The 56,316-nt window shown below is 44.0% G+C and carries 61 protein-coding genes and 1 tRNA gene (1 of these 62 only partly in view); 38 read left to right on the top strand and 24 right to left on the bottom strand.

Going from position 1 to position 56,316, the window contains the following annotated elements; translation table 11 throughout:
- The 5 genes in view from B2248_RS10900 to B2248_RS10880 are tightly spaced (at most 28 nt apart) and all read left to right on the top strand, a layout consistent with a single transcriptional unit that may run on beyond the window.
- Positions 1-234: the 3' portion of a rhodanese-like domain-containing protein gene (locus B2248_RS10900; RefSeq protein ID WP_007144273.1), read on the top strand. The gene continues 186 nt to the left of window position 1, outside the view; only the last 234 of its 420 coding nucleotides appear in the window; the start codon falls outside the window, past its left edge; it ends in the stop codon at positions 232-234.
- Positions 235-260: 26 nt separating this feature from the next.
- Positions 261-518 (top strand): glutaredoxin 3, encoded by a 258-nt coding sequence (gene grxC, locus B2248_RS10895; RefSeq protein WP_337955112.1) that lies wholly within the window; start codon positions 261-263, stop codon positions 516-518.
- Between the two features lie 17 nt (positions 519-535).
- Positions 536-1,027 carry a protein-export chaperone SecB gene (gene secB, locus B2248_RS10890; protein ID WP_007144275.1) on the top strand — a complete coding sequence of 164 codons (492 nt, stop codon included), beginning with the start codon at positions 536-538 and terminating at the stop codon, positions 1,025-1,027.
- The gene (locus B2248_RS10885; RefSeq protein WP_273179164.1) at positions 984-2,072 is read left to right on the top strand and encodes an NAD(P)H-dependent glycerol-3-phosphate dehydrogenase; all 1,089 of its coding nucleotides are present in this window, start codon (positions 984-986) and stop codon (positions 2,070-2,072) included. Before secB ends, B2248_RS10885 begins: the two co-directional genes overlap by 44 nt.
- A 28-nt stretch (positions 2,073-2,100) precedes the next feature.
- Positions 2,101-2,970 (top strand): hypothetical protein, encoded by an 870-nt coding sequence (locus B2248_RS10880; RefSeq protein WP_007144277.1) that lies wholly within the window; start codon positions 2,101-2,103, stop codon positions 2,968-2,970.
- A gap of 58 nt (positions 2,971-3,028) precedes the next feature.
- Here the strand turns inward: B2248_RS10880 and B2248_RS10875 are convergent, their stop codons facing one another.
- Complete coding sequence (locus B2248_RS10875; RefSeq protein ID WP_273179162.1) at positions 3,029-4,201, bottom strand: class I SAM-dependent methyltransferase; 1,173 nt, start codon at positions 4,199-4,201, stop codon at positions 3,029-3,031.
- A gap of 16 nt (positions 4,202-4,217) precedes the next feature.
- On the opposite strand from B2248_RS10875, the gene B2248_RS10870 reads away from it, so the two are divergent.
- Positions 4,218-4,937 carry an SDR family NAD(P)-dependent oxidoreductase gene (locus tag B2248_RS10870; protein WP_273179160.1) on the top strand — a complete coding sequence of 240 codons (720 nt, stop codon included), beginning with the start codon at positions 4,218-4,220 and terminating at the stop codon, positions 4,935-4,937.
- Here B2248_RS10870 and folK read toward each other — a convergent pair.
- Both folK and folB read right to left on the bottom strand, forming a co-directional pair.
- Positions 4,896-5,402 (bottom strand): 2-amino-4-hydroxy-6-hydroxymethyldihydropteridine diphosphokinase, encoded by a 507-nt coding sequence (folK, locus tag B2248_RS10865; RefSeq protein ID WP_273179159.1) that lies wholly within the window; start codon positions 5,400-5,402, stop codon positions 4,896-4,898. The two genes, B2248_RS10870 and folK, sit on opposite strands and share 42 nt — an antisense overlap.
- Positions 5,402-5,752, bottom strand: coding sequence for a dihydroneopterin aldolase (gene folB / locus B2248_RS10860; RefSeq protein ID WP_273179158.1), 351 nt, complete (start codon positions 5,750-5,752; stop codon positions 5,402-5,404). Before folB ends, folK begins: the two co-directional genes overlap by 1 nt.
- A 79-nt stretch (positions 5,753-5,831) precedes the next feature.
- Between folB and plsY the strand changes: the two genes are divergently transcribed.
- Positions 5,832-6,428: a glycerol-3-phosphate 1-O-acyltransferase PlsY gene (gene plsY, locus B2248_RS10855; RefSeq protein WP_273179156.1), complete on the top strand. Its 597-nt coding sequence runs from the start codon at positions 5,832-5,834 to the stop codon at positions 6,426-6,428.
- A gap of 2 nt (positions 6,429-6,430) precedes the next feature.
- On the opposite strand, the gene tsaD is transcribed toward plsY, so the two are convergent.
- Entirely contained in the window at positions 6,431-7,438 is a 1,008-nt protein-coding gene (gene tsaD / locus B2248_RS10850; RefSeq protein WP_273179466.1) for a tRNA (adenosine(37)-N6)-threonylcarbamoyltransferase complex transferase subunit TsaD, read from the bottom strand.
- 138 nt (positions 7,439-7,576) lie between these two features.
- On the opposite strand from tsaD, the gene rpsU reads away from it, so the two are divergent.
- The 6 genes from rpsU (at position 7,577) to pdxH (ending at position 12,917) form a co-directional block, all read left to right on the top strand.
- Positions 7,577-7,792 (top strand): 30S ribosomal protein S21, encoded by a 216-nt coding sequence (gene rpsU / locus B2248_RS10845; protein ID WP_007144284.1) that lies wholly within the window; start codon positions 7,577-7,579, stop codon positions 7,790-7,792.
- A 32-nt stretch (positions 7,793-7,824) separates the two neighbouring features.
- The gene (locus B2248_RS10840; protein WP_007144285.1) at positions 7,825-8,286 is read left to right on the top strand and encodes a GatB/YqeY domain-containing protein; all 462 of its coding nucleotides are present in this window, start codon (positions 7,825-7,827) and stop codon (positions 8,284-8,286) included.
- Between the two features lie 71 nt (positions 8,287-8,357).
- Complete coding sequence (dnaG, locus tag B2248_RS10835) at positions 8,358-10,079, top strand: DNA primase (RefSeq protein ID WP_007144286.1); 1,722 nt, start codon at positions 8,358-8,360, stop codon at positions 10,077-10,079.
- A 90-nt stretch (positions 10,080-10,169) separates the two neighbouring features.
- The gene (gene rpoD, locus B2248_RS10830) at positions 10,170-12,014 is read left to right on the top strand and encodes an RNA polymerase sigma factor RpoD (RefSeq protein WP_273179151.1); all 1,845 of its coding nucleotides are present in this window, start codon (positions 10,170-10,172) and stop codon (positions 12,012-12,014) included.
- 11 nt (positions 12,015-12,025) lie between these two features.
- Positions 12,026-12,102, top strand: a tRNA-Ile gene (locus B2248_RS10825).
- Positions 12,103-12,269: 167 nt separating this feature from the next.
- The gene (gene pdxH, locus B2248_RS10820; RefSeq protein ID WP_273179148.1) at positions 12,270-12,917 is read left to right on the top strand and encodes a pyridoxamine 5'-phosphate oxidase; all 648 of its coding nucleotides are present in this window, start codon (positions 12,270-12,272) and stop codon (positions 12,915-12,917) included.
- A gap of 229 nt (positions 12,918-13,146) precedes the next feature.
- Here pdxH and B2248_RS10815 read toward each other — a convergent pair whose 3' ends face one another.
- The 3 genes from B2248_RS10815 to B2248_RS10805 form a co-directional block, all read right to left on the bottom strand.
- Entirely contained in the window at positions 13,147-13,287 is a 141-nt protein-coding gene (locus B2248_RS10815) for an entericidin A/B family lipoprotein (protein WP_007144289.1), read from the bottom strand.
- Positions 13,288-13,296: 9 nt separating this feature from the next.
- Complete coding sequence (locus B2248_RS10810) at positions 13,297-14,055, bottom strand: Crp/Fnr family transcriptional regulator (RefSeq protein WP_273179145.1); 759 nt, start codon at positions 14,053-14,055, stop codon at positions 13,297-13,299.
- A gap of 91 nt (positions 14,056-14,146) precedes the next feature.
- The gene (locus B2248_RS10805; protein ID WP_007144291.1) at positions 14,147-14,311 is read right to left on the bottom strand and encodes a DUF1328 domain-containing protein; all 165 of its coding nucleotides are present in this window, start codon (positions 14,309-14,311) and stop codon (positions 14,147-14,149) included.
- 264 nt (positions 14,312-14,575) lie between these two features.
- On the opposite strand from B2248_RS10805, the gene B2248_RS10800 reads away from it, so the two are divergent.
- From B2248_RS10800 to B2248_RS10790, 3 genes are read left to right on the top strand one after another with little or no spacing between them, the layout of a single operon-like run.
- On the top strand, positions 14,576-14,818 hold the full coding sequence (locus tag B2248_RS10800; protein WP_273179143.1) for a hypothetical protein: 243 nt from the start codon (positions 14,576-14,578) through the stop codon (positions 14,816-14,818).
- Between the two features lie 56 nt (positions 14,819-14,874).
- Complete coding sequence (locus B2248_RS10795) at positions 14,875-15,147, top strand: hypothetical protein (RefSeq protein ID WP_273179141.1); 273 nt, start codon at positions 14,875-14,877, stop codon at positions 15,145-15,147.
- Positions 15,148-15,179: 32 nt separating this feature from the next.
- On the top strand, positions 15,180-15,623 hold the full coding sequence (locus B2248_RS10790; RefSeq protein ID WP_273179139.1) for a hypothetical protein: 444 nt from the start codon (positions 15,180-15,182) through the stop codon (positions 15,621-15,623).
- Between the two features lie 53 nt (positions 15,624-15,676).
- On the opposite strand, the gene B2248_RS10785 is transcribed toward B2248_RS10790, so the two are convergent.
- Complete coding sequence (locus B2248_RS10785) at positions 15,677-15,817, bottom strand: entericidin A/B family lipoprotein (RefSeq protein ID WP_273179136.1); 141 nt, start codon at positions 15,815-15,817, stop codon at positions 15,677-15,679.
- 214 nt (positions 15,818-16,031) lie between these two features.
- On the opposite strand from B2248_RS10785, the gene B2248_RS10780 reads away from it, so the two are divergent.
- From B2248_RS10780 to B2248_RS10765, 4 genes are read left to right on the top strand one after another with little or no spacing between them, the layout of a single operon-like run.
- Positions 16,032-16,490, top strand: a complete 459-nt coding sequence (locus tag B2248_RS10780) for a (2Fe-2S)-binding protein (protein ID WP_273179134.1) — start codon at positions 16,032-16,034, stop codon at positions 16,488-16,490.
- Positions 16,490-18,790: a xanthine dehydrogenase family protein molybdopterin-binding subunit gene (locus B2248_RS10775; protein ID WP_273179133.1), complete on the top strand. Its 2,301-nt coding sequence runs from the start codon at positions 16,490-16,492 to the stop codon at positions 18,788-18,790. Before B2248_RS10780 ends, B2248_RS10775 begins: the two co-directional genes overlap by 1 nt.
- The gene (locus tag B2248_RS10770; protein ID WP_273179131.1) at positions 18,756-19,784 is read left to right on the top strand and encodes an XdhC family protein; all 1,029 of its coding nucleotides are present in this window, start codon (positions 18,756-18,758) and stop codon (positions 19,782-19,784) included. The genes B2248_RS10775 and B2248_RS10770 overlap by 35 nt, the downstream gene beginning before the upstream one ends.
- A 2-nt stretch (positions 19,785-19,786) precedes the next feature.
- Positions 19,787-20,383, top strand: coding sequence for a nucleotidyltransferase family protein (locus B2248_RS10765; protein ID WP_273179128.1), 597 nt, complete (start codon positions 19,787-19,789; stop codon positions 20,381-20,383).
- A gap of 22 nt (positions 20,384-20,405) precedes the next feature.
- On the opposite strand, the gene B2248_RS10760 is transcribed toward B2248_RS10765, so the two are convergent.
- A complete protein-coding gene (locus B2248_RS10760; RefSeq protein ID WP_273179125.1) occupies positions 20,406-20,765 on the bottom strand; it encodes a hypothetical protein in 360 nt (119 codons plus the stop codon).
- Between the two features lie 172 nt (positions 20,766-20,937).
- On the opposite strand from B2248_RS10760, the gene B2248_RS10755 reads away from it, so the two are divergent.
- The 4 genes from B2248_RS10755 to B2248_RS10740 all read left to right on the top strand — a co-directional run bounded on the left by B2248_RS10755 (position 20,938) and on the right by B2248_RS10740 (position 24,894).
- Complete coding sequence (locus B2248_RS10755) at positions 20,938-21,480, top strand: glutathione peroxidase (protein ID WP_273179123.1); 543 nt, start codon at positions 20,938-20,940, stop codon at positions 21,478-21,480.
- A 135-nt stretch (positions 21,481-21,615) separates the two neighbouring features.
- Positions 21,616-22,158 (top strand): OmpA family protein, encoded by a 543-nt coding sequence (locus B2248_RS10750; RefSeq protein WP_273179120.1) that lies wholly within the window; start codon positions 21,616-21,618, stop codon positions 22,156-22,158.
- A 20-nt stretch (positions 22,159-22,178) separates the two neighbouring features.
- Positions 22,179-23,522, top strand: coding sequence for a TolC family outer membrane protein (locus B2248_RS10745; protein ID WP_273179117.1), 1,344 nt, complete (start codon positions 22,179-22,181; stop codon positions 23,520-23,522).
- 106 nt (positions 23,523-23,628) lie between these two features.
- Positions 23,629-24,894, top strand: coding sequence for an O-antigen ligase family protein (locus B2248_RS10740; protein WP_273179114.1), 1,266 nt, complete (start codon positions 23,629-23,631; stop codon positions 24,892-24,894).
- Here B2248_RS10740 and B2248_RS10735 read toward each other — a convergent pair.
- From B2248_RS10735 to B2248_RS10720, 4 genes are read right to left on the bottom strand one after another with little or no spacing between them, the layout of a single operon-like run.
- Positions 24,836-25,738, bottom strand: coding sequence for a glycosyltransferase family 9 protein (locus tag B2248_RS10735; RefSeq protein ID WP_273179112.1), 903 nt, complete (start codon positions 25,736-25,738; stop codon positions 24,836-24,838). The genes B2248_RS10740 and B2248_RS10735 overlap by 59 nt on opposite strands.
- Positions 25,739-25,741: 3 nt before the next feature.
- Positions 25,742-26,752 (bottom strand): glycosyltransferase, encoded by a 1,011-nt coding sequence (locus tag B2248_RS10730; protein ID WP_273179110.1) that lies wholly within the window; start codon positions 26,750-26,752, stop codon positions 25,742-25,744.
- On the bottom strand, positions 26,749-27,870 hold the full coding sequence (locus B2248_RS10725; protein WP_273179107.1) for a glycosyltransferase family 4 protein: 1,122 nt from the start codon (positions 27,868-27,870) through the stop codon (positions 26,749-26,751). The genes B2248_RS10730 and B2248_RS10725 overlap by 4 nt, the downstream gene beginning before the upstream one ends.
- A 6-nt stretch (positions 27,871-27,876) precedes the next feature.
- Complete coding sequence (locus B2248_RS10720; RefSeq protein WP_273179105.1) at positions 27,877-28,842, bottom strand: mitochondrial fission ELM1 family protein; 966 nt, start codon at positions 28,840-28,842, stop codon at positions 27,877-27,879.
- Positions 28,843-29,039: 197 nt separating this feature from the next.
- On the opposite strand from B2248_RS10720, the gene B2248_RS10715 reads away from it, so the two are divergent.
- From B2248_RS10715 to B2248_RS10690, 6 genes are all read left to right on the top strand, one after another.
- Positions 29,040-29,489 carry a hypothetical protein gene (locus B2248_RS10715; RefSeq protein WP_273179102.1) on the top strand — a complete coding sequence of 150 codons (450 nt, stop codon included), beginning with the start codon at positions 29,040-29,042 and terminating at the stop codon, positions 29,487-29,489.
- Between the two features lie 59 nt (positions 29,490-29,548).
- Entirely contained in the window at positions 29,549-30,043 is a 495-nt protein-coding gene (gene tpx / locus B2248_RS10710; RefSeq protein WP_273179100.1) for a thiol peroxidase, read from the top strand.
- A gap of 100 nt (positions 30,044-30,143) precedes the next feature.
- Positions 30,144-30,788, top strand: coding sequence for a hypothetical protein (locus B2248_RS10705; RefSeq protein ID WP_273179097.1), 645 nt, complete (start codon positions 30,144-30,146; stop codon positions 30,786-30,788).
- A 94-nt stretch (positions 30,789-30,882) separates the two neighbouring features.
- Positions 30,883-32,346: a circularly permuted type 2 ATP-grasp protein gene (locus B2248_RS10700; RefSeq protein ID WP_273179095.1), complete on the top strand. Its 1,464-nt coding sequence runs from the start codon at positions 30,883-30,885 to the stop codon at positions 32,344-32,346.
- Positions 32,346-33,287 carry an alpha-E domain-containing protein gene (locus B2248_RS10695; protein WP_273179092.1) on the top strand — a complete coding sequence of 314 codons (942 nt, stop codon included), beginning with the start codon at positions 32,346-32,348 and terminating at the stop codon, positions 33,285-33,287. The genes B2248_RS10700 and B2248_RS10695 overlap by 1 nt, the downstream gene beginning before the upstream one ends.
- Positions 33,284-34,333 carry a zinc-binding metallopeptidase family protein gene (locus B2248_RS10690; protein WP_273179089.1) on the top strand — a complete coding sequence of 350 codons (1,050 nt, stop codon included), beginning with the start codon at positions 33,284-33,286 and terminating at the stop codon, positions 34,331-34,333. Before B2248_RS10695 ends, B2248_RS10690 begins: the two co-directional genes overlap by 4 nt.
- Here the strand turns inward: B2248_RS10690 and B2248_RS10685 are convergent.
- Positions 34,275-35,027 carry a proteasome-type protease gene (locus tag B2248_RS10685; RefSeq protein ID WP_040576138.1) on the bottom strand — a complete coding sequence of 251 codons (753 nt, stop codon included), beginning with the start codon at positions 35,025-35,027 and terminating at the stop codon, positions 34,275-34,277. The two genes, B2248_RS10690 and B2248_RS10685, sit on opposite strands and share 59 nt — an antisense overlap.
- Positions 35,028-35,242: 215 nt before the next feature.
- Between B2248_RS10685 and B2248_RS10680 the strand changes: the two genes are divergently transcribed.
- Entirely contained in the window at positions 35,243-36,163 is a 921-nt protein-coding gene (locus tag B2248_RS10680; protein ID WP_273179084.1) for a mechanosensitive ion channel family protein, read from the top strand.
- Here B2248_RS10680 and B2248_RS10675 read toward each other — a convergent pair.
- A complete protein-coding gene (locus B2248_RS10675) occupies positions 36,145-37,251 on the bottom strand; it encodes a WG repeat-containing protein (protein WP_273270584.1) in 1,107 nt (368 codons plus the stop codon). The two genes, B2248_RS10680 and B2248_RS10675, sit on opposite strands and share 19 nt — an antisense overlap.
- A gap of 129 nt (positions 37,252-37,380) precedes the next feature.
- Here B2248_RS10675 and B2248_RS10670 point away from each other — a divergent pair, with 129 nt between their 5' ends.
- Positions 37,381-38,256: an alpha/beta hydrolase gene (locus B2248_RS10670; protein WP_007144318.1), complete on the top strand. Its 876-nt coding sequence runs from the start codon at positions 37,381-37,383 to the stop codon at positions 38,254-38,256.
- On the opposite strand, the gene B2248_RS10665 is transcribed toward B2248_RS10670, so the two are convergent.
- The 4 genes from B2248_RS10665 to B2248_RS10650 all read right to left on the bottom strand — a co-directional run bounded on the left by B2248_RS10665 (position 38,243) and on the right by B2248_RS10650 (position 42,668).
- Positions 38,243-38,647, bottom strand: coding sequence for a hypothetical protein (locus B2248_RS10665; protein ID WP_273179079.1), 405 nt, complete (start codon positions 38,645-38,647; stop codon positions 38,243-38,245). The two genes, B2248_RS10670 and B2248_RS10665, sit on opposite strands and share 14 nt — an antisense overlap.
- A gap of 65 nt (positions 38,648-38,712) precedes the next feature.
- The gene (locus B2248_RS10660) at positions 38,713-40,164 is read right to left on the bottom strand and encodes an aldehyde dehydrogenase family protein (RefSeq protein WP_273179078.1); all 1,452 of its coding nucleotides are present in this window, start codon (positions 40,162-40,164) and stop codon (positions 38,713-38,715) included.
- 12 nt (positions 40,165-40,176) lie between these two features.
- The gene (locus B2248_RS10655) at positions 40,177-41,817 is read right to left on the bottom strand and encodes an acetolactate synthase large subunit (RefSeq protein WP_007144321.1); all 1,641 of its coding nucleotides are present in this window, start codon (positions 41,815-41,817) and stop codon (positions 40,177-40,179) included.
- A gap of 80 nt (positions 41,818-41,897) precedes the next feature.
- Entirely contained in the window at positions 41,898-42,668 is a 771-nt protein-coding gene (locus tag B2248_RS10650; protein ID WP_007144322.1) for a flagellar motor protein MotB, read from the bottom strand.
- Between the two features lie 288 nt (positions 42,669-42,956).
- On the opposite strand from B2248_RS10650, the gene B2248_RS10645 reads away from it, so the two are divergent.
- Positions 42,957-46,298, top strand: a complete 3,342-nt coding sequence (locus B2248_RS10645; protein WP_273179076.1) for an EAL domain-containing protein — start codon at positions 42,957-42,959, stop codon at positions 46,296-46,298.
- A 51-nt stretch (positions 46,299-46,349) separates the two neighbouring features.
- On the top strand, positions 46,350-46,898 hold the full coding sequence (locus B2248_RS10640) for a Slp family lipoprotein (RefSeq protein WP_273179074.1): 549 nt from the start codon (positions 46,350-46,352) through the stop codon (positions 46,896-46,898).
- A 2-nt stretch (positions 46,899-46,900) separates the two neighbouring features.
- Here B2248_RS10640 and oadA read toward each other — a convergent pair whose 3' ends face one another.
- Positions 46,901-48,703: a sodium-extruding oxaloacetate decarboxylase subunit alpha gene (oadA, locus tag B2248_RS10635; RefSeq protein ID WP_273179072.1), complete on the bottom strand. Its 1,803-nt coding sequence runs from the start codon at positions 48,701-48,703 to the stop codon at positions 46,901-46,903.
- Positions 48,704-48,727: 24 nt separating this feature from the next.
- Positions 48,728-50,143 carry an acetyl-CoA carboxylase biotin carboxylase subunit gene (locus B2248_RS10630; RefSeq protein ID WP_273179049.1) on the bottom strand — a complete coding sequence of 472 codons (1,416 nt, stop codon included), beginning with the start codon at positions 50,141-50,143 and terminating at the stop codon, positions 48,728-48,730.
- A 116-nt stretch (positions 50,144-50,259) separates the two neighbouring features.
- Here B2248_RS10630 and B2248_RS10625 point away from each other — a divergent pair, with 116 nt between their 5' ends.
- On the top strand, positions 50,260-51,210 hold the full coding sequence (locus B2248_RS10625) for a LysR family transcriptional regulator (RefSeq protein ID WP_273179046.1): 951 nt from the start codon (positions 50,260-50,262) through the stop codon (positions 51,208-51,210).
- Here B2248_RS10625 and B2248_RS10620 read toward each other — a convergent pair.
- A complete protein-coding gene (locus B2248_RS10620; protein ID WP_273179044.1) occupies positions 51,207-51,905 on the bottom strand; it encodes a GTP cyclohydrolase II in 699 nt (232 codons plus the stop codon). The genes B2248_RS10625 and B2248_RS10620 overlap by 4 nt on opposite strands.
- Before the next feature lie 180 nt (positions 51,906-52,085).
- Between B2248_RS10620 and mgtE the strand changes: the two genes are divergently transcribed.
- The 3 genes from mgtE (at position 52,086) to B2248_RS10605 (ending at position 54,736) form a co-directional block, all read left to right on the top strand.
- Positions 52,086-53,516 (top strand): magnesium transporter, encoded by a 1,431-nt coding sequence (mgtE, locus tag B2248_RS10615; protein ID WP_273179043.1) that lies wholly within the window; start codon positions 52,086-52,088, stop codon positions 53,514-53,516.
- 131 nt (positions 53,517-53,647) lie between these two features.
- On the top strand, positions 53,648-53,719 hold the full coding sequence (gene pqqA / locus B2248_RS10610; protein ID WP_081443609.1) for a pyrroloquinoline quinone precursor peptide PqqA: 72 nt from the start codon (positions 53,648-53,650) through the stop codon (positions 53,717-53,719).
- A gap of 153 nt (positions 53,720-53,872) precedes the next feature.
- Entirely contained in the window at positions 53,873-54,736 is an 864-nt protein-coding gene (locus B2248_RS10605) for an MOSC domain-containing protein (protein ID WP_273179041.1), read from the top strand.
- A gap of 16 nt (positions 54,737-54,752) precedes the next feature.
- Here the strand turns inward: B2248_RS10605 and B2248_RS10600 are convergent, their stop codons facing one another.
- The gene (locus B2248_RS10600) at positions 54,753-55,529 is read right to left on the bottom strand and encodes a ferredoxin--NADP reductase (RefSeq protein ID WP_007144331.1); all 777 of its coding nucleotides are present in this window, start codon (positions 55,527-55,529) and stop codon (positions 54,753-54,755) included.
- A 12-nt stretch (positions 55,530-55,541) separates the two neighbouring features.
- The coding region (locus B2248_RS10595; protein ID WP_286722978.1) for an electron transfer flavoprotein subunit alpha/FixB family protein at positions 55,542-56,316 on the bottom strand (775 nt) is incomplete at its 5' end.

The following is a 56,316-nucleotide window of genomic DNA, read 5'->3' as shown; positions in this document are numbered from 1 at the left end:
GATGAATTCGAGAAAGAGCATATTGCTGACTCGGTCAATCTTCCGTTATCCAAATTAGACGAAGAAATTAAAAAGTTAAAAAATAAATCGCAACCTCTGGTAATTGTCTGCGCTAGTGGTCAGCGTGCTCGGAATGCCGCCAAAAAGTTAAAATCAAATGACTTTGAAGAAGTTTATGTAATGACTGGTGGCATTAATGGATGGAAAGAGGCTAAATTGCCTCTGTTTAGTTAATCAAAACAAAATGGCAGGGTTATATTGTGGCTAAAGTAATTGTTTATTCTTCTGCTCACTGTCCTTACTGTGTAATGGCAAAACAGTTGCTGGAGCGTAAAGGCGTGAAATACGACGAAATTCGTGTGGATCTGGATCCTTCAAAAAGAGATGAGATGATGAAAAAGAGCCAGCAAAGAACCGTGCCGCAGATATTTATCAATAATAAAGCCATAGGTGGCTACACTGATTTAGTTGCGATTGATCGCACTAAAGAACTAGATAGTCTCCTGGCGCAATCTTAAAACAAGAAGGAATAGAGATGGCTGAAGAAAACACAGCAACAGGTGAAGAACAACAAAAACCACGTTTTGTGATTCAAAAAATTTACACAAAAGATGTGTCTTTTGAATCACCTAACTCACCTGAAATTTTTCGTGATGAGTGGCGTCCACAACTGGATTTACAGTTAGGCAATGAATATAACCGTATCGACGATGACACACATGAAATCGTGTTATCTGTTACCGTCACCGCAAAAGTAGGCGATAAAACCGCCTTTCTAGTCGAAGTAAAACAGGCTGGTATTTTTACGCTAACGGGCTATACCACCGAAGAAATGGGACCGTTAGTCGGTAGTTACTGCCCCAATACGCTTTTCCCATTTGTCAGAGAAGTGGTGTCTGATCTAGTGACTAAAGGTGGCTTCCCGCAACTTGTATTGGCCCCCGTCAATTTTGATGCGATGTATCTCCATCAAAAAGAGCAAGTTGAGAGACAAGCTCAAGAAGCAAGAGCAAAAACGACGCATTAATATCCAGGAAACGGCGGTGTCTGAACAAGCCAATTTATTACCAACACTGGTATTGGGCGCTGGGGCGTGGGGAACTGCGCTTGCCATGGCGATGGCCAGAAATGGTCATGAGACATGGTTATGGGGAAGAGACAAACTACATTGCGCAGAGATGCAAACATCGCGTGAAAATGCGAAATACTTGCCTGGTATAGCGTTCCCTGATGCTTTATCGGTAGTGGATGATGTGTATAAAGCCCAACAAAATTGTGGTCATGTGTTGATTTCAGTTCCCAGTAAAGCCTTTGTAGAAAGCTTGCAAATGATAAAGCCGGTACTTGCAGCTACAACGCCCGTGAGTTGGGCAACAAAAGGTTTGGCACCTGATACCGGCGAGCTGCTTTATGATGTGGCTCGTTCCGTCTTGGGTGAAAGTCATCCATTAGCGGTGATTTCCGGCCCTTCATTTGCCGCAGAAGTCGCGGCTAATTTACCGACGGCATTTACAGTAGCATCGGAAGATGGTGATTTTGCCAAACAACTGGCGGGTTTGTTTCATAGCCCAACACTGCGTGTCTACACAACTTATGATGTGTTAGGTGTGCAGATTGGCGGCACAGTCAAAAATGTGTTGGCGATTAGTGCGGGTATTTCTGATGGTTTAGGCTATGGAGCGAATGCCCGGGCTGCATTGATTACGCGGGGTATGGCCGAAATAAGACGCTTAGCGGCAGCACTGGGTGCGGAAACTGAAACCTTGTTCGGCTTGTCTGGTATTGGTGATTTGATTTTAACCTGCACCGATGATCAAAGTCGCAATCGTCAATTAGGTTTGGCGATTGGACGCGGACTCAGCGTTGATGATGCTGTTAAGTTTGTCGGTAAAACAGTAGAAGGAATGCATGCTGCACGTGAAGTCATGTTGAGAGCCCGTCAGGCTGACATTGAAATGCCCATTGTGGAGCAAGTATGCAAAATTTTGTTTGAAGGGTACGATCCACGAGAATCCGTTCAGGCATTATTATGCAGGGAACAAAAAGCAGAACTCACACCTCCCGTTAATTAAACGGGTTAACTAAAACGAGGAAGAATCTATGCGAGGCATTGTGAAGTACAGCACGGCAGTGACCGTTGCTTTAGCCCTGAGCCTGGGGCTGAGTGGTTGTGGTAACCCACTGAAAAAGTCTGATGATGTAGAAATTTCTACAGAAGGTAAAACCTTATTTGAAACAGGTTTGCAGTACGTCAAAATTGTTGATCGCGATGTTCCGGGTGTGGCAAATGATCACCCCTACTCAATTTCACCAGACACAATGCGTTCAGTTTTAGAATCGCTTTATGTGAATGAAAAGGTGTTGTTTAATCAGCGTCAAAATCCGCTGTTTTCACCTGCAGAGTTACAGATTCTAAGTAATGGTTTAGCGAATGGTTTAGGCCGTGCTCAGCCAAATGAAGATGTTACCTTTGTTACATTGGGTGTGCATCAGGGCATGATTGCAAAAGAGCGTCAAAGTGATAGCGGTCGTGTTTTCATGAGTGGTGGTCGCTTGAACATTATCTTCGGTTTGTTACACGAAGATTATCGTGACAAAGACCAATACACCGGTCAGGAAATTGACCGCCGCGTTAACCCACTGTTACCGGGTACCAGAAAGTTCGATTCTGAGCCTGCTGTAAGAGTGGCGCTTGATAATGGTATGTCATATCACATTGACCCTGAAACAGGTAAAGAGAGAACAGACTGGATTGAGATTGATATTCCGACGGTTTTACAAACCATTGCTGAACGTCAAGCTGATTCAAAAGATGCGCTTATCAGTCCTGAGCTGAAAGAAGATATTGCACGTAATAAGCAAGAAACCAGCAATCTTCGTGATGACATGGCAAATATCAAAGAAGTCTTATTTGATATGAGCGAAAAAATGGATAAATTACAAAAAGAACTGGAAGCGTTGAAGAAATAATTCCAGGCATTTATTCAAACATTAAAGGGGCTTTGAGCCCCTTTTTTGTTGCTGTCATTCAGAGTTGATAGCGGCGGTCGTTTATTGAAAGCCGTGCTAACAATTCAAGGTTTTTAGTTAGACTCAGCACTTTAAACTGCTGGCCCATCTGGCTTGGCATTAATAACTGCTTTAATCCCGCACTTTGTTGTAACCAGTCAGCAGTAGGCATGTTGTTGTGAAACTCTGCAGCAATATCGGTAATGCCGCCTGCCATCAGAAAGTCGCTTTGCTCATGAAACCCTGCTACGTCCAGCCCTTGTTCAAAGGCGATATCTGCCAGTGTGGTAAATTCCGTGTGGGCGGTAATGTCCTGTAAACCAGGCAAATAAAATGGATCATTATTCAACTGATGGCGGTAATAGCAGCATAAGGTCCCCCGCTTTCTTTCTTCGTTATAAAACGTGTTAAAGCTATAGCCATAATCAATTATGAAAAAAGCGCCTTTTTTTAGTGACTGGGCAACTGTACGTAACCATTGCTGCGAGGCTAAATGGATTTCGGTTTCGTAAATATCTGTTGAAATAAGCGTTTGAATGCGAGTCCCCTGCTGCATGAGTTCATCATCAGTCACAGGCATATCTCGCCAGGCAAAATAGTTATTGTTTAGACATACATGACGTTCGTATAGCTGATGATCTTTTATTTTGATGAGGTTAACGGGCATGGCATCACATACTTCATTGGCTAGAATGACACCTTCAAACTGTTCAGGTAATTCATCTAACCAAACAAACCGATCTATGTGTTCGGGTAAAAGTTGTCGAATATACTGTTGCTGGCGTTGGCGTAAATCAGCACTGATTTCCAGAATGTAATAAAACTCAGGCAGCTCATGGCTTTTTTCCAGATAGGTCATGATGTCTATGGCGAGTTGCCCACTGCCAGCACCAAATTCAAGAATATGTTTTTGGGTTTTCTGGGCAAAGACATCGATGATATGGTTGGCGATGCTATAACCAAAAAAAGAGCTGATTTCAGGGGCGGTGGTGAAATCGCCCTGCTCGCCAATTTTATGGCTGCCAGCACTGTAATAACCATAACCTGGCGCGTACAAACAGGCATGCATATACTTGGCAAAACTGATTGTGCCACCTTCAGACTGTATTTGCTTTTTGATCAATTCTTTTAAAGCATCACTGTGTTGTTGCGCTTCAGGCGAAACAGTCGATAATGTGTGTTTATTATTCATCGTTGAGGAGTAGCAATTGCATCAGGTTGTATTGGTGACAGGCACCAGTCGTCGAGTCGGTTTGCATATGGCTAAGCGATTCCATGAACAAGGATGTAATGTGCTTGCACATTACCGTACCGAGACTGATGGTGTCCAAGAAATGCGTGAAATGGGTATTGATACCATTCAGGCAGACTTTAACTCCAAACAAGCTATCATGGCGTTTATTGAGGATTGCCAACAACGCTGTGAATCATTAAAAGCGATTATTCATAATGCCTCATCATTTTCGCCGACAGATGATGATCTAGAAAAAGCCGCTCAGCAGTATGAGCAATTTTTTTACGTACATATGATGGCACCCTTTTTGATTAATGAAGGACTCAAAAACAAGCTAAAAGGTGACGCTGACAAACCGGCAGATATTGTACATATCACCGATATCAATGTTGAGAATCCAACACCGCGATTTGATATTTATGGCACCACCAAGGCTGGGCTGCATAATATGATGCTGGTGTTGGCAAAAAAATATGCACCAGCAATCAAGGTCAATGCCGTTGCTCCCGGCCCTGTCTTGTTCACGGAGTCACATTCTGATGAGGTTCGTCAGCAGATGATGTCTGAAACACCACTAGCACGTGAAGGTGGTGCAGAGTCTGTTTTCCTGGCCGTCAAAAGTTTGTTAGACAATCCTTTCCTGACCGGTGTCTCAATTGCGGTGGATGGTGGTCGCCGATTCTCCAAACGATAAAGATCCCACCTGGATTTTGGTGCCATTTTGTATTTGGCTGTTAAGTGGTTGATCACTTAAAAATTTAAACAATTCATCAATTAAGGGATACAGAAAATATTCATCTGTGACTTCCCGAGCCGGGGTATTCAGACCGTCAGGCACCGTAAGAGAGCACAGAATATCCAGATCCGCTGGCCGATCTTTGTGTTTACGGTCAGGATCTTCACGATCACGGCCTAGTCTCATCTCTATCGCGTTACAGATGTCTTTCAGATTGTCTTGTGGCATATCCGTCTCAATAAAAGCGACGGCGTTCAGGAAAAAGTGCTGGCTATTCATGCCTACCGGCGGAATATGCAAAATCCGGCTGATATCAAAACGCTCAAAATGCGCTAGCAACAGAGCGACCATGCTTGAAAAGTTTTCAAACGGATCGATATTGCAGCCCAGTCCAAGTAGGTAGCCGTGTCTTTCCTTATGCATTATTTGCTACGTTCAATCACAATTCGAGCCGTATTTTGACCGTGTAAGGCGACGGGCTTACTCAGCGTCAGTTTGAGTTTGGGAATGGAGAACTCATTGAGTAACATTTGGGCGAGATCTTCAGCCAGTGTTTCAATAAGCTGATAGTCACTGGCCTTAACAAAATTAACTATTTTTTGGGCAATAGCACCATAGTCCAGTGTGTTGCTGATATGGTCTGTTTCCGCAGCTTGACGAATATCCCAGTCCATTTCTAGATCAAAAGTCAGGGTTTGTTGTGTGTGTCTTTCCCAGTCGTAAATACCAATAATGGTGTCGATTTTAAGGTCGTTAAGAAAAATTTTATCCATGTCTCGATCTGTCAAAGGGTGGCAATCATTGATTCGCGACCTATAATGTCGCAACGTTTTTAAAAGGTACCATCATATCATGCTTGAGACTTATGCCTTACCCGTCATTTTATTGGTGGTCGCTTATCTTTTTGGCTCATTATCGAGTGCGATCATTTTATGTAAGCTGGCAGGCTTGCCGGACCCACGAACTCAGGGCTCAGGTAATCCAGGTGCAACTAACGTTCTGCGATTTGGCGGTAAAAAACTGGCAGCAACTGTCTTGCTGTTTGATGTTTTGAAAGGCGTCATCCCGGTAGCAATTGCACATGCCATCGGCCTTGATATGGTGTGGGTCGCCGCAACAGCATTTGCCGCCTTTTTAGGTCACCTGTTTCCGATCTTTTTTGAATTTAAAGGTGGCAAAGGGGTCGCTACCGCATTGGGTGGCTTTATCGCCCTCTCACCGCTACTGGCCGCAGCAGGATTAGTCACTTGGTTAGTGGTGTTTGCTGTAACACGTATATCGTCTCTATCTGCCTTAGTGGCTGCTACCCTTACCCCGGTTTATAGTTTGTGGCTTATCGATAGTGTCAATGCGCGTTGGATTATTCTACTGACTGCCTTGTTATTAATTGCCCGTCATCACGGTAATATCCGTCGCCTACTGGCTAAGGAAGAGTCAAAGTCTGGCTAAAGCTAGGGTGGGCTGAGTTCGTTAAGTGGCCAGCGCGGTCTGACAGTGAAGCTCGGTATTTCCTGATGTTTCATTGCTTGATGGCGCATGGCACCAGCAAAAGCAATCATGGCGCCATTGTCACTGCAAAATTGTTGCCGAGGATAAAAAACGTCAACGCCTTTAATTGAATCTAATTTTTGGCGTAATGCTTTATTTGCACTTACCCCACCGGCGACAACTAATCGCTTGTGTCCGGTCTGTTTCAATGCTCTTTTACATTTGATTGCCAGTGTTTCAACCACCGCAGTTTGAAAAGCCAGTGCAATATCGGCTTTATCTTGATCGGATTGCTCTGTTTCCATCCAGGTATTCATCGCAAATGTTTTTAAGCCACTAAAGCTGAAGTCCAAACCGGGACGATTAGTCATAGGCCGAGGAAACACAAAACGATCGGCGACACCTTGTTCTGCCTTGGCCGCAAGGTATGGGCCGCCTGGATAATCCATGCCTAAAAGTTTGGCTGTTTTATCAAAAGCCTCACCTACCGCATCATCAATCGATTCACCTAATAATTCGTACTGGCCAATAGCTTTTACATCCACCAATTGGGTGTGGCCGCCGGACACCAGTAGTGAGACAAAGGGGAAAGCCGGTGCAGGTTCTTCCAGTAAAGGTGACAGCAAATGTCCTTCCATGTGATTGACGGCTAAAGCGGGAATATTTAACGCCCAGGCTAAACTGCGGCCGATTGCTGCGCCAACTAACAGAGCGCCAGCTAGGCCAGGTCCTGCTGTATAAGCGACAGCATCAATGTCTGCAGTGGTTAAGGACGCAGCATTTAATACTTCTTCAACAAGTGGTAATGTTTTACGGATATGATCTCTGGAAGCCAGTTCTGGCACGACACCACCATACTCAGCATGCATAGCGATCTGACTAAATAAGCGGTGAGCGAGCAACCCTTTTTCCGTGTCGTAAATAGCGACACCGGTTTCGTCACATGAAGATTCAATACCTAAAACACGCATTTTTTTCCTAAGCTTCTGCATTAATACCTGACTATTATGCCCTTTTTTATAAATAAAGTGATTTAACTGTTTGCTTTCTGGTGAATATTTCGTACAATTAGGGGTTTCCATACAAGAATTGTTTAGGGAGTTTTTTGAATGCCTGCAGTAAGAGTAAAAGAGAACGAACCATTTGACGTCGCTCTACGTCGTTTTAAACGTGCATGTGAGAAAGCTGGCACAGTTGCTGAAGCCCGTGCTCGTGAAGCTTATGAAAAACCAACTACTGTACGTAAACGTGCCGCAGCCGCAGCCGTAAAACGTCACCAGAAGAAACTGTCTCGCGAAAACGCAAGCCGTATCCGTCTTTACTAAAATCGCTATATTCAGAGACTAAACTAAATATCATGCCTGCAGAAGCCAGCCCGTTAAAAGTTACTATTCAAGACAGCATCAAAGATGCGATGCGCGCCAAAGACAAAGAACGTCTTGCAGTGTTACGTCAAATTTCAGCTGCCATCAAGCAAGTTGAAGTAGATAACCGGGTTGACCTTTCTGACGATGATATTGTCGTTATCCTGACCAAAATGATCAAACAACGTCGTGAAGCATTAGAACAATACGAAAATGCTTCTCGTGCGGATTTGGCGGATATCGAAAAGGCTGAACTCGTGGTCATTGAAGAGTTTATGCCTGAGCAACTCTCTGAAGAAGAAATTGCGCAAGCTATTCAATCAGCCATTGATGAAGCGGGTGCAAGTAGCATTAAAGACATGGGCGCAGTCATGAATGTGTTGCGACCAAAAATTCAAGGCCGTGCTGACATGGCCGCAGTAAGTGGACAAGTTAAATCAGCGTTGAGCAATTAAAACAGCCACGCTGCCGTATCTCATCAAGATATGGTTAATATTTACAGCAAATTTCAGCCATAATAACTAATATGGCTGGTCAAATACCCCCACAATTCATTGATGAGTTGCTAGCCCGGGTCGATATCGTCGATATCATTGATACCCGGGTTGCACTGAAGAAAGCAGGCAAGAATTTGCATGCCTGCTGTCCTTTTCATAATGAAAAAACCCCCTCGTTTACAGTCAGTCCGGATAAGCAGTTCTATCACTGCTTTGGTTGTGGAGCCCATGGCACGGCGATAGGGTTTCTGATGGAATATGATCAGTTAAGCTTTCCTGAAGCTATTCAGGAATTGGCTGATCAGGTTGGCATGACCGTTCCTACCACGCAAAATGTTTCACAATCACCCCAGCAGAAAAACCTTTATGACCTGATGGACAAGGTCAGTCAGTTTTATGTCCATCAATTACAAACACATCCAGACAGACAGGTTTTTGTCGATTATTTAAAGTCCAGAGGCTTATCCAAAAACACCATAGAGACCTTTGGAATCGGTATGGCTCCCGATGGTTGGGATAATGTTTTAAAGACATTTGGTTCATCTCAGACACTGGTGAAACAGCTTCTCGATACGGGCCTGCTAATCAAAAATGATGCTGGGCGGACCTATGACCGTTTTCGTCATCGATTGATGTTTCCTATTCGCGACAGACGGGGTCGTGTTATCGGTTTTGGTGGTCGGGTGTTGGATGACTCAACGCCAAAATACCTTAACTCGCCGGAAACACCGATCTTCCATAAGGGCACTGAGTTATACGGTCTCTATCAAGCGAGAAAGCAAAATCGTAAACTCGAACGCATACTGATTGTAGAAGGCTATATGGATGTGATTGCATTAGCCGAACACGGCATAACTAATGCTGTTGCAACATTAGGTACCGCTACCACCCCAGATCACTTGCGACAGTTACTTCGAACAGCGCCCGAAGTCGTTTTTTGCTTTGATGGGGATCGTGCAGGCAGAGAAGCGGCCTGGCGAGCGGCCGAAAATGCCCTTCCTATGTTAGGAGGTAATCAGCAACTTAAGTTTATGTTCCTGCCAGATGGTGAAGATCCCGATAGTATGGTACGAAAACACGGTGCTGAAGCATTTGAGTCAGAAGTCTTACACGCACAAAATTATTCTGATTTTTTCTTTGCATGGCTAACTGAGAAAGTCGAGCTGGGATCAATGGATGGGCGTGCAAGACTTGTCGAGATAGCAAAGCCTTATCTTAAACATGTTCCGGCGGGGGTTTACAGAGATATGCTGGAGCAACGCCTAGCGGAATTGAGCCAGACGAATATGGCAACGCTAAATCGTCATATTGAAAAACCAGCACAGAAACAGCAACGCCCAGCCAAAAAACAAACTATGGCGACAATGACGCCACTCAGGCTGGCTATTAGCATTCTTTTGCAATATCCGATTCTGGCGCGTGAAATTGATGACACATCGTCAATTAGTTCACTTGATTTACCTGGCGTTAATATTCTTAAAGAATTGCTTGAAACTCTTCATGAGCATCCCCATCTAACTACTGCGGCACTTCTAGAACGTTGGCGTAACAGGGAAAATAGTGCGCATCTTCAGAAACTAGCGCTGCAAAGTTTGAGTCTATCGGCAGATGAACTGAAGTACGAGTTGCTCGGTATTTTTTCGCAACTGCAAAAACAGGCAAAACAACAACGACGAATTTATCTCGAGTCAAAGCCGCTCAGTGAATTAACTGAGGCTGAAAAAGCAGAATTACGGTTATCTCAGAGCTAAATGTTTATGTTAATTTGATGCAATAAATTTGTCATTTCAGTATAATGAAGTGTTCACGTCTATATAGCGTCACAGGGTTAAAGGGGCTGCATGAAAGATCAACAATCACGCGTTAAGGAACTGATCGCCTTAGGTAAAGAACGTGGTTATCTCACTTATGGTGAGATTAATGATCATCTTCCGGAAGATTTGGTAGATGCTGATCAGGTCGAAGATATTGTCAGCATGTTCAGTGACCTCGGTATTATGGTCCATGAAGATGGCATGGATACCGATGAAATGGAGCGTCTTGCTGAAGCGGTTTCGTCAAACGACGAAGTTTCAGATGAAGAAGCTGCTGCTGTTCTAGCAAGCTCTGATGGCGAATTTGGTCGAACCACCGATCCAGTACGTATGTACATGCGCGAAATGGGCTCGGTAGAACTACTGACCCGTGAAGGCGAAATTGTCATTGCGAAACGCATTGAAGCAGGCTTACGTGAAAGCTTGATGATGCTTTCGACATATCCAGCCTGTATTTCATCCTTTTTAGAGTTGTATGACGCCGTCGAAGCCGGTGAAATGCGTCTGAACGAGCTGATAAAAGGCTTTGTTTCTGCTGAAGAACTCGTGGAAGAACATGATGATCTGAGTGATACAGATGATGATGACGCAGATGATGATTCTGATAGCGATTCAGATGATGACGATGATGACTCTGTGAATAACGTCAGTGATGACGATGATTCTGGCGAAATTGATCCTGAAGAAGCACGTGTTCGTTTTGAAGCATTAAAAGAAAGCTTTAATGCCTACCTGAAAGCAGAAGGTGAAGAGGCTGAGGTATCACGTGAGCAAGCTAGTGCACAGTTTATGGAGTTTAAACTTACTCCAAAAACATTGGCTTACCTGAATGACCTGATGAGCGAAACAGTCAACGAAATCCGTAATCAAGAAAGAATTATTATGGATATCGTGGTAGAACAAGCCCGCATGAATCGCCGCGACTTTATTGATTCATTCCAGGGCAACGAAAGTAATGTTAACTGGGCTGATAAACATATCAGAGCGAAAAAACATTACTCTTCTACCATCAAGAAACATCATGATGAAATTATCGCTGCACAGTCAGTTTTAGCTGAGATTGCAGAAAGTCGTGGTATGTCAATTTCTGAAATAAAAGAAATTTCACGTCAAATGTCGATCGCAGAGGCAAAAGCTCGTCGTGCGAAGAAAGAAATGGTGGAGGCGAATCTGCGTCTGGTTATTTCTATTGCGAAAAAATATACTAACCGCGGTTTACAATTCCTGGACTTAATTCAGGAAGGTAACATCGGTTTGATGAAAGCGGTTGATAAGTTTGAATATCAACGTGGTTATAAGTTTTCAACCTATGCAACTTGGTGGATTCGTCAGGCGATAACCCGATCTATTGCAGATCAGGCTCGTACGATTCGTATCCCTGTGCACATGATTGAAACAATTAACAAATTGAACCGTGTTGCACGCCAAATGCTACAGGAAATGGGCCGTGAACCTACTCCTGATGAATTGGCAGAACGCGTTGATATGCCAGAAGATAAAGTACGTAAAGTGCTGAAAATTTCTAAAGAACCCATTTCGATGGAAACACCGATTGGTGATGACGAAGATTCGCACTTAGGTGACTTTGTTGAAGATGTGAATGTGATTTCACCTTCAGATTCTGCGATAATAGAAGGCTTGCGTGAAGCGACTCAAGGCGTGTTAAACGGCTTAACAGAAAGAGAAGCAAAAGTATTACGTATGCGTTTTGGTATTGATATGAACACCGACCACACGCTGGAAGAAGTTGGCAAACAGTTTGATGTAACACGTGAACGTATTCGTCAGATTGAAGCGAAAGCATTACGTAAACTACGCCACCCTTCACGTTCTGATCAATTACGAAGCTTCCTGGATTCAGAAGGTTCGTAAGCTAGTCAAAAGGGCCTATAGCTCAGTTGGTTAGAGCAGTGGACTCATAATCCATTGGTCCTAGGTTCAAGTCCTAGTGGGCCCACCAATACAATCAAAGCCTTGTTACCAGTCAGGTATCAAGGCTTTTTTATTGCTCCATGTTTGATAAATAATTCACACAATATTGATTATCATCATTTATAAGTCAGATGTAGTTGTGAAGCCAACAAACTGTTGGCACAGTATGAATATATTTCTTGTATGAGAGTGCTTATGGATGATGAATTGGGCTTGTCAGATATTAGAACGAGCTATCAAAAAGGCTCTCTTGAGGAGCAGAAGAGTGCAGATGAGCCATTAAGTCAGTTTAAGGCGTGGTTAGCTGAGGCTTTAGATAAAGACGTTAATGAAGCCAATGCAATGACGCTAGCGACTGTCGGTGAGCACGGACGGCCATCAAGTCGACCAGTATTGATTAAAGGCTTTGATGAAAAAGGTCTAGTGTGGTTTACCAATTATCTGAGCCGGAAAGGACATCATTTAGCCATTAATCCATTTGCTTCATTACAGTTCTTCTGGCCAGAGTTAGAACGCGTTATTCGAATTGAGGGCAAGGTTGAGAAGCTCGAACCTGTTGAGTCGGATCGATATTTTGCATCAAGACCCCTGACTCATCGGATTGGTGCTTGGGCCTCTCCACAAAGCCAGGTGATTGATAATCGAAAAGTGATTGTAGAACAAGCAGCCAAATATGCATTGAAGTATGGCTTAACGCCCCCTCGGCCAGAACATTGGGGTGGTTACAGGTTGGTGCCGGATTATTGGGAGTTCTGGCAGGGCAGGCAAAGCCGCTTGCATGATCGCATTTCATATAAATTAAGCGCTGATAATCAGTGGATAAAACAACGCTTGGCACCATAAAATCATCAGAAAATGTGAGCTAGCGCATACTTTGCCGTGTTTGAATTTAACTTTTTTGATAGGTTGACGTTAGCATGATTGTGAGGTGATTGGTTTCAGTTCTCACGTTTATTGCTCCTTCTAATTAGTTAAGCTAGGTTTTTACCTAGCTTTTTTTTGTCATAAGTTTTTTGGGCAAAAAAAGCCCCAATTAAGGGGCTGAGAGTAAAAAACAAATAGGATAGGGCGATTAATAATTTTTATTTTCTGATGCCGAGTCTTCGATAGCATCGCCAGCAGACTCAACATCTTTACCAACACCTTCCATCGTATTACAGGCTGATAAAAATAGCGTTAAGGTTAATGGAATTAATAAAGCTGTAAGTTTCATAATTATCTCCTAGTATCCTCGTTTAGAGGGTTTAGTTAGTCTGGTCCAGTCTGGATAGGTTTCAAGGTAGGTTCTATCAAAACCAGATAGGTCAATTAAACCTTCCAGATTGTTAATTTCGATTTGTCCGTTTTTATTATCAATTAAACCTAAATCACGTAGGTGTTTAAATGTTCGACTGACGTGTACTGACGAAATACCAAGTGTATCTCCAATAACACTCTGGTTCATGGGTAGATGAAATTCACATGCACGCTGATTTAGTCTCACCTTCATTTCGACAATAAAATGAGCTAGACGCTCAGCAGCATTTCGTCTACCGATATTGACAATTCTTTCAATCAGCATCGCTTGTTCTCTTGCCATGATCAGAAAGAATAAATCTGTCAGCCGTGGAGACTTTTCAAAAATCTCTGTCAATCTTTGTTTTGGGAACGGGCAGGCTTCAATGGGTGTTAAAGCCCTGAACTCAGTGAGTGAATGACTGAGACCAATTTCCCGAAGACCTAAAATCTGGCCTGGCAAGAAAATATCAAGAATTTGCCGTTGACCATCGGCCATGGTTTTTATGGCACAAGCCCAGCCAGACCTCAGAGTATAAAAACGATCACTGTACTCACCAGCAAAGGCTAATCTCTCACCAGAGTCAAACTTGCGAGCATCTCTTTCGAGAGCTGCAAGAAGACTTATTTCTGACTCTGATAATTCAACCATTTTTTCAAACTGGTGAACAATACAACTATCTGCATCGCTGATAACAGATTCCATGAAGACTCGCTTAAATAATGTAGTTCAAAAGAGACTTTCTTGAATAAGTGATCACCGATTAAGAATGTCTGTATTTCGTGAGAATATACGCCTACATTGGGGGGCGTCTACCAGTGATGAAGAAAATAAGAGCAAGCACTAAACCGATAACGAATAAAATCCAAGCGATATTCGTTGCAGTACCTGCAACACCACTTAAACCTAGTGCACCAGCAATAATACCGATGATTAAAAACGTCAATGCCCAACTTAACATATCTATCTTCCTTTATAGTGAATGGGAATGAATACGATATGTGTATTTCATTGTGTCGTCTTTAACATATGTTAAGGCGATAATTATAAATCAACGATAGCTTAGATTAAGACATAGAAAAACAATGAGTATTTCCGATAAATACTTTTTTGCTTATGAACTGCTTTTAATGTCACTATGGTTGAACAAATGCAGCATAACTTTTGTCAGCATAATGGTGTAAACAATATTTTTTCCACCTAACTTTAAAATGGAGATGTAAGTATGAAATCAATGATTGAATCAAAATCTTTTCCGATGATCTGCCGTGCATTACTTATTATGTTTGCTTTTGCTGGGGTTGGCTTATTGGCAGCATGTGACAATGATGGTCCAGCAGAAGAAATGGGTGAAAAAATTGATAACACGGTTGAAGATGCCGGTGATGCAATTGATGATGCCGCAGACGATGCTGGTGATGCCATTGAAGATTCAGCTGATGAAGTTGAAGATGCAACGGATAAATAGTTGCCACGGAAAATAGTCTCGACGATACGTTTTAAACAAATCAACAGGAGATAAACATGGCTACACAAACGACAAATCAAGAATTACAAGAACAGCTGGATGCTTTACGTAAAGATTTTGCAGAAGTTACCAGCACGCTAAAAAATCTGACATCAGAATATGCACAGCAAGGCCAAGACAAAGTTAAGGCAGCTGCTCAGCAAGCTCAACAACAAGCTAAGGAATCATTAGCTAGAGCCCAAGGCGAAGTTGAAGCGCATCCTTATACTAGTATGGCAGTGGCTTTTGGTATTGGCCTTGTCATCGGTAAAGTACTGGATAGAAAATAACACTATCCTGCCTAGCAGATAAGAAGGTAACAATGAGTCTGTTTTCAAGAATACAAATCACCACATTAGCTTATGCTCTGGCAATAGTTCTGGGGTTATTTGCTTTTGGTTTTGCCGGTGTCGCAGCCTACATTGCTCTTAACGACTACTTTGAGCCACAGTTGGCTGCGCTGTTAACAGCCATTGCTTACCTTTTGCTGGCGTTACTGATTTTAGCTGTAGCAAAGATATTAAATCGCCCGACAGAAAAAGCCTCTCTGCGCTATAGAGAGGGGCAAACGAGTAGTTCTCAACAAGCCGATGAGTTACAAATGATCCTGGAAAAACTATCTGATCCAGTGCTTGCGGATTTAATTAAAAAACATCCAGGAAAGTCTCTGGCGACGACATTGGCTGCAGGTGTGATATTTGGTTACAGTCAGGAAGCGAGAACGATCGTCAAGTCAGCTTTTAAGCAGTATTTTGATGAAACGTAATATTTAATTTCGATAGATAGAAAAAAAAGCCTCAATGATTTGAGGCTTTTTTATTAATACCCTTTGTTATCACTGGCACTCTTTTCCAGGGCGTCACCTGCTGCACCAACGTCTTTGCCAATACCTTCCATGGTGTTGCAACCACTCAGAAGTAAGACAAAACAAACAGATACTAAGACGGCGAAAGGTTTCATAAAGTCTCCTACATTTTTATCAGGGCATAAAATTACCATAACTATAAAAAAATAGAGAACCCTTTTCTTGACGAGGCTATCACGCTTATCTCAGTAGTTTATCAATAGGAACTAATACTGCTAATAACAGTCATGTATAATAAATAATAATTAGCCAGCTAATTATATCTAGCTGTAAACTAACCACACTCGGATCAGAATTAGGATTATTTAAATGAAACTCACAATTAATGGCGAAAGCCGTCGGGTTGATGTCCCCACAGATACTCCCATTCTGTGGACACTTAGAGATGTCCTGGGTATGACGGGGACAAAGTTTGGCTGTGGTAAGGCGCTATGTGGTGCTTGTACTGTGATGCTGGATGGTCAGCCAATTCGTTCTTGTGTTACGCCCATCAGTGCTGCTGAAAACAAGAAAATCACAACCATAGAAGCGGTCTCTGAGGACAAAGTCGGCCAGGCTGTTCAAGAAGCTTGGCAGTCAATCAATGTACCGCAGTGCGGTTACTGTCAGTCAGGACAGATCGTTGCGGCTACAGCACTGCTTCGTGATAATCCCAACCCAACAGATGAAGATATTGATACCGCGATGAGTGGAAATATTTGTCGTTGTGGTACCTACACACGCATTCGCGCAGCCATCAAACAAGCAGCGCAGCAGGGGGGTAAATAATGACTGATAATAATGCTCCACAAATAGCCAACATTAGCCGTCGCAGTATTCTTAAAGGTTTCGCATTAAGTGGTCTGGTTCTGGCAGTAGGTATGCCGGCTCAATTGCTAGCTGCTGATGAAAAGCAAAAATATGGCCGTGATGGTATGCCCAATGGCTGGGTGGATGATCCTTTAGTTTTTGTTTCAATCGCTGAAGATGGCACTGTGACGATTGTGGCTCACCGTTCCGAAATGGGACAGGGTGTCAGAACAAGCTTGCCAATGGTCGTGGCTGATGAAATGGAAGCTGACTGGCATCGAGTCAAAATCGTTCAAGCGGATGGTAATGAAAAACGCTACGGCAACCAAAACACAGATGGTTCACGCAGTATGCGTCATTTCTTTATGCCAATGCGTAATGTCGGGGCTGCAGCCAGAATGATGCTGGAAGCCGCTGCCGCTGCAATGTGGGCTGTGCCGGTTGCAGAAGTCAAAGCAAAAAATCATCAGGTCATTCATGCTAAAAGTGGTAAGAAGCTTGGCTTTGGTGAGCTGGCACAAAAAGCAGCTGAAATGGCCGTGCCTGAAAATCAGAACCTGATTTATAAGTCTGCAGACGAATTTAATTACATCGGCAAGAAAGATAATAAGCTGGTTGATGGTTTTGATATCGCCACCGGACAAACCACATATGGCATGGATGTTCGTCTCGATGACATGGTCTATGCAGTCATTGCTCATCCACCTGCTTATGGCGATACACTCAAATCATATGACGACACTGAAACATTGAAAGTGCCGGGTGTGATCAAAGTTTTAACCTTACCTAGCAGTCCGCCTCCAGCAGTATTTAATCCGCTCGGTGGGGTTGTAGTTGTTGCCTCAAATACCTGGGCAGCCATTCAAGGCAGAAAAAAATTATCTGTTGAGTGGAATGCCGGTCCTAACCGTCAGTACGATTCAGCCAAGTTTCGCGAAACACTACAGGCTTCTTCCAAACAGAAAGGTGGCAAAGTCATTCGTAGTAAAGGTGAGACCTATAATGAATTAGCCAATGCGAGTTCTACCATCTCTGCAGATTATTATATTCCTCACTTGGCTCAGGCCCCGATGGAGCCGCCTGCTGCAACGGCACGAATTGTGGATAATGTGTGTGAGATTTCGACTGCTACACAAAACCCACAAGCGGGTATCGATACAGTCGCAAAATGGTTAGAAGTAAAACCTGAGCAAGTTAAGGTGAATGTGACCCTGCTTGGTGGTGGTTTTGGCCGTAAATCTAAACCTGATTACCTTGTCGAAGCTGCTTTAATCTCTAAGGCTTTAGGTGGGCAAGCAGTTAAAACGGTATGGACGCGTGAGGACGATATTCAACACTCTTATTTCCACACCGTTTCTGCCGAACATTTAGAAGCTGGTTTTGATGAAAGTGGTAATGCAACGGCCTGGTTACATCGGACAGTTGCACCAACAATCGCTTCTACTTTTGCGAAAGATGCTAAAAATGAAATGCCGATGGAATTAAGCATGGGCGTTGTGAATATTCCATTTGATGTGAAGAATATTCAAATTGAAAATCCTGAAGCAGCTGCACATACTCGTATTGGTTGGTACCGTTCCGTCTCTAATATTCCTCATGCTTTTGCGATTCAATCATTTATCGCTGAAATGGCGCATCAGCAGAAAAAAGATCATAAAGACTTTTTACTGTCATTGATCGGTCCTGATCGTGAAATCGATCCGGCGTCATTAAAAGATGATTGGAATTATGGTGAGTCGCCAGAGGCATACCCTCTCAATACAGCACGTATGAAAGGCGTCATTAATATGGTCACCGAAAAAGCAGATTGGGGTAAAACTTTGCCGAAAGGTTCGGGACAGGGTTTAGCTGTTCATTATAGTTTCGTGACGTATGTCGCGACGGTAGTGGAAGTTGTTGTTAATGACGATGGTGAGGTCAGCATACCGAGAATCGATGTGGCTGTTGATTGTGGCCCACAGGTGAATCCTGAACGTATCCGCTCTCAGATTGAAGGGGCATGCGTTATGGGCGCAAGTTTAGCCATGACAAGTGAAATCACCTTCAAAGATGGTGTCACCGTTCAGGACAATTTTGATGGCTATCAGGTGACCCGCATGGACGCTGCACCGAAAGAAATCCATGTTCACCTAGTACCGGCAAAAGATTTTAATCAGCCATTAGGTGGGGTTGGTGAGCCGGGCATGCCTCCGGTCGCACCGGCAATATGTAATGCGATTTTTAATGCCACCGGTAAACGTATCCGTGAGTTACCGATACGTTATCAGCTCGAGTCATAGCCGTATGACCGGGCATGATCTGAATGTGCTCAGACAGCTATTGAGCTGGCAGCAAGAGGGGCATAAGGTTTGGCTAATTACGGTGGTGGGAACCTATGGTTCCAGCCCCCGCCAACCGGGGTCGATGTGTGCTCTACGCAGCGATGGTTTGTTACTTGGATCAGTGTCTGGTGGTTGCATAGAGGATGATCTGGTGTCTTTAGTTAAACAGCATCAGCTCTCAACTTCATCTGCCGAGATTAAGATCTATGGTGCTAATCAGGAAGAGCAGCTGCGGTATAAACTTCCTTGCGGTGGTCAGCTCAGATTATTGATTGAGCCTGTACTTGATAGGACTTGGCTGGAAGCGGTGGTGACGGCGATTGAGTCTCAGAAGTTAATAAAGAGACAGGTCACGTTAGACTCGTTACAGGTCACATGCGCTCACGCCATCAGTCATGAACCTGTTGTCAGCGAGCAGGAAGGCTCACTCTCTTTTGTATACGGGCCACGGTTACGTCTATTAATTATTGGTGCAGCGGAAACGTCATTCTATCTGGCAAATATGGCTACGGCATTGGATTACCAGGTGTTTGTCTGCGATCCAAGACCAGAAATGCAGGAAACCTGGCAACATGAACAGAGCACTTTACTCACCATGATGCCTGATGATGCGGTAGTGTCCCTTCAGCCTGATCTGAATACCGCGGTGGTGGCATTAACACATGATCCTAAGTTAGACGATATGGCATTGTTGGAAGCCCTAAAATCAGCAGCGTTTTATGTTGGTGCTTTAGGAGCCAAAACCAATAATGATAAACGCAGGGAAAGACTGCAATTATTTGATCTCACCCAACAAGAAATAGACCGCTTACATGGTCCGGTTGGTTTACAGATAGGCAGTAAAACCCCTGCCGAGATCGCAGTAGCGATTTCTGCTGAGTTGATTGCCGTTCGTCGCGACAGAATACATACACCACAACTTACGTCATCCGTTGATAAGGTGACAGTTTAACGGTGGAAACGGCAGAGATTGCTGCGGTTATTCTCGCTGCCGGTAAAGCATCGCGCTTTGGTGCAGATAAGCTGCTGACGGAAGTTGGATATAAAGGTGTGAGACAGCCGCTGATATTGCATGCTTTAGCGCCATGGTTAGAGGTGTTTGAGCAAATTCACCTCGTCACGCCAATAAATAACCAAGAGCTATTAGGAGTATGTCGATCCGTGGCAGGCCGGGTTAACTTTATCAAAGCTGATAAGTCCGGTTTAGGAATGGGGCATTCACTCGCCGCCGGGATTCAAGCCACTCAGCAAGCAAAGGGATGGTTAATTGGTTTGGCAGATATGCCGATGATAACATCCGACATACTGGAATTATTAGTTAGTGAGTTAAAACAGGGAGCGGCTATATCAGCTCCCTTTTATCATGGCAAACGAGGGCACCCAGTCGCATTCTCCAACCAATATCGAGATGATTTGATACAACTTACTGGCGATGTAGGTGCTAAAACAATAGTCCAAGCTCATGAAACACTGGTACAGGCAGTGAATATTGATACGCCGTCGATATTCATTGATATTGATACTCAAGCCGATATTTCACTACTGCAGTGAGCTGCATGATAGTCTCAGAGACTTAATGATTGATAGATAATAACTTTTGAAAGAAGGCGTTCAAGTAAAAGAGATTAAATCGCTCAATTTTCACAGGCTTTAACTTACAGTTATTTTTTTCCATGAATTCCTGAAGTTGTAACTGCTTGTTGGGACTGTAGGAAACGGGTTTGCCGGTTAAGGCGTAGAGAATACCTGATTCGGTGAGGGCTGATCCTTGCCGTGTTTTCACATCATAATGATAGTCGATAATTTTTTGAGTGATCACATAGAAATTATAGTGGCTGGAGAAACCAAAAATATGCCTGTCTTTGGTTTCCTCGACTTCAACTATGCCCCAGTCTGAGATGACTCCACACTCTGATAATGATCTGGCTTCCAAAACACGTCCCTTGTGTAAAATTGTGAAATACCTAACATAAATTTAACAGCTTCATTAATTGATAACAACGTCTTAAATTTCCAAATTTATCAAAAGACTAGTTATATTATGGTCATCACATTTTTTTGATAACGAATATAGAAAATAGGCTGGAATGAACAGGAGAGAGATTATGAAAAAATATGTGTGGCTAGGATTATTAATGGCATTTTCATCTATGGTTCATGCTAAAGATTGTCCGACTTATTTTGATTACGATTTACCGAAACTGCACTCAAATGACACCGTAAATCTATGTGAGATCGCTAAAGACAAGGTCTTATTGGTGGTAAATACCGCCAGTCATTGTGGGTTTACTCGCCAATTTGGTGGTTTGGAAAAGTTACATGAGCAATATAAGGATAAAGGACTGTTTGTTATTGGTTTTGCCAGTAACGATTTTGATCAAGAAGCTAAGACAGAAGAAGAGGCAGCCAGAATCTGTAAAGAAAACTTTGGTGTAAGTTTCACCATGGTGGCACCTAGCTATGTCACTGGTCCGCGTGCCAACCCGATTTTCATGGAGATAAACAAACAAAGTCAGGCACCGGACTGGAATTTTAACAAATACATTATCGATGCCGATGGCCATGTGTTAGAACACTTTCCGAGTGCTGTAGAGCCGGACGATGCCAGTCTAGTAGAAGCTATCGAGTCACTTGTTAAAATAGATTAAACAGTTCATACATTTGCTGGATAGTCTGTATTTATTAAATAAATCAGTAACGGCATCATTACATTAGTGATAATCATACTTTGTTGTTATGATTAGCAAATATTGTTACGACGTTAGGGATGGCTGGAGTTAAGGATGTCTATTGGTTATCGGCTGGTTATCACCAGTTTATTGGGTTTAGCACTGTCTGCATGTAGCACGATTCATGATGCTATTGGTCCTGATACACCTCGCTCAGATTTACGTGAGTCATTACAAGCACCTCTAACCATTTCAGATAGTGGTTCTCCCTTTTGTCATGAAGAGATGGTGGTTACTACAACACCTAAAGTTATTCGTACCCCTGAACCATATCACGCAACACTCTATTTTGAGCTCAACAAAACGACTTTCACACCCGACTCATTACGAGAATCCGTTAAGATCTATGAAGCGGTTTTAGAAAGAAGAAATCGTCATATTGAAGTCGTTGGCTATACTGATACACTCGCTTCTTCACAATATAACGATAAATTATCCAAACGCCGTGCTGAAAAAGTCGCACAGGATTTGATCAACGCTGGCGTGGACGAATCTCGTATTTCTACAGTAGGTAAAGGCGAAACAGTTTTGAAAGTGCCTACACCTGATGAGACTGAAGAAGTGAGTAATCGCCGGGTCGAAATTGATGTTCGTTAATTTCTGGAGTAATTAGAAAAATGGTCTTATCACGATTTTCTACTATTTTTGCTGCCTGTATTACAGCGATAGCGAGCACAAATATTGCGGCGGAAACCATACAGGAAGCGGTGGATGCAACACTGAAACAAAATCCTGAAGTTTTAGCAGAAGCCAATCGTCGTTACAGTGTTGATAAGACTGTTGATCAAGCTAAAGCAGGTTATTATCCTCGGGTGGATTTAACGCTGGGCATCGGTTACGAGCGTACGAAAAACCCGGCAACGCGCCCCGATCACGAATCGCTGAATCGTGGTGAAGCTGAAATTAAGGCAACGCAGATGCTTTATGATGGCTTTGCCACTAAAAGTGCTGTAGAGCAAAGTCAGGCTCAAGCGGATGCTGCTGGTTATGATGTCACAGATAAGGCAGAAACGATCGGTCTTAATACCGTGCAGAGTTATCTCGATGTACTTAAACGCCAACAGTTATTGGAAGAAACACAAGAAAGTCTGGAGCAGCACGAAGAAATCTTCGACAAAATTAAACTCAGAACAGAAGCTGGAGTGGGTAATCGTTCTGATCTTGACCAGACTACTGGTCGAGTGGCCCTGGCTCAAGCGAATTTACGTTCCACAGAAGGCAATTTGCAGGACGCAAAAACACGCTATCAGCGTTTGGTGGGTCATGCACCTGAATCCTTAACTGATCCCGGTAAGTCATGTTGTGATACTGCGCCCGCTGCTGTCGAGGATGCATTACAAATTGCTTACAGACAACATCCTTCATTGTGGGCGGCAATGGCGCAACATGAGGCCTCACTAGCTCAGGAAGAAGGGGCTAAAGCGCCGTTTCATCCTCAAGTGAATGCGGAGCTGAGTACGCGAGCAGACAATAATCTGGATGGCACACGTGGTCATGAGAAAGAAGCTCAGGCCATGATTCGAATGGATTACAACCTGCTCAATGGTGGTGCCGACAAAGCGCGTATCGAAGAGACGAAGTATCTAAGTGAACAAGCAAAACAAAATGCGGAGATTATCAAACGCAATGTTGACCGTGATGTACGTCTGGCCTGGATTAATGTAGAAACACTTTCAAGACGTTTACCTATCCTCGAACAACGTAAGATTGCTGCAGAAAAAACGCGGGATGCGTATTTCGAACAGTTTAATGTAGGCAGAAGAACATTATTAGATTTACTGGATACAGAAAACGAATTATTGACGGCCAGAAACGATTACACCAATGCTTATTATGATCATATTTATGCCTGTTACTGGTTATCAGAGACGATGGGTAGGCTGATGGAAAGTTTGTCTGTGGAAGCACCAGAGGCGGCCATTGTTGTAGCTCAACCTGAAACGACTGAGTCACCACAATAAGTTAGATACCAGCTGGCTTAGCCAAGCAAGACATTAGCAGCTTGGCTTACCGCCATTAAATTGTCATATAAGTTGAATATGATGAGCGTTTTTCGCGAATATAGGCATGCTCATCAACCGACCCTTGGGGTTTCCTCCTGCTGCACACCTGTTTCTTTATCTGTTACCTGCGTTATTGCTGTTTTCGCGGGCAATAGCTGATGTAACTGTGGTACTCGTAGCGATTGCCTTTCTTATCTTCAGTTTTAAAAAATGTGATTGGGATTGGGTAAAACAGCCCTGGTTTTTAGCAATCTTGCTGTTTAATGCTTACCTTCTTGTCGTCAATCTGCCTTTGAGTAGTGATTCATCTGAAAGCTTGAAGTATGTGCTTACTTTTATAAGATGGCCTTTATTTGCAGTAGCTTTGTCATACTGGGTTTTCAATGATGCTAAAAAAAGACAGCGCTTTCTTATTAGTTTATTGCTGACTATGCTGCTTATTATTGCCGACACATTATGGCAATATTTTTTTGATGTTGACTGGTTTGGTATAGAGCGCTTTTCTGACACTCGTTTAACAGGTCCATTCCGTAGTCCTATTCCAGGCACGATGTTACTGAGACTGTGGTTTATCGCCTTATTTGCTGCCTTTTTTATCCCACTTTTTAAATCGTCTGTTTTACGGCAATTAACGTTTCTGATGGTGGCGATGGGAAGTGGTTTTGTTTTTACCTTCCTAACGGGGGAGAGAATGGCACTCATCTTGTTCAGCTCAGCCTGTGTCATCGTTTTTATCGCCATGTTACTGGAATATAAACAATACAAACAAAGCTTACTGCTTATGCTGGCTATGCTTGGTATCACATTGATGATCACCTTATTTTTATCACCTGAGATGTTTGAGAGAAGTATCGTGAGCATCGGTTCAAAGCTCTCAACATTTGCTGAATCAGATTATGGCAGCGTGTTTAAGGCAGCCTGGCAGGTGTGGCGGGACAACTGGTGGCTGGGTAGTGGTTTACATACCTATCAAACGGTATGTGAACAACAGCAGTTACTCATAGACAGCGGCTTGATGTGTACGCATCCGCATAATTTGTATTTGCAGTTAGGCGCAGAGACAGGTGTGGTCGGCTTATGTTTATTTTTGTTTATGCTGTATTTGCTATACAAAAAAGTCTTAGGCGCCTTATTGGCTCAGCGTGACTGGATAAAAGCTGCTTTGAGTTTTTCGGTATTAACGGTGAGTTTTTGGCCTCTAACTGGAGGAATCAGCGTTCTGAGTAACTGGGTGGCAGCACTGGTATGGTTAGGTATTGCCTGGGTGTTAGCTATATCCTCGGTAGATAGCTCAGAACCCGATCAATGCTTAACTGATGTAAATCGTTGACTTGCAGAGCCTGAAATTGACCTCGCTGAATTTCAGAGCGGCTCACAGAGGTTGTTGGTCCGAATAACGCCAGACCAGGACGGCCGAGGCATGAAGCGATATGGCTGGGACCAGTATCATTACCGATGATAAAACTAGCCTCATTCAGAATGCCTGCCAGTTCGAACCAATTGAGTAAGTCGTCTTTGCTGTTAGGGCTATAACCGGACAGGCTCACCGCCATATCTAATTCATCGGGGCCTAATATATTCACTACGTCATAACCGAGCCTGATAAGTGCTTTTGATAAGGCGGGATAGTACGGCCAGCGCTTCTCTTTATGCTGAGCTGAGCTACCAGGAATAAGTGCAATATATGGTTTGTTAATGGGGTATTTGTTGAGTACTTCGGGCATTTTTTCAACCATCCAGCTGACGTCCGGTGATAACGCATGATGATGAGGGATGTCTGATTCGGAGAGTAACTGTACTAAGCCTTTTAGTCCTGATTCTGGTGCTGCCTTTGTGCGTCGACATATCCACCTCAGCTTAGGTAAAAAGAAGCGTTGATATAAGGCACTGCGATCAGAATTTTGTAAATCAATAATAAGATCAAATTGTTCCTGAATCAGTTGCTTACGAAGTCTCCACTGCTGCTGTAGATGACGAAGAGGCAGTCTGTCATCGATGATGATGCGGTCAATGTAGGGAGAACGTTGCATCAAGGATTCATACCGAGACATGGTTAATAAAACAATTTCTGCCTGTCTGAAGTATTGGCGAATGTCACGGAAGATCCCATCTGCCTGGATAAGATCACCAAACGCACCGTGTTTGATAAGCAATAATTTGTCAGCCTGCGTCATGAGCTAAGCGTCGGTTAATGCTTGATAAACAGCAAGCGTATTTTCAGTCATGGCTTCCAGTGTCATAGCTTGATGAGCAAAGACAATCGCCTCCTGCATCAGTCTTTGCCAATGAGCTGGGTTTTTCAGAAGACTTTCTAAGCGTCGACGAAAGGCTTTGCTATCTGCAATAGGGACAATTAAAGTTTTATCCAGCACTTCATTAGCAACCGGAACATCTGTTGATAAAATTGGCATATTTAACAGTAATGCTTCGCTACACACATAGGAGAAACCTTCTCGTCTGGAACTGATTAACACGCCATCACAGGACTGCATCAGTGAACTGACATCAGGTCGGTAGCCCGTTAGATGACAGTGTGTATGAGGGGATAGCTCCTGAATTTGTTTTTGTAGGCGATGTCTTTCCTTGCCTTCACCAATAATGAGCAAGTTCAAGTGCAGGCCGTCTATGGCCTCCAGCAATAAATCAAAACCTTTTGCTTCAACCAAACGACCAACAGCACATAATGTGGGTAAGTCAGGATTCAGCCCAAACTCTTTATACAGATTAATCTTTTTTACCTTTGGCGATGAAATGCCATTGTAGACAGTCACTGCATTCGGGGTATTCAACTGAGAGCGTAGCGTATGACTAACCGCGATAGCTTGATCCAGCTTGGCGTAATCTTTTACTTTGCTTTTGATGTTGTGTAGCGTTCCCACCGTTTTTGCTGAATGGAAATAGCGACATTTATTTAACACCGTCGTGGCTTTATTAGCCTGGGCATGCACAATATCGGCATGGGAGCGATGGATGAAATACAGCACCTTTAACCAGAGCCATGGATTATTTCGGCTTAGACGGGCATTTACCGGAAAACGCTGTATTTGCTCAGGTAAGGTATCTAAAAACTGAGGATCAGCAATAACGCTGACCTTGTGACTGGCTTTATTGAGGCTAATACAAAGTTCGCGAACATGTTTTTCCAGCCCACCCTCACCTCTGCTTAATAGGATCTGACAGATATTCACGATGCGGCGCTTTGCTGTAAAACGCGTTTATAGACTGATAGTGTGGTATCCAACATGGATTGCAAAATGAATGGATGGGATTCCGGCACCGTGGGTGGGGCAAGTAACCATTTCGTCGCTAAGCTGACAACTGCGGCTTTATCGCCGGTTCTCACTCTGCCTTCCGGTAACACCATCGAAAGTTGTTCTTCTACGCCGCCATGCGCATAGGCAATAACGGGAACACCCAGACTCAATGCTTCAATGGTCACTCGCCCAAAGGCTTCAGGTTGGAGTGATAGTGACATCACTAAACTTGAAATAGACATAATTTCTTTTAGATCACTTCGGTGACCAATGAAGCTGATATCGTTGATTACACCAAGTTCCGCCGCATGCTGCTGGAGTTCAGCTAAAAAGGCGGACTTTCCTTTTTTGGTTTCACCCACGATAAGTCCGTGCACATCTGAATAATATTTCTTGAGCTCAGCAATAATCTCAATAAAATCCGCCTGACCCTTCCAGCGTGTAATACGCCCTGGCAGCGTAATTATTAGTTTTCCCTGAGTTTGTGGAAAGCTTCGATACCAATGTTTCAGCCATTCGCTATCAGGTTCAAAACCATAAGGAAAATCGCGTCTGTCTATACCTCGGTAATTGAGGGTGAGATTGTCTTTGACCCCGTAATGGGTGGTGACATAATCACGAATTTTTTCTGATACAACAAATACATGCTCGCCCTTGGTCATGATTCTGCTGTAACCGTTGACAGAATAGGTACCGTGAACAGTAGTGATGAATTTAGGTCGTGATTGTTTGGGTAAAGATTTCCACGCTAAATAACATACCCATGCCGGCATACGTGAGCGGACATGCAAAATATCCACATGATTTTTCACAAGAAAGCGGCGAAGTCGTGGAATGAGACGGAATGTGGTCAGCGATTTTCTGCCAATATTCCAGTTGATATGCTCACTCCCTTGCCTGGTGAGTGTGTCAACTAAGCGTCCACCGGCTGAAATGACAAGCGAGCGATGGCCTTGGCTTGCCAAATAGTGTCCGACTTCCAATGTGCCTCGCTCAACGCCACCCGACTCAAGCGCAGGTAATACCTGAACAACTGTTAAACGTTCTGTCATTAAGGATTAACTGAGCTGCGGTATAGGTAGGGTTTGAGGTTGTACCGCTGCATCTAACCAGTGTTTCATGATCCAGTCTGCACAGCGTTCTGATTCCATAAATCCCGGAACAGGTTGCAGGCGGCTTTTATAATGACCCAAACTATCAAAGCGCACGGCGTAGCCTTCACCGACGAGTTTACTGAGTCCACGTGACACACGATTATCACGTTTGATGGGCATATTAAGAATGCCTACGGCCGTTTTGGCCGTGAGTGCCTCATATACCATTGAGACAGAGTCTTCGCTGATCCAGGTGCTATAACATGCCGCTAATTGGCGTGCTACCCAATTTCGGTCCGTTTCTTCAAACGGCACAATGGTCAGGTTATCCAGTTTAAAACCGAGCATATGAGTGGCGAAATTTGCAGGTGTACGGGGAGAGGTGGTCAGCGTATAGTGAATGCGTGGGTTTTGTTTACAAAGCTGAGTAACCTGCGAGATAAGTTGGCTTTCGTTCCAGTCACAGTGTTTGGATGGGCCACCAATCATTATCAGACCTTCGTTTTTTTGATGCTCACCAGCGGCATGGATAGGGTTAAGCACGCCTCGGGTTTCCAACACATTCCCACCACCTTGATAATAGTCATGTTCTGGTATTAAGCTAAGATCAAAAAACGACACAGGTAAGCTGGGCTGCATCAAGACAATCGTTTGCCCGCCATACACTTTTTTTGCTGCCAGCATGTGAAGATGCGTGCGATGACCTGCTCCGATGATGAGATCAGGTAATGGCAGTCCATGACCTGCAGGCCAGGTCGTACTCAGTAAGTCAAACACAGGTTGTAGACGACCACTTACCGGAATATCAAAACTTTCACAGGACATTTTGCGTTTCAGGGCATTGACCAAACCCAAGGACTGACTTTGATGACCGGGTTTTCCATCAGTGAGCCGCCAGATAATAATGGGTTCAGCGTTATTAGTATTCATGGTGACAGCACCTAAGATTAAATAAAAAGCAAAGTTGCCTTTGTCTAACAAGGCGATTTGCTGTGGACTATAGGGCTGGAGTATTAAAGTTTTATGAAATTGAGAGATACTTCGCACAAATAAATTAGGGAATGGTGTCTCTGGAAGAGTCTGGCGAGCTGAGTCATAGTGAGACAGCGGCATCAAAAGGAGTGAATATGATCGAGCGTGATGAAGATACATTTAGTGCGTTAAAGGAAATGGCTGAAGATGCGCAATTGAGCTCCCGTAACTACAATGATGAATTAATCGGACTCGAGTATTACAGTAATCTGGCCGTATTGAGTGATGAAGAGCTGAACTTATTAGTGAGTTTATGGCATGAGAAGTATGTGACCTGCCAAAAAGAGAAACTGGCGTCGCAATGGATGGTCATCCAGATCTTCATTCTTATTTTATTGGCAATCTATGTGGCTTGGGTATCAGGAGGAATTGCTGGTACGCTGATCAGTATTGTGGGTGTTATCGCCATGATCGCTATGATTGAAGATAAGCGGGTCGCTGTTGCCAAGCGGAATTTATCTGATGCCCGCCAAGTCTATCAAACACTGGGTGAACTCAAACAAAGCAGACAACGGTCTTACGAAAAACAACAACATCCCATTTGAAAAGAATAGTTTTAAACCCGTTTTATATTGTTTATATAACTAAAATTAAAGGAGATTTTATGACTACGGTGACATTAAAAGGTACACCTTTTGAGACTGTCGGTGAATTACCGGCTGTGGGAAGTAAGGCACCTGAATTTAGCCTGACAAAAGATGATTTGTCTGAATTAACACTGGCAGATTTATCTGGCCGCGTTGTGTTAAATGTTTTTCCGTCGGTAGATACGCCTACCTGTGCGATGTCAGTCAGACAATTTAATACAAAAGCAGCAGCACTGGATAACACCACTGTGGTTTGTGTTTCAAAAGACTTACCGTTTGCAATGGCTCGTTTTTGTGGAGCTGAAGGCATTGATAATGTAGTCACTGGCTCGGCTTTCCGTTCTTCATTTGCTGAGGATTACGGCTTATTAATGAAAGACGGACCGTTAGCCGGACTATGCTCACGCGTAGTTGTGATCATTGATGAAAACGGTAAAGTCGTTTACACAGAACAAGTCAGCGAAATTGCTGATGAACCTGATTATGAAAAAGCGTTATCTGCACTTAGCTAAGACGTGTGGTAACGGTCAAAGCCCTGTTTAACACTACGTTGAACAGGGCTTTTTTTTGCTTGAAAAAGTGAGCTGAACTTATTTTGCCGGAGGTGTGTAGATGATAAATCCGGATACACAATTATTTTCATCTGTGTCGGTGCTTGCTGAATTCCATCCTTTGGCAAGAGCGGTCCAGTTCTGGTCCGACAAAAATGGTCAGCACCATAGTAAAGTCGTTTATGAGCATATTGCTCCGACTGCGATGCAAGCGCTGGAAGTCGATATTGCCATTATTGCGGATCAACTCGGTAAAGCGTCACTGCCAGATTTTTATCAGTTTTGCAGTGATATTGAATTGATCTTTCACGGTGCACAGCCATCGGGTCCCGTCGCTGCTATATCTGATATTGACTGGCTAAGGTTAAGACGTATCTCAATCTATGCTCAGTACTGGAAAAACAGGAATCCTGCAGAAGTGAATAAGCTATTAAGTTTTGTGATGGGAATTCCCCTTTATAGTCAGATTGTTGCTCAACTCATCGCTTCGGAAAAGAGTGACAGTAAACAGGGGATACTGCAGGGAATCACTTTGTCAGGCGGTGTTTATCTGGTAGGCGTGGAACGCTATAAACAGCTTTTTAGGCGGGAAATAGATCAAGCATTTAATGAAGCAAAAGTCCTGGTTTCAGCCTTTCGGGGTACACATGAAGAAAATGCGGCTGAACTGATCAACAGTATGGTTGAAGCAGCATTACCTAAATGAGGTTGAAAATTAACCTAGCTTTTAAGTCAGGTATAACTTTTGCTCTTTTTATTAACGACAACGTTCTTTTTGCTAAAACCTGATGGGGGGACTGATGAAGGACATATGGAAAGACTACGATCCGGGATCATTTTTTGATGAACTCATGTTTGCAAAACATCAGCCCAGAGCATTCAGTTTTAAGTTACTTGAATACTTGCGTTGCATGGAAAAAGAAGCCTTTACGCAGCGTGTTAAAGAGTCAGAAGTGGAAATGCTGGAGCGTGGTATTACCTTCACCATATATAGTGATGCAGGGAATATAGACCGGGCTTGGCCGTTCGATATTATTCCCCGCGCTATCCCCAAAGGTGAGTGGGAACGCACCGAAAAGGGGCTGAAACAACGTATTCGTGCCTTAAATCAGTTCATTCAGGATATTTATAACGAAGGTAACATTATCAACGATGGCATTATGCCAGCCGAAGTGGTTTATCAGTCAAAAGGCTACCGTAAAGAATGCCATGGTATGACGCCTGCTCATGGAGTCTGGGCAAATATTTGTGGTTCTGATCTGGTACGTGATCATGAAGGTACTTTATATGTGCTTGAGGATAATTTACGGGTACCTTCGGGCGTGGCTTATATGCTTGAAAACAGAAAAACCACTAAACGCGTTTTCCCCGAGTTATTCAAATTATTAAATATTAGTCCTGTTGATGCTTATCCTGAGCATTTAGCTGAAATGCTCGCTTCATTACGCCCGGATTTATCTAACCCCACTATGGCTTTGTTGACGCCAGGCATCTACAACTCTGCCTATTTTGAGCATGCGTTTCTGGCTCAGCAGGCAGGTTTGATTTTACTGGAAGGAGCCGATCTGCTGGTGGGTGATGACGACTATGTCTATATGAAAACGATTCATGGTCTTGAGCGTGTTGACGTGATTTATCGCCGTATCGATGATGATTTTATTGATCCGGAAGTCTTTCGCCCTGATTCGATGTTGGGGGTACCGGGCATCATGCGTTCATGGCGTGCTGGTAAGGTAGCGATTGCTAATGCGCCCGGTTGCGGGGTTGCTGATGACAAAGTCATTTATGCCTATGTGCCCGATATGATCCGCTATTACCTGAATGAAGAGCCTATCTTAAGTAATGTGCCTACCTGGTTATGTCGTAATGATGAGGATCTGCAGCACGTGCTTCAACACCTTCCTGAGTTAGTGGTCAAGCCTGCGAATCAGTCGGGTGGTTACGGTATGCTGGTCGGGCCACATTCTTCTGCGGAGAAAGTGGAAGAGTTTCGTGATTTACTAATCAATGATCCAAAAAATTATATTGCTCAGCCCACCTTGAGTTTATCGGTATCTCCCACCTGTTGTGATGAAACCATCGCTCCCCGTCATGTTGATTTGAGGCCTTTCATCCTCTCTGGAGATGATGTTTATGTCACACCTGGCGGGCTAACCCGTGTGGCGATGGTCAAAGGTTCATTAGTAGTTAACTCATCTCAGGGTGGAGGAAGTAAAGATACCTGGATTGTCGATGAAAGCCGCCAGCTTGTGGAGGAAGACTAATGTTATCCCGTGTTGCTGAAAGGGTTTACTGGTTAGCACGTTATCTGGAACGTGTAGAAAACACGGCTCGTTTAATTAATGTGCATACCGCATTGTTAATGGACTTACCGGAACATATGGAAGTGAACTGGTTTACCTTAGTGACCATTTTTGATGCGGAGCAGCTTTATTACGCTAAACACCCCCGCGAAAATGAATATGACATCATGCATTTTCTGTTGTCTGATCCCAGCTATGGTGGCTCACTTATCAATAATTTATCTGCTGTCAGAGAAAATGCCCGGACGTCACTTGATGTGCTGCCAGAGGAAGTGTGGGAGCAAGTCAACGAGCTGCACCTGTTAGTGAAAAGCGAATTATCATCTATTGGAAACAGGCGCAGAAGACAGAAGTTATTACTCACTATTATGGAGTCTTGTCAGTGTATATGGGGTATGATTGCTAATCATATGAGCCGTAATTACGCCTATGATTTTTTACAAGCAGGTAAACATCTTGAGCGGGCAGATATGACAAGCCGAATACTTGAGCTCGCTACTTTATTAATGTCAGATAATCGTAGTGATGCTTTAAGGCAGCATGAAGGTATTTTGTGGGCGACCTTGCTTAGAGTGTTAAATGCTCAGCAGATGTATATTCAGGCACATAATTCGTCACTAAAGGGCGAGAAAGTACTCACGTTCTTAATTCAGGATAAAGCCTTCCCTCGTTCATTAAGTTTTTCGGTCAATTCTATAGGCAATTACCTGGAGTATTTACCGGGTGAGAAACAAGTACTGGAACAGCAGATTGAGATTTTGACACGATTACAGGACTACAGTGCGGAGAAAAATCCACCGGAAACCATACGACTGATGATGGATGAGTTACAGATTTTGTTAAATCGTTTGAATACCAGCATTACCAGTAATTGGTTTTATCCGGATTATTCAGTCTCATGAGACGTTTCTTTTGCCAGTGTGGGCAAGAAATCTTTTTTGAAAACACGCACTGTGGCGTCTGTGGCAGTCAATTAGGCTTTATTCCTGAGCTGCAACAACTCTCCAGTCTGCAAGAAGATGACAATGCCTGGCTGATGACGGACCTTTTTCCGTTACAACGTTATCGCAGTTGTTTTCACCGTGACCATGAGCTGGCTTGTAACTGGTTAATCCCGGCTGATTCACCCAACACGCAGTGTATTTCCTGTGCCTTGACCAGAACGATACCGATGTTGACCCAGCCGGATAATTGGCGTCGTTGGCGCACGCTGGAAGCAGCCAAACGCCGTATGATTTATGGTTTACTCAGATTAAATTTGCCAATTAACGCTTTTTATCAAGGTTATGAGCACGGGCTGGTATTTGATTTTCTTGAAGATCAGCGAACGAATCCTGACTTAGCCCTTGAACATGTGTTGAGTGGTCATAGCCAAGGTGTGATTACGCTCAATGCTGCCGAGGCGGATGGTAGCTTCAGGGAAGCCACCCGTGAAGCGATGAATGAATCTTATCGAACTTTGCTGGGCCATTTTCGTCATGAGATTGGCCACTACTATTGGGACATCTTGATTAAAGAGACAGAACATTACGCCATTTTCTGCGATGTATTCGGTTTTACTGAACAAGATTATCAAAGCAGTTTAAATAGCTATTACAGTGATGGGCCGGCGACGGATTGGCCGGAGTTTTATCTGTCTGCATACGCCAGCGCTCACCCAATGGAAGACTGGGCAGAAACGTGGTCACATTATCTGATGATGAGTGACACTATGGAAACAGCGGTGGCTTATGGGCTGATTGACCATTTTGATTATGCCAGTGATTTTGATGTATTGATGACAGACTGGTTGTCGCTGGTGGTGAAAATGAATGCATTAAACCGAAGTGTGGGTAATACAGATGCCTACCCTTTTGTCGTGTCAGCCTCGGTGAGAAAAAAACTGAAATTTATTCATCAGCTGCTGAATCCGTTGAAAAAGACTCGGGAATCCGTGGCATTTCTTTAAATGCCTGATTCAGTTTATTACCCCATTCACGACGTAAATTAATCAAAAAAGCATCTTCCGTATCAAATCGATAGTGATGTTTAAACGCTAAGCTATCGGTTTCATATATCAATACTTCAATAGGTGGCCCAACACTGACATTACTCTTCATGGTCGAATCCATGGAGATTAAGGAGCAGGTGGCGGCATCCGTTAACGAGGTTTTCATTGTCAGAAAGCGATCTAGCACGGGTTTACCGTATTTGCTTTCACCAATCTGCAGATAGGGTGTTTCGCGACTGGTGGTGATGTGATTGCCTTGGGGATAAATCAAAAAAGCCTGCGGCGGTTGGCCTTTGATTTGGCCTGCCATCAATAAAGTGGCATCGGGTGAAAAGCCGGACTGCTGGTCTTCGCTATACCGTTTGATACGCTGGCTTAATACATCACCTACATAATCGGCAGTATCGGATAGATAATGAGTCGTATTGAGGCTGGTTTCATTATCTTCACGCAGATCCCGGTTGAGCTGTTCTATCACACATTGCGTGGTAGCCAGATTACCCGCGCTTAGAATGGCGATACAGCGATCAGCCTTTGTACTGAAACGAAACATCTTGCTGTATGTGCTGACCTGATCAATACCTGCGTTGGTTCTTGAGTCGGAGGTAAGCACCAATCCTTTATCTAGTGATATGGCAATACAATAGGTCATAGTCGTTCCAGTAATGGCTGCGATTAAAGATAGTCAAAAATAAGAGATTGAGCAATCCTGATTTATTGCTCACGACAAAAGAATGGAACCCGTTGATGGGCTGCTGAGTCGTTACAGTATGAATCGATGTATTAACAGCGCTGTTAACTCGCATTCACATGTGAAATATTATCTCGGATATGACGTCTGAATTCACCTTTTTAACGGAGTAAATGATGGAATCAATAAAAACTTTTATTGAAGAGATCAGCTGGTCTGCCATTATTACTGCCAGCTTGCGAATGGTGCTTATCTTTATTATTGCCTGGGTGGCGACGTGGTTGATGAAATCGGCACTGCAGCGCTTTGAAGTAAGACTGGTCGGGAAGGCGACCGCGAGGGGCGAGTCTTCATTGGAATCCAGAAAGCGCATCGAAACCATTGTCAGATTGTTAAAACAAGCCGGCCTATTGGCAATATGGATTACTTTTTTCCTGATTATATTAAGAGAAATTGGCGTGGAAGTCGGACCGCTTATTGCCAGTGCCGGGATTGTCGGCTTGGCGATTGGCTTTGGGGCGCAAAACCTGGTGAGGGATGTGATTTCAGGCTTTTTTATGATTCTGGAAAATCAGATACGGGTCGGTGATGTGGCCGTGATTAATGGTACCGGTGGTTTAGTAGAGGCCATTAATTTCCGCACCACCGTATTACGCGATTTGGCCGGTATTGTGCACTTTTTTCCAAATGGCACGATTACCACACTAAGTAATATGACGACTGAATGGTCAGCTTATGTGTTTGATATCGGCGTGGCGTATAAAGAAAATACCGATGAGGTAATAGAAGTCATTCGGGAAGTCGCTGATGGGCTGATGGCTGACGAAGATATGAAAAACTTGATTCTTGAACCACCCGAGATTTTTGGTGTGGATAAACTCGATAATTCGGCAGTGATTATTAAGGGCAGAATCAAAACGCTGCCCATTCAACAGTGGACGGTTGGTCGAGAGTTTTTAAGACGCATCAAGCTGAGCTTTGATGAGAAAAATATTGAAATTCCATTCCCTCACAGTACGATTTATTTCGGCGAAGCCAGTAAACCATTTGACGTGAAATTGATGGAAGCAGCCGCGAATCAATCAAAAGAGACATAACCCCATTTACCCTCATGTTTGACCGGTGCCAAGCCGTTATTAAACGGTTTGGCATCATCATACTGAGGAGGAATGACCAGCTCACCACGTTGGTTGATATAACCATAATCCCAGTAATCTAAGGTGACGGCTGCCAGCCCTTCCTGAAAAGACTGGCCCCATTTATATTGAGGTTCGATAACAAGCTTGCCCGTTGCATCCAGATAGCCGACTTTTCCGGCTTTTTCTACTCTGGCCAGACCATCTCTATATGACCAGGCATTATCATAAACCGGGCTGACTAGCTCATTTCCTTGTATATCAATATAGCCATATTTGCCATTATGCATCACCACGGCTTTACCTTCACTAAAGGGCTGAGCGTGCTCATATTCTTTATCATTTAATAAAGTGCCGTCTTGAGATATAAACCTCCAGCTTTGATTGTTACTGACTAAGGCGCGCTGCTCATTAAAAGAGTAAACAGTGTCGTATTTGGGGGTAATCATCATATGACCTTGAGTGTCTACATAGCCCCAACCATCATTTGTTTTCACCGCTGCCAGGCCGCCACTAAAGCGCTTTGTGTCACGAAATTTTGCCTGAACAACCCATCTGCCTTGTTCATCAATAAATCCCCAGGAGCCATATTGTTTCACAGCGGCTTTGCCTTCCTGAAAGATGTCAGCTTTATCAAACCGGGGAGAGATCACCCACTCACCTTTTGTATTAATGAATCCCCACTTATCTTCTTCTAATACAGCTGCTAAGCCTTCATTAAAAGAGGTTAGTTTCTTAAATATGGCAGGAATGACTATCTGACCACTGGTATCAATAAAACCCCAGCGCTGATCAATGCGGATTGGCGCAAGTCCCTCATTAAACGCTTTTATTTCAATGTGTTTTTGAGGCGGCAGAATAAATTCACCAACCGTGTTGATAAGACCAACATAAGGTATGCCTTGTTTATTCTGTACAACAATAGCGGTGTCTTGATAGAAGGGGCTAACGGCATCAAAGTCATAATTAATGACTATCTTATTTGCCATGGCAGCAGAGAATGGCATGAGAGAGAAAGTCAGAAGGATTTTAATCATAAAACGTTTCATCATCATCACCTTTGACGTTGATTGTTAACTTGAGTCTCTGCCGCTTAACGTGAATTTCACGTGAACCTAATAACAATATAAATCAAAGGTTTATTTTATATTTGTAGAGCTTTCAGAAATGGGTTGTCGATGTTAATCAGAGGGCGTTATTGGCAGGTTTTTCAACGGACAGTGACGGCACTGATGGTATCGCTATGTAATGCTTGTTCACCCGTGACGGTATTAAATGCACTGGTACCAGAAGATGGTTATCAAAAAATAGCGGACCAGGCTTATGGTACGAGCCAAAGACAAAAGCTGGATATTTATCTGCCTGGAGCAGCTACATTCAAACAACCACTGAAGACAATCGTATTCTTTTACGGTGGCAGTTGGGACTCAGGTGATAAAGCTGATTATAAGTTTGTTGCAGAAGCGCTGACATCTGCTGGCTATATTGTCATCATTCCTGATTATCGTTTGTATCCTGAAGTGGTCTTCCCTGAATTTGTCGATGATGCCGCACGGTCGATGGCTTGGGTGTTTGAACATATTCGTGACTACGGTGGTGACAAACAACAGGTATTTATTGCCGGGCATTCGGCCGGGGCACATATTGCAGCATTATTAAGCTTGAATGCATCATATTTGGCTAACTACGGTTATAAGCCAACAGATATTCAAGGCATGATTGGTTTGGCCGGGCCCTATGATTTCTTGCCTTTAAAGAGTCAGCGCTTGAAGCATATCTTTGGCCCTGAACCAGAGCGCTGGCAAAGTCAGCCGATTCAGTTTGTTGATGGTGAAAACCCGCCAATGTTACTGATGGTAGGTAACAAGGACCACACGGTGTTACCCAGGAACAGTATTAATCTGGCTGCAGAGATTAAGCGGAAAAACGGTCCGGTTCAGCTTGTCGAGTTTGAAGCACTAAATCACGTAGCCATGGTTTCTCATCTGGCTAAACCTTTAAGAGGCGATGATAAGCTCAGGCAAACCATTATTGAATTTATTAATCAGTTTTAGGCGTAGGGGCGGGTAATAAAGGTAATTGGCTAAAAGCGGGACAGATCGTGATGCTCAACCCTGAGTCTATTTGATGCTTACCTTCCACTGCAAATAAGGGATAAGACTGACCTGCTGAAAGCTGTGTTGCCGGTAACGTCAATAAGATCTGTTTATTATTAATGGCCATGGTTTCTATAGGCAGCCAATCATCACCAGACTTGAGCAGCCATTTTTTTTCTGGACTATCCACCGTTCCAGATAAGGTCACTGTTTCGGTTGTTCTGACGCAGCCAGAGGGTGATAGGGTCAATGATGAGGATTTGTCAGAATTTAGCGGTGTAAAACGATTTACGCTAGGTTTTGTTACGGCTCTAACATCAGTGTCAGCATTCGCTTTTGATACAAACATTAGCAGAGAGGCCAAGAAACAAGGCACTGTTAAAAACAGTGCCTTGTTGTTTAAATTAATCATATTCAGGCAGAAATACCTTTTGATGTCATCACAATCATCTTTTCAACCTGCATATCTTCCATTGTGTAAGGAATACCACCTGTACCTAAACCGGAGTGTTTTAAACCGGCAAAAGGCATCCAGTCGACACGAAATGCGGTGTGTTCATTAATCATCACAGCCGACGCATCGAGCTTGTCAGCCACATACATCGCCGCATTTAACTCGCGACTGTATACCGAGGCCTGAAAGGCAAAGGGCAGACTGTTAGCCGCCGCCAGAGCCTCATCAACATCATCAAATGGATACACATTGACGACAGGGCCAAACACTTCAGATGTGGTGACTTTGGCATTCGCTGGTGGGTTGAATAACACCGTTGGTGCGTAACAATTATCAGCTAATGCTTTACCACCGCACAGACATTCAGCACCAGAGTTAATGGCTTCCTTCACCCAATCATCAATCCGGGTTAGCTCAGATTTTTTGATAATTGGGCCCACTTCCGTATCGGCTGATACCGGATCACCCACTTTAAGCTGTTTGGCCGCTTCCGCTAATTTTTCTGCCAATTGTCTGGCAATAGAGCGATGAGCATAGATCCGTTGTACAGAGACGCACACCTGGCCTGCATGATAAAAACTACCTTTGCTAAGTCCTGGAATGGCGGCATCAACATCAGCATCTTTGGTCACAATAACCGGAGCGACACCCCCATGCTCAAGGGCGCATCGTGTGCCGGGGGCGAGTTTTGAGCGTAAATACCAGCCCACTTTAGCGCTACCGATAAAGCTCAGAAAGGCCACACGATCATCGGTGACCAGAGATTCGGTATCTTCGTGACTTTCCGTCAGTAGAGCCTGACACCAGCCCTCTGGCAAACCGGCTTTATGGAATATTTCCACCAGGCGGAAACAGGATAAAGGTGTTTTTTCGGCAGGTTTTACAATGACCGGGCAACCTGTGGCAATCGCCGGACCGACCTGATGAGCGATAAGATTAAGTGGATGATTAAATGCGCTGATGGCAACCACCACACCAATTGGTTCTTTACGTATTGTGGTTAAACGGTGTTGTGAGGCTGGATTAATACCCATGGGAATCGTATGCGGTGCATCATTTCGCAAGCCATCAATACAGGCACGAATACTATCAATACAGCGATTCATTTCGACCTGAGAATCAATAAGAGGTTTACCACCTTCTTCAGCCGCACCGACAGCGAGACTGTCTGCCTCTGCTTTCATCATCTCAACGGCTTTTTCGAGAATGGCAATACGTTCAACAACCTTAAGCCACTGTGATCGGTCTTTAAATAGCGAATGTGCCGTGGTTAAGGCTTTATCAATATCCGCTTTATTTGCTTGATCGACAGTGCCGAGTAATTGTTCATTAAAGGGCGAGAAGACTTCCGCCCGGGAAGCTTCCGTTTTTGATAAACCAGCGATCTTCAACGGAAAATGGGGCGTGGTCATTATATAAGCTCCTTATAAAATACAGATTTTTTGTTTCAGGCCTTCACTAAGGATGGAGTAATTCAGCGAGTAATCAACAGCCAGATCAATCAGGTGAACCCCTTTGGCATTGAGAGCGTAATCAAGGGTTTTGACGAACTCGGCATGACTGGTGGGTCTGTGACCAATCGCGCCATAGCTATCGGCATATTTCACAAAATCAGGGTTATTAAAGTTAAGGCCATAATCTTCAAAGCCCATACCTTCTTGTTTCCACTTGATCATGCCATAGGCGTTGTCGTTGAATATCAACACGACCAAATCAAGGCCCAGTCTGACAGCGGTTTCCATTTCTTGTGAATTCATCATAAAACCGCCATCACCACAGACAGCCATGACTTTATGATCCGGATTCAGCATTTTCGCCATCATCGCGGTGGATAGTCCTGCTCCCATTGTGGCGAGGGCGTTGTCCAGCAGCAGTGAATTGTAGTAATAGCTAGGATAGTTTCGAGCAAACCAGATTTTGTATACCCCATTATCCAGAGCGAGGATATCTTCTTCACCCATGGCTTCACGAATAATGCGTACTGCACTCTGCGGCAGGATAGGGAAGCGTTCATCATCGCTGTATTTGGACAGCCGTTCATTTACTTCTTGTTTTACTCTGTAGTAATACGAAAAGTCCCAATGTGGTTGAACTGTTAAACCCGTACGCAGACGATTAATGGAGGTGGCGATATCACCGACTACATCGAGTTGGGGGAAGTAAACAGGATCAATTTCAGCGGCATGGAAATTAATATGAATGACTTGAGCGCCGCCATCTTTCATGAAGAAAGGCGGTTTTTCTACTTCATCGTGACCCACATTAATAATCAGATCCGCTCGTTCAATAGCACAGTGTAAGAAGTCCGATTCTGACAACGCAGCGGTACCCAGATAGCTATCATGCCGCTCATCAATCACGCCTTTGCCCAGTTGCGTGTTGAAAAAGGGAATACCGGTATGTTCGACAAATTTTGTTAAAGCAGCACTGGCTCGTTTACGGTTGGCTCCGGCACCGATTAGTAGTAGAGGCATTGACGCCTCTTCAATCATTTTCAAAGCATGTTGAATCGTGCGGTTATCGGCGTCCGGACGGCGGATAGTTTCAACCGTGTATATACGCTGATGAGCTTCTTCCGCAGCAATGTCCTCCGGAAGTTCAATATGAACTGCGCCGGGGCGTTCTTCGACGGCGATACGGAAAGCCTCACGAACAGTGGCGGCGATAGTGCTGCCATGCACGACTTGTTTGGTGAACTTAGTGATCGGGCGCAGCATATTGACCACATCCACAATCTGAAACAAGGCTTGTTTGCTTTCTTTGATGGGTTTTTGCCCGGTAATGATCAACATCGGCATACCACCTAGTTGTGCATAAGCGGCAGGGGTGACCAGATTGGTTGCGCCAGGCCCAAGTGTCGATAAACATACACCAGGTTTACCAGTTAGCCGCCCGTAGTTGGCTGCCATGAATCCTGCGCCTTGTTCGTGACGAGTAATAATCAGCCTGATAGAGGAATGCTTTAATGAATCAAGAAAATCCAGATTTTCTTCGCCGGGAATGCCGAAGATATATTCGACCCCTTCGTTTTCCAGTGCTTTGACGAGTAGGTCTGATGTTTTCATGATGCGTCCTTATCCGTTGGTTTCAGGGGGCCGATCTGTTTTCTGTTAACTTGATTATATAGTGATAATTCAGCTTACCGCTATGGGTTAATAATGCCAATTTCAACCCGACGGTTCATCGCACGCCCTTGTGAGGTCAGGTTTGAGCGAATAGGTCTGGTATCGGCATACGCTTCAACTCTGAATTGTTCGGGTTGTAAGCCTTTATTACCCAATAATGCATGCACTACTGATGTTGCCCTCGCTGCGGATAACTCCCAGTTCGACCGATAATTTAAGTTGCTCAGTGGGACGTTATCTGTATGTCCTGCGACTACAAAAGTAGTATTGAGTTCCGTCAGAACATCCGAGATATGAGCAATAACTGGCAATATCCCGGATTTTAAAGTTGCTTGTCCCGAGGGAAAAGAAGCATTTTCATTAATGCGAATAATGACCCGGTCATCAATAGTTTCCAGACTCAGCTGCCCTGCTGTAATCGCTTTGATGAATTTTTTCTGTAGCGTTGCCATTAGGCTATTCAATTTTGCTCTCTGATACAAATTGGCATCATGAATTTTGATGACACGTTCATCGTTCAGGCTTTCTTGGAAGATCTTAGAGAGCGGTGATGGTGTATCTGTAGGAGATGGGGAGAAGGTCTGTTTAATGATACTGGTGGCTTTGACGATCTCTTCGGGCGTATCTTTTTTTACGCCAAAAGCATTCTCCATCGAGCGAACCACGACTTTGTATTTAAGTGCGTCAATTTCAGCCATACTGAGCAGCAATACAAAAAAGCAAAGTAACAAAGTCATAAGATCAGCGAAAGTGGCTAAATAGCGAGGGATTCCACTGCTTTGTTTCTTCATATTGGGTCGGTATTGGCTCTGGTTATTCAAATCTACTCGCTTTTGTCCGACCAGTTCGCATTATCTGATACCTTTATGCTCTTTTAGGGGTATAGATATTGCTATGCGAATCAATCGTATACACGTTAATATGTTGCATTAATACGTATGTTGCAAGTGTTGTTGAGAAGCTTGCCTGTGTATAAAAGCGATAGTGGTATAAGTCACTATCGATTTTTCCCCAAGGATTGCGAGGACGCTCTTTGTGAAAAGAGCTTATATTTCATGTCGTTAAAGCGATAGCCAGTTATGTACACCAACACTTATACAAGAATGGCATTCTATAGCATACTGGCTGTGCTAGCTGTGATCTTCATCTCAGTAGCGACATTTATCAGTGAACGTTTAGATGATAATTATCGCTCTGAGCAATACACACAGACTCAAAACTTCTTGACGGAATATCAGAACCGCCTAACCACCGAGCTACAAACTCATATTCAACTTATTCGTGGTCTACCAAGCCTGTTTGCGGTCAATCAGCATTTAACGCAGAAACAATTTGCGGAGGCTGTCGGTTATTTGGTGAATAACGAGTCAGAAATTCGCAACATTGCTGCGGCGCCGGACATGATCATTAAATACATGTATCCGGTGGAAGGCAATGAGCTCGCTATCGGCCTGGATTATCGTAAAGAACCTGAGCAGTTTGAGGCTGCTGACAGGGCCAGACGCACGCGTGAGCTTGTGCTGGCAGGGCCGCTTGAATTAAAGCAGGGAGGAACGGGGTTGGTGACTCGTGTACCTGTGTTCTTAAACGATGAAAATACAGGTGAAGAATATTTTTGGGGGCTCATTTCAGCAGTTATTGATGTCGATAAGTTTTTTAGTCACGTGGGGTTGAAGGATCCCATGCCGTTTAAACTGGCAATACGTGGTAAAGACAGCCTTGGTAGACAGGGTGCCGTGTTTTTTGGGGATCCGGCATTGTTTCAGCAACCGACGCTGATACAGACCCTCAAATTGCCAGAGGGAGAGTGGATACTCGCTGCCGAACCTAAAGGCGGTTGGTCAGCATTACCCCAAAATTACTGGCAGCAGGTGGTAGCGATCTATGGCATTGCTAGCATTGTTTTTTTATTGTTGGCAGCCATTATTCGCTTTGTGTTGGTGGCATCTATTGCAAACTATAAATATCGCAATCTGATTCAATCATCACCAGTGCCTTATGTGTTAATGGACAAACAACAACGAGTGACGTTTATTAACCAGGCCTTTAAAGAAACCTTCGGTTATTCGCTGGAAGATATTGAGTCTCTACCAAACTGGCGCCAATTAATTGCTCAGGTGCAGCAGCAGCGAGAAAAACTGAAGCAGGATTTTGTAACTGAAGTGACTCATATCAGCAGCATGAGCAATGCCTTTGAGATAGAAATTCAGACTAAATCAGGTAAATCGCGTGTTGTGCTGGTTAGTTCTTCAGTCGTTGAAAATACCTTTGGTGATGAAACGTTACTGGTGATATATGACATCACTGTACGTAAGGAAGCGGAAGAACAATTACGGTTTTCATCACGCGTGTTCAATCAAGCACACGAAGCGATCATGATCACCGATACCAGAGGTGTGATTACCGATGTTAATCCGGCGTTTTGTAATATCACAGGTTACAGTCGTGAAGAGGCAATAGGTCATACACCTCATTTATTGAGCTCCGGTAAACATCCTCCTGAGTTTTTTCAGAACATGTGGAAATCAATAACGGAGCATGGTTATTGGCAGGGTGAAGTCTGGAACTGTAGAAAAAATGGTGAATTATATGCTGAACTGTTGACCGTCTCTTCCTTAATGGATGATGACGGTACGACGCGACATTTTGTCGGGTTGTTTTCTGATATTACTCAGGCAAAAGAACAGCAGGATATTCTTGAGCTGATGGCACATTACGATGTGCTGACAAAACTGCCTAACCGTGTCTTGTTTGCTGATCGTTTTTCACAAGCAGTGGCACACTGCAAACGCTCTGGCAGCATGCTGGCCATCTGTTTTGTTGATCTGGATGACTTTAAACCCGTTAATGATACTTATGGTCATGATGTGGGTGACCAACTGCTGGTCGAGGTGGCTAACCGATTAAAAAGTAATGTGCGCGAAGAAGACACGATTTCACGGTTTGGTGGGGATGAATTTGCCATTATTTTTCGTGATGTTGAGTCAGTGGAAGAGTGTGAAGAGATGCTGAAACGCATTCATCAGTCGATTGCTCAACCCTACCATGTGGATGATTTACGCCTGAACATCAGCGCATCAAGCGGGGTCAGTTTTTACACTCAGGAAAATGATGATCTTGATACTTTATTGCGTCATGCTGACCAAAGTATGTATCAGGCTAAATTATCTGGGCGTAATCATTATCAATTATTCAACCCGGCCGACAATCAGTTGAATATCGAAAAACAACAATTGTTACATGATATTCGCCAAGGCTTGCAAACTAATGAATTCCGTTTGTTTTACCAGCCGAAAGTCAATATGACGACTGGCGAGGTGTTTGGTATGGAAGCCTTGATCCGCTGGCAACATCCAACGCGTGGTTTATTAACGCCGCTGAAGTTTTTACCACTGATCGCAGACAGTGAATTAGAAATTGAAATGGGGCAGTGGGTTTTGCAACAAGCGCTTCAACAACTGCAGCTATTACATCATGCTGGCTACCGTATCTCATTGAGTGTCAATATCGCTTCTTACCACTTGCAGTCGGCTTACTTTGTAGAAAATGTGGAAGCTATGCTGAATCAATATCCAGACATTAGCGCGGAATATCTGCAATTGGAAATTGTGGAAACATCAGCACTGGGTGATATCGGTGCTATCACCAAGATCATCAGAAAATGTAGAGACTCTCTTGGTGTCTCTGTGGCTTTAGATGATTTTGGCACGGGTTATTCCTCTCTGACCCATTTACGTCATTTGAATGCGGATACCATTAAGATTGATCAGAGTTTCATTCGTGACATGCTTGACGACCCTCAGGATTACACTATTGTGGATGGCGTGACTGGACTGGCGGAAGCCTTTAATCGACAGGTTATCGCGGAAGGGGTAGAAAGTGTTGAACATGGGTTGATGCTATTGCTCATCGGCTGTGAGAACGCGCAAGGCTATGGGATTGCTAAGCCGATGCCGAGTGATGAAGTGCTTCCCTGGCTAGCACATTATCATGCTGATCCTCAGTGGTTGGCTGCGGTGGACTTGCTGCTCTCTCCCAGACAAAAAGCCTTGCGTTTTTTGTCTCTGACACTGGAGCGGTGGCGAAAAGTATTTTTAAGTAATTTTGATCAAAGCATTGATTCTGCCATATCAACACAATGGCCGATAATGGATATTCATTACTGTCACTGTGGTACATGGATTGAACGTGTTAAAAATCAGAATCTATTTGAAGAATCCTGGCTCGATGAACTTGCGAAAACACATCGGGAATGGCACGGACTAGCTACTCAAATGCGAGAATATGCCTTAGCTGAAAAAATGTCTGATGCCATAGCTTGTGTTGAAGACTTTGAGATGATCTATCAGCGATTATTGTTCATGATTAGCGGTATTGAGAACGATATATTTTTCATAGCAAAAGAGTCTGGTCAGAACTAACTCATCACAATTTCAGTCACAACAGAACTTGAATGAAGAGGGTGTAAGAATATGCGGTTTTTGCTTCCAATAGTGATGTTGCTTCTCAGTGCGTGTAGTAATTTGCCTGTGGCAATAAAAGAAGCCCCGAATCCTGATTGGCAATTGAGTCAGGTGGCTACGCAAGCAGAACAGCACAAGGGAGATAGCATTCGCTGGGGTGGGCAAGTGGTCAAAGTGGAGAATGATGATAACGGTTCCACCATCCATGTTGTTCAGTTCCCACTGAATAGTTTTGGAAGACCCGATAGTGATGGTGTCAGTCAGGGCCGATTTCTAATCCATTCAGATAGCTTTATCGACCCCTACATCTATAAAGCCGGTACATTAATCACGGTAGCGGGGATTGTTAAAAACAAAGAGACAGTCACTATCGATAAAAAATCGATGAGCTTACCGGTAGTGACGGCTACTCAATTGTATCGCTGGAGTAAGAATGATTACTCACGTGATCCTTATTGGCGAGGCCATCCGTACTATTATGACCCCTTCGCCTATGGCCCGTATTACGGGCCAGGCTTACGCCCTTCATGGCGTTATTATGATGGCTACTATTGGTAACCTTATTCAACAATCTCAATTAAGGTTTCACCTGGTGTAACGCGGTCGGCTTTTTTCACATGCAGTGCTTTTACTGTGCCAGAGATATTAGCCAGCAACTCGGTTTCCATTTTCATGGCTTCCATGACTAACAAGGCTTGGCCCGCTTCCACTTTGTCGCCTTCCTGAACCAGAACATCAACAACATTGCCTGGCAATGGTGCCGTGACATGGCCAGGATCGGTCGCTTTCTTACGGCCACCAGCATTACTACCGCTATCGTTGACATACTCGTTTAATGCCTCGAAAGTCACTTCTTCGGGCATGCCATCAATAGAAATGTAGAATTTACGTTTGCCGCCACCGACATCACCGACACCCGTGATGGCGATATCGTAGCTTTCACCGTGGACATCGACTTTAAACTCCGTCGCAATACCTTCTTTATTATTGCTGGCTTCAGTCAACGGCAATAACGGTTCTGGTTTCAAGGTACCTTCAGCACGTTGTTGCAGGAATTCACGGCCCAGATCAGGGAACATGGCAAAAGTCAGCACATCTTCTTCAGATTTAGCTAAGTCACCAATATCCGCTCTCAGCTTATTGAGCTCAGGTGACAGCGCATCAGCAGGACGAGACTCAATGACTTCTTCGTTACCAATGGCTTTTTTCTGCAACTGGGCATTTACTGGAGCAGGTGGTTGGCCGTAACCACCTTGTAAATAACGTTTCACTTCATTGGTGATGGTTTTATAACGTTCACCGGCTAAGACGTTATATACCGCCTGGGTGCCAACAATTTGTGAGGTTGGCGTGACCAGTGGCGGGTAGCCCAGATCTTCACGGACGCGAGGAATTTCAGCAAATACATCACGAATCCGATCCAGTGCGTTTTGTTCTTTTAATTGATTTGCCAGGTTTGACATCATGCCGCCTGGTACCTGGTTTATCTGTACTGACACATCTTCGCCAGTAAACTCACTTTCAAACTGATGGTATTTTTTACGAACTTCGCGGAAATAGTCAGCAATTTCGGATAAAAGGTTCAAATCAAGGCCGGTATCCCATTCCGTATTACGCAGTGCAGCGACTTGAGATTCTGTGGCCGGATGACTAGTGCCATTGGCAAATGACGAAATGGCGGTATCAATACGGTCTACACCCGCTTCAATGGCTTTTAACTGGCATTGTGCTGCCAGACCGGATGTTGAATGAGAGTGGATGACTAAGGGTAAGTCAACTTCTGATTTAATCGCCTTAACTAAATCATAGGTTGGATAAGGCGCTAATAAACCAGCCATATCTTTAATGGCAATAGAGTCTGCCCCCATGTTTTGCAGATCTTTAGCTTGTTTCACAAACAATTCAGGCGTGTGAACCGGGCTGGTGGTGTAGCTGATCGTACCTTGAGCATGTTTACCGGCTTTTTTAACCGCTTGCATCGCGGTTTCCAGATTGCGTAAGTCATTCAGCGCATCAAAAATACGAAATACATCAATACCGTTTTCAGCTGCGCGCTCGACAAAAGCACTGACCACATCGTCAGCATAATGGCGGTAGCCCAACAGATTTTGACCACGCAATAACATTTGTAAACGGGTTTTAGGTAAGGCTTGTTTTAATTGTCGGAGTCTTTCCCAAGGGTCTTCTTTTAAATAACGCACACAAGCATCAAACGTCGCACCCCCCCAGACTTCCAATGACCAATAACCGACCTGGTCGAGTTTGTCGCAGACAGGCAGCATATCGTCAGTACGCATACGTGTAGCAATCAGTGATTGGTGAGCATCACGCAGGATGACATCAGTAACTTCAATTTTTTTCATAAAATCTCCAGCAGTGTGTAAGGCTTACCAGCCTGCATGGGCTGCAATTGCAGTGGCCAAAGCCAGCGCCACTGCGCTGGGACGTCGTTTATTCGAATAGTTAAGTAATTCCGGATGGTTAGGCACAAAACTTGTGTCGAAATGACCAGAACGGAAATCAGGATGATTGAGAATCTGTTTATAGTAGTTCTCTGTGGTTTTAATGCCATGTAGCCGCATATCATCGAGTGCACGTTGGCCACGGCTAATCGCATCTTCCCAATCCAGTGCCCAAACCACCAGTTTCAGACACATGGAGTCGAAATAAGGCGGGATTTCATAGCCTGTATAAATCGCGGTATCAACCCGTACACCCGGACCTCCCGGCGCGTAATAATGCGTAATACGTCCAAAACTGGGAAGGAAATCATTTTTCGGATCTTCGGCATTAATACGGAACTGCAGGGCAAAACCGCGATAGGCAATATCTTGCTGGCGGTAGCTCAACGGTAGGCCAGATGCGATGCGTAACTGTTCACGCACGATATCAATGCCGGTAATTTGTTCGGTAATAGTATGCTCTACCTGAATACGGGTATTCATTTCCATGAAATACACTTCATTACCGGTCAGTAAGAACTCGACTGTGCCGGCATTTTCATAGTTAACTGCTTGAGCCGCTTTCACGGCCAGACCACCGACATAATCACGTTGTTCAGGAGTCAGTTGTGGACTCGGTGCAATTTCAATTAATTTCTGGTTACGGCGCTGAATAGAGCAATCTCGCTCATATAAATGCACTACATTGCCTTCGCTATCAGCCAGGATTTGAACCTCAATATGGCGTGGATTCACGATGCATTTCTCAAGGAAAACTTCAGCCGAACCAAAAGCTTTTGTTGCTTCAGAAATGACGCGTGGATATTGTTGACGCAGCTCATTGGCGCTGTCACAACGGCGAATACCACGACCACCACCACCGGATGTGGCTTTTATCATCACCGGATAACCCACTTCTTCAGCGAGTGATAAAGCTTCGTCTAAATTAGCTAAATTGCCGTCTGAACCGGGTGTAATGGGTACACCAGCATCACGCATACTGTCTCTGGCGGCGGTTTTATCACCCATTTTTTCGATGACGCTAGATTTCGGCCCAACGAAAGTGATGTTATTTTTTTCACATAAACGAGCAAATTCGGCATTTTCAGATAAAAAACCATAGCCTGGATGGATAGCATCGCAGCCCGTTTCTACCGCTAAGTTCACAATACGTAATGGGTCAAGATAACCCGCCAGTGGATCATCGCCGAGTGAATAGGATTCATCAGCACGTTTTACATGTAAGGCATAACGATCGGGTTCGGTATAAATAGCAACTGAACGGATGCCCATCTCTGCACATGCGCGGACGATACGCACGGCAATTTCACCACGATTGGCGATTAACACTTTTTTCAACATGAGCTACTCCAGATTGAATCTATGAAACAGGCTAGAGTAATTCATACATAATGAAAAATTGATATAATTTTGATTAGTGATAAGTAATTACTTATGTATAAGGTTTCTTCATTTTTATGTCATTGACTTTACAGCAATTAATCAGTCGACTGTCTTTCCGACAAATGCAGGTGTTCCTGGCGGTATACCAACAACAAGGGTATGGCAAAGGGGCCGAGAGCTTGGGGCTGACTCAACCGGCAGTCAGCTCACAAATTAAAAAGCTCGAGTTCGCTTTAGGCCAGCCGTTATTTGAATATGTCGGTCGTAAGCTATATTGCACTCGTGCTGGAGAACGCGTTGCTGAGCATATTGATGCCATTTTTGAGCAAGTGGCGAGTCTGCAAAGTGATCTGCATAAGCTTGAGGGGAAACTGTCAGGTGAATTAAATCTGTGTGCGGTCAGTTCAGCTCAATATGCGGTGCCGCATTTATTACGCGGTTTTTTACAGCTGTATCCATCGGTAAACGTCAATCTGAATATTGTTAACCGAACTCAGGCGATTGAAAGGCTTAATGACAATAAAGAAGATTTGGTGATTATGGGGCTGGTGCCTAATGATCGCTCATTATCATCTTTACCCTTTCTCGATAATGAATTAATACCCGTGGTCCCTGTTCATCATCCGCTGGCGACAAAAAAAAATATCCATCCCCAGCAGTTTCTTGATGCGAAGTTACTGAGTCGTGAATCTGGGTCGGGCAATCGTCTGGCACTTGAGCAACATTGTCAGCAACAGCGTTTATCACTCAATGTGACAATGCAGTTTGGTTCTAATGATGCATTGAAACATGCAGTTTTAGCGGGATTAGGTGTGGCAGTTTTGCCGAGATTGAGTGTACTGTCAGAATTGCGTCTGGGCCAATTAGTGAGCCCGGTTATTAAAGGTTTTCCATTACGCCGCAGTTGGTGTCTGGTGTCACCGCAAGGCAAACATGCGACGCCGGTAACTCAGGCTTTTTTAGAATATATTCAGACTAATTTGAAAGAAATACATGAATATTTTCAGTCACTTGATATTGTTTAGGGTTTAGTTGATAACTCATCAATATTGATCTGGTGATTGGCCCGTTGAATTTTAGATTGCAGATAAAGATGGTTATGACGATTAGCAAAGACACCGGTGGGCCGGGTTCCATGCACCTGAATACCGGCATTTTCCAGTTGCTGGCGTTTATCTGGATTATTGGTCATGAGCATAATCTGATTAAGACCTAAGGCATTAAGGATATCGGCCGCCGCCTGATAATCGCGTTCATCGACGTTATGGCCGAGTTTAAGATTGGCGGTAAAAGTGTCGTGCCCCTGTTCTTGTAAACGATAGGCATCCAGCTTTTCATAGAGGCCAATGCCACGGCCTTCCTGACGCAGATACAATAAATAACCACCTTCTTTATTAAACAAACTCAATGCTTCTTGCAATTGCGGTCCGCAATCGCAACGAGCAGAACCCAATGCATCACCCGTGACACATTCAGAATGTAATCTAACTAATGGGTGCTGTGGATCCGGGCTGCCGAGTTTTAACGCAAAATGTTCTTTACCGTCCGCTAAGCCCGAAAAACTATACATCTCTGCCATAGCTTCACTGCCATCAGCCAGAATGATCGGCAACTGAACTGTTGTCCGAATCGCAACGGCTGACGTGTCTCTGGAAGATTGAAAACAGTGTTTAATTCGTCTGAGCAATGCAGTGAATAGGTTAGGGCGGTTTGTGTTCACAATGTAAGGCAACGTTAAATAAAGCAATCGGCAATTTTACTGCATCTGACTCTTTTTAAGAATAATTTATTGAAATAACGGAAGGTTTTCCCGCCCTGCCATAGCCAGGACGATCACCAGATTGAAATATCTCTGTCGCATACTAAGGGATCGGCAATTAAAGATGATGAGGCGTTTTGCGTGCAACAAATCAAGCAAACAGAGCATATATTCCACTTAATTTATGACTTGCTGAATCGTCAGGAATTAGTAGAAACCCTGACAATGCGACAAGAGAATAAAGGTAAACAGGCTCTGGTCGAATTACTCACCGTAAAGCAATATCAAGGTGAAATTCAGCAATTGTTAAATCGCTTACATCCTTACGATATTGCGAACTTGCTTGAGCAATTACCGCCTGTGCAACGTTCTTTTATATGGCAACTACTGGATAGCGAGCATATGGGGGCCGTATTGCTCGAGTTATCCGACAGTTTACGGCAAACATTATTAGCAGAATTAAACCCGACGGATTTAATTCGGGCAGCATCTCATCTCGATACCGATGAAATTGCCGATTTAATGCAAGAATTACCGCATGACGTCGGCCATAGCGTTTTATCTTCATTACCAGAACAGCAGCGTGAAAATGTCCAGTCCACCTTACTCTTTCCTGAAGAGAGTGTCGGTGCCTGGATGGAATATGACTTTACCGTGGTATTTGATCACCAGACCCTAGATCAAGTGTTACGTGAATTACGTCAAAAAGGAAAGTTACCCGATGAATCCGGTTTTATTCTGGTGATTAACTCGGCAGGTTTATTTCAGGGATTGTTGCTTGTCTCGGATTTATTAATCAAATCTGGTGAGTTGCGGGTGGCAGACAGTATGTTGAAACAAGTCCATATTTTTCATACCACCGACTCTGCCGATGAAGCAGCACGTGATTTTGAGCGTTATGAACTATTGGTTGCTCCGGTGATTAATGCCCATCAGAAACTGGTTGGCGTATTGCGTGTCAGCTCCTTGATGGATTTACTGGAAGAACAGTCCCAGCGTCAGTTTCTGGCTCAGGCTGGTTTATCGAAAGAAGAAAACCTGTTTGACCCGATGATGAAGTCAGCAAAAAACCGTTGGCCCTGGATTGCGCTTAATTTGGTGATTGTATTGATTGCTTCGCGTGTGATTGATCAGTTCCAGACCACCATCAGCAGTATGGTGGCGCTAGCTGCATTATTACCGATCACGGCGAATATTGGCGGTAATACGGGTAATCAGGTGGTGGCGTTAGTGATTCGTGGTCTGGCATTAAAACAGCTTGATGCTAATAATCTGCGGCGTCTCTATATAAAAGAGTTTTCCGTGGCTGCTGTTAACGGTTTGATATGGGGAAGTCTGACCGGATTGTTAACCTTAATTTTGTATCATAACCTGGGCTTGGCCTTTGTGATGATGCTAGCGATGTCATGCACGATGGTGTTAGCGGCATTAATTGGGGTCAGTATTCCATTGATTTTAAAGAAGCTGAAACAGGATCCGGTGCTGGGCAGCAGCATTATTACCACCGGAATGACCGACACCTTAGGGTTTCTGATATTTCTAAGCTTGGCTTCTTTGCTTTTACCGACTTGAATGAAAGGTAGATATTTTATCTGCACTCAGGAAAATCCTGAGTGATCAAAAGAAAAATACGCTATTGCGATTTGCTATGGGCTCGTAATATAGGAACCGTACTAACAAACACACAAAGCGAGGTGATTATCATGTGGACTAAACCAGAATATTCAGACATGCGTTTCGGTTTCGAAGTAACTATGTACATCTGCAACAGATAATAGTTTCTCAAATCGAGAGCAAAAAAGCCCCACTAGTTGGGGCTTTTTTTATGCCTGCAGAAAAATTATCTACGTAAATTTCCTGATATACATGAATTCAGATAGACCCTAAGCTGAGCATCAGTTTCTGCATGATGAAGACAGGGTGGTTTTATGCTCAAGGTTGGCACAGTCAAACAAATCTGGCGGTATCCGGTCAAAGGGATGGCGGGAGAACAGCTTGAACAAGGTTATTTAGGCGAAAATGGTTTAACCGGTGATCGTATCTGGGCATTGCAGGATACACAGCGACAGGAAATTCAAAGTTGTAAGTTTCGGCCTCAATTATTGCGTTGCCGTGCGAAGTGCCGGCGTGGTGATGCGACCGGACCCGACGATCAGGTCGATATTACTTTTCCTGACGGCGCAGTGATTGGCAGTGATGAGCCGCAGGTGAATCAGTTGCTGACCCTGTTGACGGGCTTCGATTCCACTTTGCAGCCTCTCAAACCCATTGAAGAACAGGACTTCTACAAACGTTATAAACAAGACGATCACACCTGGCTGGAAGAATTAAAAGCCACGTTTGATCGGGAACCGGGAGAAGCCTTGCCGGATTTGGATAACTTGCCTGAGCAAGCTCAGGAATATGTGTCCTTGCCCGGCACATTTTTCTTAGTCACGCCTTTTCATCTGCTCACCACGGCCACACTCGATTATATGAAACAGCTTAAACCCGAGTCTGATTGGGCTGTGGAACGCTTCCGTCCCAATATTGTTATTGAAACCTTACCGGGAATGGAAGGCTTGGTTGAACAAGCTTGGTTAGATAAAACGATTCAGATTGGTCAGACTTATGTGCAATGTTGTGGCACAACACCACGTTGTGGAGCGATCACCCGACAACAACGCCATATTCCCACAGATACTGGCATGCTTCGGACGATTGTGAAGCAGGCTGATCAGAATCTGGGCGTTTATGGCGTGATTGCTGAAGCCGGTGTAATTCAGATTGGTGATGAGGTTTTCGTTAAATGATACGCTTTACAGCCCATTATTTTTCAACAAAAGCACGCTCAATTACATAGTCGCCAGGCACACCGATACGAGGGGAAACCACAAATCCTCTTTCGTCTAATAATGCTGCTGTGTCATTTAACATTTGTGGGCTACCACAGATCATGGCTCTGTCGTGGGCAGGATCAAGCGGCGGTAAGCCAATATCTTCAAACAGTTTGCCACTGGTAATCAGATCCGTCAGTCGCCCCTCATTTCGGAAGGGTTCACGTGTCACGGTGGGATAATAGATCAACTTCTCTCTGACCAGCTCACCAAAGAATTCATTCTCAGGTAATTCTTTTTCAATAAAGTCGGCATAGGCCAGCTCGCTAAGATAACGCACCCCATGTACCAGAATAATTTTTTCAAAGCGGTCATAGGCTTCAATATCCTGAATCACGCTGAGAAAAGGTGCGAGTCCGGTGCCGGTTGAAAACAAATACAGGTTTTTACCCGGTTTGAGATCATGAACCACCAAGGTGCCTGTCGGTTTTTTACTGACCAGAACTTCATCACCTACTTTTAAATGTTGCAGGCGTGAGGTGAGTGGGCCGTTGGGGACTTTGATGCTGAAAAATTCCAGATTTTCATCATAATTCGGGCTGGCAATACTGTAAGCACGGACTAATGGCTTATTGTCGACCTCAAGGCCAATCATCACAAATTGACCATTTTCAAAACGCAGGCCCGGATCACGAGTCGTTTTGAAGCTAAACAGATTGTCATCCCAGTGATGTACGCTTAATACGCGTTCGCTTGCAAATGTACTCATCGTTATCTCTTTTTATGAAAGGGCATTGGTTAAAGTCGGCACGGCATCAAACAGGTCAGCGACCAAACCGTAGTCAGCCACTTGGAAAATCGGTGCATCAGGATCCTGGTTGATGGCAACCACAATCCGGCTGTCTTTCATACCGGCCGTGTGTTGCACCGCACCAGATACGCCGACAGCAAAATACAGTTCAGGCGCTACAGTCACACCTGTTTGACCGACCTGAATTTCATTCGGTGCATAACCTGCATCCACCGCTGCTCTGGTCGCGCCCAGTGCCGCACCGAGTTTTTCAGCTAATGGATTAAGTAAGGCATCAAATTTTTCTGCACTACCTAATGAGCGTCCGCCTGATACCACCACTTTGGCAGAGTTCAGAGCAGGTCTGTCTGACTCAATACGTGACTCGCTGATCCAGTGTGTTTTAGTGAAAGGCGCTACTGCTGTGATAGTCGTTATTTCAGCCTGACCATTTAATTCAGCCGCCGCAAACTTGCTGCCACGCACTGTCAGAACTTGGCGTGTATCATGACTTTGTATAGTGGTGTGTACATTACCAGCGTAGATAGCACGCACGTAACGATTGTCAGATTGAATGTCCAATACATCGGATATCATCGCTACATCATTGAGTGCCGCTACTCGAGGTAAAACATTGCGACTAAATGAAGAATGGGCAGCAATAAGGACCTGATAATCAGTGATTATCGAGTTAATCTGATTGCTGACATCTTCTGCGATCGGATGGGCAAACTGCTGCGCATCGACATGTAATACTCGACTGACG

Source organism: Methylophaga sp. UBA2012, from assembly GCF_002335235.1.
GTDB classification, from domain to species: Bacteria; Pseudomonadota; Gammaproteobacteria; order Nitrosococcales; family Methylophagaceae; genus Methylophaga; species Methylophaga thalassica.
The sequence above is the reverse complement of the archived record's forward strand: the minus strand, read 5'-3'. Positions and strand labels throughout refer to the sequence as shown.

Excerpts from the sequence above, each read along its gene's own strand:
- secB (WP_007144275.1), top strand. The coding sequence starts at position 536 with ATGGCTGAAGAAAACACAGCAACAGGTGAAGAACAACAAAAACCACGT.
- B2248_RS10880 (WP_007144277.1), top strand. The coding sequence starts at position 2,101 with ATGCGAGGCATTGTGAAGTACAGCACGGCAGTGACCGTTGCTTTAGCC.
- B2248_RS10875 (WP_273179162.1), bottom strand. The coding sequence starts at position 4,201 with ATGAATAATAAACACACATTATCGACTGTTTCGCCTGAAGCGCAACAA.
- folK (WP_273179159.1), bottom strand. The coding sequence starts at position 5,402 with ATGCATAAGGAAAGACACGGCTACCTACTTGGACTGGGCTGCAATATC.
- folB (WP_273179158.1), bottom strand. The coding sequence starts at position 5,752 with ATGGATAAAATTTTTCTTAACGACCTTAAAATCGACACCATTATTGGT.
- plsY (WP_273179156.1), top strand. The coding sequence starts at position 5,832 with ATGCTTGAGACTTATGCCTTACCCGTCATTTTATTGGTGGTCGCTTAT.
- tsaD (WP_273179466.1), bottom strand. The coding sequence starts at position 7,438 with ATGCGTGTTTTAGGTATTGAATCTTCATGTGACGAAACCGGTGTCGCT.
- rpsU (WP_007144284.1), top strand. The coding sequence starts at position 7,577 with ATGCCTGCAGTAAGAGTAAAAGAGAACGAACCATTTGACGTCGCTCTA.
- B2248_RS10840 (WP_007144285.1), top strand. The coding sequence starts at position 7,825 with ATGCCTGCAGAAGCCAGCCCGTTAAAAGTTACTATTCAAGACAGCATC.
- dnaG (WP_007144286.1), top strand. The coding sequence starts at position 8,358 with ATGGCTGGTCAAATACCCCCACAATTCATTGATGAGTTGCTAGCCCGG.
- rpoD (WP_273179151.1), top strand. The coding sequence starts at position 10,170 with ATGAAAGATCAACAATCACGCGTTAAGGAACTGATCGCCTTAGGTAAA.
- pdxH (WP_273179148.1), top strand. The coding sequence starts at position 12,270 with ATGGATGATGAATTGGGCTTGTCAGATATTAGAACGAGCTATCAAAAA.
- B2248_RS10815 (WP_007144289.1), bottom strand. The coding sequence starts at position 13,287 with ATGAAACTTACAGCTTTATTAATTCCATTAACCTTAACGCTATTTTTA.
- B2248_RS10810 (WP_273179145.1), bottom strand. The coding sequence starts at position 14,055 with ATGGAATCTGTTATCAGCGATGCAGATAGTTGTATTGTTCACCAGTTT.
- B2248_RS10805 (WP_007144291.1), bottom strand. The coding sequence starts at position 14,311 with ATGTTAAGTTGGGCATTGACGTTTTTAATCATCGGTATTATTGCTGGT.
- B2248_RS10800 (WP_273179143.1), top strand. The coding sequence starts at position 14,576 with ATGAAATCAATGATTGAATCAAAATCTTTTCCGATGATCTGCCGTGCA.
- B2248_RS10795 (WP_273179141.1), top strand. The coding sequence starts at position 14,875 with ATGGCTACACAAACGACAAATCAAGAATTACAAGAACAGCTGGATGCT.
- B2248_RS10790 (WP_273179139.1), top strand. The coding sequence starts at position 15,180 with ATGAGTCTGTTTTCAAGAATACAAATCACCACATTAGCTTATGCTCTG.
- B2248_RS10785 (WP_273179136.1), bottom strand. The coding sequence starts at position 15,817 with ATGAAACCTTTCGCCGTCTTAGTATCTGTTTGTTTTGTCTTACTTCTG.
- B2248_RS10780 (WP_273179134.1), top strand. The coding sequence starts at position 16,032 with ATGAAACTCACAATTAATGGCGAAAGCCGTCGGGTTGATGTCCCCACA.
- B2248_RS10775 (WP_273179133.1), top strand. The coding sequence starts at position 16,490 with ATGACTGATAATAATGCTCCACAAATAGCCAACATTAGCCGTCGCAGT.
- B2248_RS10755 (WP_273179123.1), top strand. The coding sequence starts at position 20,938 with ATGAAAAAATATGTGTGGCTAGGATTATTAATGGCATTTTCATCTATG.
- B2248_RS10750 (WP_273179120.1), top strand. The coding sequence starts at position 21,616 with ATGTCTATTGGTTATCGGCTGGTTATCACCAGTTTATTGGGTTTAGCA.
- B2248_RS10745 (WP_273179117.1), top strand. The coding sequence starts at position 22,179 with ATGGTCTTATCACGATTTTCTACTATTTTTGCTGCCTGTATTACAGCG.
- B2248_RS10740 (WP_273179114.1), top strand. The coding sequence starts at position 23,629 with ATGCTCATCAACCGACCCTTGGGGTTTCCTCCTGCTGCACACCTGTTT.
- B2248_RS10735 (WP_273179112.1), bottom strand. The coding sequence starts at position 25,738 with ATGACGCAGGCTGACAAATTATTGCTTATCAAACACGGTGCGTTTGGT.
- B2248_RS10725 (WP_273179107.1), bottom strand. The coding sequence starts at position 27,870 with ATGACAGAACGTTTAACAGTTGTTCAGGTATTACCTGCGCTTGAGTCG.
- B2248_RS10720 (WP_273179105.1), bottom strand. The coding sequence starts at position 28,842 with ATGAATACTAATAACGCTGAACCCATTATTATCTGGCGGCTCACTGAT.
- B2248_RS10715 (WP_273179102.1), top strand. The coding sequence starts at position 29,040 with ATGATCGAGCGTGATGAAGATACATTTAGTGCGTTAAAGGAAATGGCT.
- tpx (WP_273179100.1), top strand. The coding sequence starts at position 29,549 with ATGACTACGGTGACATTAAAAGGTACACCTTTTGAGACTGTCGGTGAA.
- B2248_RS10705 (WP_273179097.1), top strand. The coding sequence starts at position 30,144 with ATGATAAATCCGGATACACAATTATTTTCATCTGTGTCGGTGCTTGCT.
- B2248_RS10700 (WP_273179095.1), top strand. The coding sequence starts at position 30,883 with ATGAAGGACATATGGAAAGACTACGATCCGGGATCATTTTTTGATGAA.
- B2248_RS10695 (WP_273179092.1), top strand. The coding sequence starts at position 32,346 with ATGTTATCCCGTGTTGCTGAAAGGGTTTACTGGTTAGCACGTTATCTG.
- B2248_RS10690 (WP_273179089.1), top strand. The coding sequence starts at position 33,284 with ATGAGACGTTTCTTTTGCCAGTGTGGGCAAGAAATCTTTTTTGAAAAC.
- B2248_RS10685 (WP_040576138.1), bottom strand. The coding sequence starts at position 35,027 with ATGACCTATTGTATTGCCATATCACTAGATAAAGGATTGGTGCTTACC.
- B2248_RS10680 (WP_273179084.1), top strand. The coding sequence starts at position 35,243 with ATGGAATCAATAAAAACTTTTATTGAAGAGATCAGCTGGTCTGCCATT.
- B2248_RS10675 (WP_273270584.1), bottom strand. The coding sequence starts at position 37,251 with ATGAAACGTTTTATGATTAAAATCCTTCTGACTTTCTCTCTCATGCCA.
- B2248_RS10670 (WP_007144318.1), top strand. The coding sequence starts at position 37,381 with ATGTTAATCAGAGGGCGTTATTGGCAGGTTTTTCAACGGACAGTGACG.
- B2248_RS10665 (WP_273179079.1), bottom strand. The coding sequence starts at position 38,647 with ATGTTTGTATCAAAAGCGAATGCTGACACTGATGTTAGAGCCGTAACA.
- B2248_RS10660 (WP_273179078.1), bottom strand. The coding sequence starts at position 40,164 with ATGACCACGCCCCATTTTCCGTTGAAGATCGCTGGTTTATCAAAAACG.
- B2248_RS10655 (WP_007144321.1), bottom strand. The coding sequence starts at position 41,817 with ATGAAAACATCAGACCTACTCGTCAAAGCACTGGAAAACGAAGGGGTC.
- B2248_RS10650 (WP_007144322.1), bottom strand. The coding sequence starts at position 42,668 with ATGAAGAAACAAAGCAGTGGAATCCCTCGCTATTTAGCCACTTTCGCT.
- B2248_RS10645 (WP_273179076.1), top strand. The coding sequence starts at position 42,957 with ATGTACACCAACACTTATACAAGAATGGCATTCTATAGCATACTGGCT.
- B2248_RS10640 (WP_273179074.1), top strand. The coding sequence starts at position 46,350 with ATGCGGTTTTTGCTTCCAATAGTGATGTTGCTTCTCAGTGCGTGTAGT.
- oadA (WP_273179072.1), bottom strand. The coding sequence starts at position 48,703 with ATGAAAAAAATTGAAGTTACTGATGTCATCCTGCGTGATGCTCACCAA.
- B2248_RS10630 (WP_273179049.1), bottom strand. The coding sequence starts at position 50,143 with ATGTTGAAAAAAGTGTTAATCGCCAATCGTGGTGAAATTGCCGTGCGT.
- B2248_RS10625 (WP_273179046.1), top strand. The coding sequence starts at position 50,260 with ATGTCATTGACTTTACAGCAATTAATCAGTCGACTGTCTTTCCGACAA.
- B2248_RS10605 (WP_273179041.1), top strand. The coding sequence starts at position 53,873 with ATGCTCAAGGTTGGCACAGTCAAACAAATCTGGCGGTATCCGGTCAAA.
- B2248_RS10600 (WP_007144331.1), bottom strand. The coding sequence starts at position 55,529 with ATGAGTACATTTGCAAGCGAACGCGTATTAAGCGTACATCACTGGGAT.